A 57,671-nucleotide genomic window follows, 5' to 3' on the forward strand; every position below is an offset into this window, starting at 1 on the left:
ATACGATTCCACGTTAAGAGCAGTCACCTCAGGAACTGCCATACTTAATCATGCGATCAAAAACGATGCAGGAAAAATGCGGCTTTTCTCGGAGAAGATGAAAGCTTATGCCATCGAAACCGATCAACAAGAGCTGCTGGCGGATGTTGAAACGGTGCTGAACGCTTCTCGCCATATGCAGGAGATGCTGCAACGGGTTCATCGTCGAACAGAGGATTTGGTGCTTCGTGTGGAAGTGACCGACATAGCAGCGCTTATCGAGAAGACGATGAAAGGATACGCCCAAAGCCTTGGCAACATCAAGCTGCAAAGTGTGTTAAACGAAAGCTGGAGTTGTCGCATCGACCCCGCGCAGGTAAGCGAGGCTTTAGGCAATATAATAGCCAACGCTTTGGAGGCTATGCAAGACAAAGGCGTGCTGTCTATTCTGTTAAGCGAAACCAAAAGAGAGCTTATTATTGAGGTTAGAGACACGGGCCTTGGCATGGACAAGAGTGAGATAACGAAGGTGATGGAGCCTTTCTATACGACCAAAAGCGGCAGTGACACTAATTTTGGGCTCGGACTGCCCTATGCGTACCATGTGATGCGCAAGCATAAAGGTATGCTTGGCTTGCGAAGCGTGCCGGGAGCTGGAACATCGGTTTACATGACTTTTCCGAAACGGAATGTTCAAGCCACAAAAATAGATGTACATGTTTCGCAGAGGAGGGAAGCAAATGGATAAAATCAAGGTATGGATCGTCGAGGATGATCGTGATTGGCTTCGCGGCCTTGTCGCTTATTTAAACAAGGAGCAGGATATTGAAGTGGTTTGGACTGCCAGCAGGGCTGACGATGTTAGACAGGCGCTTATGGAAGGGAAGCAGCAGTCTGTGCCTGCTGATGTAGTGCTGATGGATATCATGCTTGACGGAAGGCCGGAAGGCGTTCTGCTCGCTGAGGAGGCTGCAATAGCTACCGGAGCAAGGGTCATCATGCTTACGTCAATGGAGGAGAAGGAGCTTATCTTTCGATCCTTCCAAGCGGGAGCTATCGATTACCAAATCAAATCTGATTTTGAAAGCTTGCCTGAAGCTGTACGCTCGGCATACCGGAGTCAATCCCCCATTAATGCGGCTGTAGCAGAACGGATGCGCGAGGAATTCCGCCGACTGAAGCAGATGGAGCGCGAGTTCGAGGCGAAGAAGCTCGGTGATCTGATTACACCGTCTGAGCTTCAGCTGCTTGATTTAATTGATCAAGGATATACCCAGCCGCAGATTGCCGACAAGTTGGTTGTATCGATTCGTACAGTCAAAAACCATGTTAATCATATATTAAAAAAGCTGAATTTGAGCGGGTCGCGCGAAGCAGCAAATAAAGCCAAAGAGATGGGCTTATTTCATAAGAAAAAGGACGAGGATAGTACCATGTAAAGTTGGTACTATTTTTTTTATGTCATTTTTTACAAAATAGATAGTAGAAGAACGCTTACATCAACAGATTGGAGGCATACCGATGGATTTTGAAATGTTCTCGGCTGCTCATTTTGGGGCATTGGCGATTCTCGTTGCAGCCATTATCTGTATTATCGTTTTCCGGAAGCGAATGAGAGTGCCGAGAATAAACAAGATGGTACGAGTAGGGCTGGCTATTTTGCTAATATGCTGCGAGGTCTCGCTTCAGCTATCTTATATTCTCAATGATAATTGGGGAGTAGGCTCTCTGCCATTTCAGCTTTGCAGCTTAATGCTTTTGGTTAGCGCGGTCGTATTGCTTTGGAATCCAAAAAGTCTGTATGATGCATTATTTTTTCTTGGAAGCATGGGGGCGCTGCAGGCGCTGTTAACTCCTAATTTAGATGAAGCGTTTCCGCATTTTCGTTATTTTCAATTTTTCATCGCACATATAGGTATCGTTAGCGCAGCGCTATTTATCGTCGTAGTAGAACGCTATCGACCGACTTTCTTTTCCGTAGTGAAGGCTCAACTTTGGCTGCATGTATTCGCTATTCCGGCTGCGATTACGAACGTGGCATCGGGTAAAACAAACTTTATGTTTTTAGCTGAAAAACCGGGAACAGCCTCGTTGCTTGATATGCTGGGGCCATGGCCATGGTATTTACTGCAGCTGGAGCTTATTGCATTTGTTATATTTTTGCTGCTATATGCCGCTGTAAGGCTGCTCGATCGCTTAATATTCGTTAAACCAAGCAGTTCTGCTCAGTAACATCATATAAGATTTTATTATTAACAGAGAGAAGGTGGGAAAGTGAAAGAGATGCAGGAAATGGTGAATAGACACTGGACTTCACTGCTTGGGGTATTGTTCGTTATGGCTGCTTTTATTACGTTGTTCAAATATTCGATAGATCAAGGCTGGATTACGGAGTCGATGAAAATTGGCTTTGGTATGATAAGCGGAGCGGGTGTAGGCGCAGCCGGTTTGAAGCTCGCAAGCCGGCTGCCGCGCAATCCGATTGGTGAAATCTTGATTGGCATGGCGGCATGCATTTTGTATGCCACGTTTTCTTTTGCGGGAATTTATTACCGGCTGTGGGAACCAATGACCGTCTTGCTTGGAATGAGTGCAGTAACCATTGGAATATCCGTTTATGCGTATAAGTTTATGTCTCGGCTGCTAATGAATATAGCGATGCTGGGTGGTTTATTATCTCCGCTGCTTATGCGGCCGGAAACAGATCAAGTATTTGCTTTATTCCTTTATCTTCTTGTATTAAATGTTGCATTCCTATTTCTTAGCATCTCGCGCAATTGGCATGAGCTGCGGTTCATCAGCTTTATCGGATCATGGCTGATGTATATCGTATATTTCATTCATTATAATCCATCGACTGAAGGTTTTTGGAGTATGCCGTTTCGATATGCGCTCGCAGCTTTTCTCTTTTATACAATCGGACTAATGGTCTCTTCATGGAGCAATAAGTTATCCTTTGAGGGAATCGATTTGTATATGAACGCGATAAATGGCATTCTATTTGGATTTTGGGCACTATTCATTTTGAACGGTGAAGTGGCTTATGGGTACATACTCTCTTTTATCGGAATCGTTTATTTAATCGGTGGTTTCGTTATTTATATGTTAAATCCTCAGGCGTGTATTTCCTTGGCGGTTTGCTGTTGATTCTCGTGTCGGTAAGCAGCATTGGCGGCGGATATGAGTCAAAGCCTTTAATTACGGTGCTGCTATGGGGCTGCATAGCTGCGATAGCAGCAACAATCGGCTATGTTAAGCGCTGGATCCTGCTGAGCATCGGCTCGCTCGCTATCTGGTTTGTAGTCGGATGTTATTGGTATGTAGTCACTTGGGACACTCCTCGCGGCGAATGGTTTGGGATGTACATCCCGTTTCTGAATTGGGGGGCCGTTGCATGGATGGTGCTAGCTGCACTGGGTTTCTTCTTTTCTAGAAGGCTTGTCATTCCTCAGCTCACTGATCAAGCGAATCGGATGCTTGCTCGTGTGTATGCGCTGTTATCCCATCTGATCGTCGGCGGATTGCTGACAAGGCAAATTGAAAATATTTTCACAGAATATATGTATGATTCCGCTTCAAGTTATTTAGGTTTGGCTTTGTCTGTTTCTTGGGGCTGCTATGCATTGCTGCTAATTTTGTGGGGGGCTTATTATCGCGAGCTGCTGTTTCGTGCATTCGGTTCAGCGGTACTTGTTATCGTTGCAATTAAAGCGATGTTTATGGATTTAAGCGGGCAAGAGGCACTTTACAAGGTGGGTGTATTGTTAATACTAGGAGCGATTTCGTTTTTTATTACGTGGATAAATAGCAAATGGCGTGTTAAGAATGGAGAAATTAATGGCAAAGGTGAAGAGGCTGTCACTGAATCATAATTAAGAACGCAGGGGGAATAATGAACCTGTTGGTCTTGACAAGTGCACTCCAATACAATAAAGTTACTTACGTAAAGTAATTAAATTTATTTGGATTTGTAACTGCCTTTTAAGGCGGATACTTAGTTCACAGATGGAAGACACACAACATGTGAGAGGCAGGAGAAAAAATGACATCACAAGCTTTTTTGGAAGCAGTAAGTAAAAGACGCTCGATCTACGGCATTAGCAAGGAGGCCGTTATCTCCGATGACAAAATTGTAGAATTGGTACATGAAGCGGTCAAGCATACTCCATCATCATTTAATTCACAAAGCACTCGTGTAGTTGTATTGCTTGGTGAAAATCATGATAAATTGTGGGATATTACGACGAATACGCTTCGCAATATGATTTCAGCAGATCAATTCGAGGCAACTGAGCAAAAAATGGGCGCTTTCAAAAGCGGATACGGTACCGTATTGTTTTTTGAAGATAAACAAGTCGTTGACGGCTTGATGGCCAACTTCCCAGCATATGCTCACAACTTCCCGATCTGGTCGCAGCATACTTCAGGCATGCATCAATTTGTAATCTGGACGGCGCTTGAGAATGAAGGTTTCGGCGCTTCGCTTCAGCACTACAATCCACTTATTGATGAAGAAGTAAAAACAACATGGTCATTGCCGGATTCTTGGCAGCTGGTTGCTCAAATGCCATTTGGCAAACCAACAGCAGCTCCAGGCGAAAAAACGTATCAACCGATCGATGAGCGTGTGAAAGTATTTAAATAAGCACTATTTTATATATTTGCTTTGATCCAAAGATCGTTCCTATTTATAGGGGCGATCTTTTTTTATGCCGTATGGACGCCTATTTGGCTGAATCCCAGAAAACAGCTGCCTCTTGCAGAGGATGGGCATGTGAAATATTTGGAGTGTCAAACGATAAAACAGGTAATGCCGCTCATTGAAAGGATTCATGAGGGAAAACTGGCTGTTTGCTCTAAAAACATGTACAATTAAAACCGATATACTTAAGGTACACTTAACAAACTTACATAATGATTCAGCTAGGAGGATATGATGAGTATTGACCCTCGGATAATCAAAACATTATTGCAGCTTCAGCTTTCACCAAATGTAAATTTACAAGCGGCTACTAATCCGTTGCAAGCGACAACAGGCGATGGCTCGGCATCCTTATTTGATACTCTTTTATCCCAATATATGACCGATACTTCTTCTGAAAATAATGCATTGGCGCAAGTCATGCCAGCAGATGCGCTCGCGCAACTGAGTTCACTTAGCGGCATGCCTAACGTGTCGTTCAGCAGTCAAGGCGCGTCTAACAGCTCTCCTTCTGCTTATGACGAGCTTATTCAACAAGCATCAGCCAAATATGGCGTAGATTCTTCATTAATTCAAGCGGTAATTAAAACTGAATCCGGCTTTCAAGCAGATGCACAATCAGGTTCAGGCGCTAAGGGCCTTATGCAGCTAATGGACGGAACAGCAAGAGGTCTAGGCGTAAGCAACTCCTTTGATCCCGCGCAAAACATTGATGGCGGAACTAAATATTTATCGATGCTGCTAAACAAGTATAATGGACATGAGCAGGTTGCGCTAGCTGCATACAATGCAGGACCGGGCCGAGTGGACCGTGCAGGAATAAAAACGAACGAGCAGCTAATAGAAAATCTTGAAGCGTTGCCGGAAGAGACGCAGCGCTATGTTGCCAAGGTGCTTCAGGCCAAGTAGAACGACAGCAATAAGATCACGATTTAGCGATCCGTCATGCAGGCGGGAGCAATCGATGATCTTTTTCTTTTTGAAAAGGAGATAAATCGAAAATGTTATATTTTGATCATTGTGCTTCATCACCGCCGTATGAAGAAGTGGTGCAGACCATGATGGAAGTGATGAAGTCGCAGTATGCGAACCCTTCATCGCTGCATCGTGCAGGTACTGACGCTGACAAATTAATTGAACGCTCGCGTGCTGTTCTAGCTGAGCAGATGCAAACCTCTAGGGGGAAATGGGTATTTACATCCGGCGGTACAGAGTCAAATAATATAGCGATAAAGGGTGCTGCTCGTCAGTATGCTGGACGAGGCAAACATTTGATAACGACACAAATTGAGCATGCCTCCGTATACGAATCTTTTGCGCAGCTGGAGCAAGAAGGCTTCAATGTCACCTATTTGCAAGTAGGCAGGTCGGGTCATGTAGAGCTTGAGCAATTGGAAGCGGCAATAACTGAGGAAACGATTCTCGTTAGCGTGATGCATATTAACAACGAGATCGGTTCCATTCAGCCAATCGAGAACATTGCAAAGTTGCTTAAACGATATCCGAAGGTCATTTTGCATGTCGATGCCGTTCAGAGTATTGGGAAGCTGCCGATTCATTTGGAAAAGTGGGGCATTGATTTGCTTAGCGGTTCGGCGCATAAGCTTCGTGGTCCCAAAGGCGTAGGTTATTTGTACGTGCGTGATAGCATAACGCTGTCCCCTTTGTTTAGTGGCGGCTCCCAGGAGTATGGGCATCGCGCTGGAACACAAAACGTACCTGCTATCGTTGCGTCAGCGAAGGCGCTGCGCATGTCGCTTGCTTCGATGGAGCAAAGAGAAAAGCGATTGAAAGTGCTCAAACAGCAGCTATTAACGCATATTGAGCAAATTCCAGAGCTTAAGCTGAACGGGGCAGAACCGTCTGCTTCTCATATTATACATTTCTCCTATCCGGGCATGAAGCCAGAGGTTGTCATCCATATGTTAGAGCAACGTGGTATAATGGCTTCAACGAAATCGGCATGTTCTTCTAAGGATGACAAGCCGAGCCGCGTGCTTCTTGCCATCGGTGCAAGTCATGAGCAAGCGAGCAGCGGCATTCGGATTAGTCTAGGAGACGAGCATGAAGAGCAGGATATTGCAGCCTTAGGAGCTGCACTGCGTCATGTTGTCGCACAACTTAAGCCGCTTGAGAGGAGATTGACTTAATTTTGCTTTATGATCAGATCGTGCTCCGTTATGGAGATTTAATGGTAAAAGGAAGAAATCGGAACAAATTCGAGAAACGAATGCTTGATCAAGTAAAGCAGGCATTAATTTCTTATGATAATATTACTTATTTCAAATCGTTTGGACGTCTTTATGTCAAGCTGAATGGACATCCCTATGAGCCGATAGCAGATCGCTTGAAGGATTTGTTCGGCATCGTTTCTTTAAGTCCAGTTGTCAGCACAGAGGCTGATCTTGAGAAAATAAGAGCAGCTGCGCTTGCTCTTATGCAAGCTTTGCCAGAGCAGCCCAAAACGTTCAAGGTGAGCGCGAAACGTGCTTGGAAAGAGTTTCCACATAATTCGCAGGAAATGAATCATTTGGTTGGCGGGCATGTTCTACGTGCAATGCCGGGACTTAAAGTTAACGTCAGCAAGCCGGAAATTGAGCTGCGGGTGGATATTCAAGCGGAAGCTACTTACATCTTCTACGATGTCATCCCTGGCGCTGGCGGATTTCCGTTTGCATCAAATGGCAAAGCTATGTTATTGCTCTCCGGGGGCATAGATAGTCCTGTAGCGGGATGGCTAGCGCTGCGCAAAGGTCTTGAAGTGGAGGCTGTGCATTTCCATAGCTACCCATTCACCAGCGAGCAGGCTAAAGATAAGGTAGTTGAGCTTGCAAAGCGATTATCCTATTTCAGCGGGGAGCCGATAAAGCTTCATCTTGTGCCGTTTACCGAAATTCAAACTACGCTAGTACAAGCGAAGAGCGATAATCTGATTATTACATTAATGAGAAGGGCAATGCTTCGGATCACAGAGCAGCTGGCAGAACGCAATGGGGCAAACGGTATCGTTACTGGCGAGAGCTTGGGGCAGGTTGCGAGCCAGACGCTGCCGAGCATGAATGTCATTGGTCGAGCAACAGATCTGCCGCAGCTTAAGCCGTTAATTATGATGGACAAGCATGAAATTATTCGGATGGCGGAGAGAATCGGGACGTTCGAAACGTCGATTTTGCCATATGAGGATTGCTGTACGTTATTTTTGCCGAAATCGCCAAGTACGAATCCGAATCTTCGTATCGTCGAGAAGATTGAGGCTCTAATTCCCAATTATAATCAATTGCTTACTGCCGCTGTTGACGGCACGGAGGAAGTTTTATTGTCACCGCAGCTTCAAACGGCTGCCCAAACCGCTGGCGAGGATAGCTGGTTTTAATTACGAATGAAGAAGCTTTGCAGGCGTATAGTTCCTGCAAAGCTTCTTTTTGTATCGCTATTATTTTACTAGCCCTTTTTCTTGCTTGAATTTATCCCATTGCGCTGCGATTTCCGTTTGAATCTTTTCTTGACCGGAGGCAATGAGCTTATCTTTGTATTTTGGCAGCTCCTTAGCGGGGTCCACCGAACCGGATTCGAGAGCGGCCTGATATTCGTTGTTAACTGCCGTTACGTTAGCTATTTCGGCTTTGATGTTCTCTTCGTTCACGCCGAAGCCATTAGTCGCAGGCACAAGGGCGCTGTCATTAAGCGCGATCGTCCGCTCCCATGTATCAGCGGCCTGACCTGGTTTAAGGAAGGCGTTGAACTGATTGCCGAATACCCAGTCGCCGTTTGGCGCATAACCTGAATCTTTAATCGGTTCGATATTTTTATCATCTACTCTATTATAGTGTTTGCCTTCAATACCATTGCAAATTAAGTTGTAGAGGTAGGAGTCCGTATTAAGCAAATTAATAAGCATCAATGTGCGTTCAGGGTTTTTGGAGCTTTTATTAATGACATGCATCGCTCCCGCAATTCCTGTAAAGTAGCTGTCGGCGATTGGAGCATACACGACTTCGTTGCCGCCGTTTATAGCCATCTCGCCAACTTCACCGCCTGGTTTGGACGTAAACTCCAGCGAGACCGCAACATTGCCTTTGCCCTTCAAGTCATTGATGTTCTGTATAATTGGCGCATCTTCGTTAATGTAACCTGCTTGGTACCATCTTCGCATATCATCGTAGTATCCTTTTTTCTCATCAAGCGTTTGCAATGTCCCAATATAACCAAGTGATGCATCGTCTTTCGCATAGCTTAGTACAAGACCGTCACCTACTTTTGTGCGATCGCTGTACAAGCCCCAAGAATTTTGTGCAAGTCCGAGAGGAATAATGCCGGGTTCATTTTCTTTTAATGTTTTTAGGAAAGGCTCGATATCCTTGTAAGATTGAATCGTGCTTACATCAAGATTGTATTTATCGATGAAGCGTTTTTGGATAATTAAGCTTTTTGTTTTTGCCGCTACCTGATAGATTGGAAAACCATACACCTTGCCATCAACAGCAAGCATATCCGGCCAAAATTTATCAGGGATGTTAGCGCGCGCTTCTGGTGCATATTTGCTGATCATATCATCTGTAATTTCTAGATAGGCACCTCTATCAATATAAGGCTGATAATTGCCAAGCCAGCCCTTCGAGCTCCACGCAAGGTCAAATTCTTCACCAGCTGCGAGCATGGCATTAAGCTTAGGCTCGTATTCATCGAACGTCAGCGGCTTGAGCACAACGGTCGCATTGATTTTCTCTTTTAAATATTTATTAATCTCATCATTAACTAGCTTTTGATCCGGGCCGGGATTTGCGGATACCGGATAAATGAAGGTCAGCTTAGCCTCAGGAAGGGATGGTTCTGCTGAAGCAGTCGCATCCGGCGTGGTCTCTGCCGTTTTGCTTGGCTCATTGGTGCTTGGGTTTGCAGGGGTATTGCCATTGTTCGAGCATGCTGCGATCATCGCCAAGCAAAGCATTAGAGCGAAGCACTTGAGTAGTAACGCTGCTTTTGTTGTTTTCACATTAAACCCTCCATGTATATGATTTTATATATGGCACAGTAGTCATTCCTTATCCTTTCAAGGAACCTACCGTAATACCCTTTACGAAATACTTCTGAAAAAAAGGAAAAATAATTAGCATCGGCCCGCCTGCAAGAATTGCCATTGCCATGCGAACGGATAAAGTCGGGAAATTGGCATAAGCCAGCTTGTCGGCTACCTGAGCGAGCGGAGAATTAGCCAAAAACTCAATTTGAGACAGAATGCGAACAAGCAGCAATTGAAGCGGGATATATTTATCATTGTCTATGAACAGCAGGGCATAAAACCATTCATTCCAGTAGCCAAAAGAGATGAACAAACCTAGCGTTGCTAGAGCAGGTGTCGACAAGGGTAAAATAATTCGGAAGAAGATTCGGAATTCTTTGGCGCCGTCTACCTTTGCTGATTCAATGATTTCTTTGCCGATCTTATCTAGAAAACCTTTCATAATCATAATGTTGAAAGGGCTGAGCAGCGTTGGAAGAATCAAAGCCAACAAAGAGTTTTTTAGATGCAAATATTGCGTCATCATGATGTAGAACGGAATAAGCCCGCCGTTGAACAGCATCGTAAAGAAAATGTAGAAGGTAATTGGACGGTTGTAACGGAAGTCCATTCGGGAAATAGGGTACGCCGTCATCGCAGTCAGCAGGAGGGATAAGACCGTACCGACAATTGTAATGAGGATGGTGACCAGATATCCTTTAAGCAGTGGGTCGGGTTTTTGAAAGACGATACGATAAGCTTCCATACTCCATTCCTTGGGAAAAAATTGATAGCCATTCTGTACAAGGCTGTTCTCAGAGGTCAATGAAATGATGATAACGAGAACGAATGGAAGGGCAATCATAAGACACAGGATGGTTAGAAAGATGTTAATGAACCCATTCATCAGGTTAAAGCCTTTAGTATTTGGCATAAAAGATTCCTCCATTTTTAAAACAATGCATTATCCTTATCCGCTTTGCGCACCAAATAATTTGCAGATACTACGGTAATTAATCCAACGACGGATTGCAGGAAGCCGACAGCAGCTGCTGAATTAATGTCTCCCAGCTTAGTTAAAGCGCGGTATACATAGGTATCGATAATATCCGTTGTAGGAAAATTCGGTCCGACGTTATTAGGGACAAAATAATGCAAGCCGAAATCACCGCGGAATATGTTGCCAAGGCCCAATATGAATAGGATAATGACAAGCGGTTTAAGCAGCGGCAAAGTAATTCGCCACATCATCTGAATGCGAGAAGCGCCGTCTAACCTAGCTGCTTCGTAATAATCGGTGCTGATACCGGTAATTCCTGCGTAATAGACCAAAGTGGAGAAACCAATTCCTTTCCATAAAGCAACGAGCGGCAGGATGAAGATCCATGGCGTTGTTTCTAAATACCACTTGTGAGGCTCTAATCCGAACCAACCGATTATGGTGTTGAGGAAACCTCCCTTATGATCCAGAAAAGCGTTCGTAATGTAGCCGACTAGCACAAAAGAAATAAAGTAAGGGAGAAACATGGTAGTTTGGTAGAGCTTGATAAGCTTCCCGCTAAGCTCATTAAGAAGAAGGGCGAGCAGAAGAGCGGCAACGGTTCCTAGAACGATGTAAGAAATGTTGTAGAGCAGCGTGTTGCGGATAATGCGAATAGCATCTTGGGCTTTGAATAGAAACTCGAAGTTATCGAATCCGATCCATTTGCTGCCGAAAATTCCTTGATCATACCTGAAATACTTAAAGGCAAGGATGAGTCCAATCATAGGAATGTAGGCGATTACAAATTTAAATAATATGCCGGGCATAGCGAGCAGCAGCAGCTCCCGGTTTTTTTTCAAATGCTTCCATTCCTTGCTCAGCCATCCGACCTTGTTCTTCGAGCCCCTTGTCGATAGCTCAGGAGCTCCGAGCTCTGTTTTGGCCACTTGCGATCTCCTCCATCTGAAGCGTTCCTGTTCTGATGCCCATCATGCCACGTAGAAACGACGGCGGGTAGAATAGGTTTTGCGAATTACTGTATTTCGTGAGTGTAAAATATTCGATTTTGTGAATATTCATCGATATCACAGGAAATAGAAAGATCCCTCGCTCACTGAAAGCAGTGAACGAGGGACCTTTTTAGCGGAATACATGGACTTATGAGATTGATTTCTTCATCCGATATTCCTTTGGCGTGCTTCCGACCTTTCCTTTAAACAAGCGGAAGAAATAGCTTTGATTAGCGTATCCGCATTTATCCATAATTTCTGCAATCGTATAGTTGTTTTGCTCCAAGAGAGATTGGGCATGACCTAGACGAACCTCATTAATATACTCCGTAATCGACATATTATAATTCTCTTTGAAGAGCTTGCCGATGTATGCGGAAGATAGCTTTACACTCATGGCAATGGATTGCTGGCTAAGATTAATGTCAGGAAATTTCTGCTCAATCAGCTCTTTGACCGTCTCGAGCATCATTTCATTTCGTTCCATATTTGCTGGGCGCTGATTTTCGCAGATTTTGGCACAAAGCGAGAGCAAAGAGAGGTACATTTCCTCGAGCGTTTCTTTCTCTTGCGAAATCTGTTGAATGTAATCCAGATCAACAGAGAAAGGAACGATCCGATTATCGTTTATTTCGCTTGATGCATTTTTAATGACCCATCCTAGATTGGATACCGCCCGAATCATATCATCATACTGAAAGGTGGAAATGAGGGAGAATGCCTTCTCAAGCTCATTGCCGGCATTCGTTAGCTGACCTTTCTTGAGCGCTTCAGTTAGCTTCTTCTCGATCGAATCGGGCAGCGACATTTGCTTGCTTCCCAGGTTTTCTTTAATGTCTTCCGACGTAATAATCGCTTTGAACCCTTTTACAATCATATACTGGCTAAACCGCAGAGCCTGCGTATAAGCCGTTGATAGGTAACTATACTGTGAAATGATGTCGCTGATTCCGCAGGATAGTGAAATATGGTAATAATGTTCAATCATTTGTTGAATCTCGCGCAGCTGTCGTACCACTTGTGGAAATAACAATGTCGTACCCTTAGCGCTGCAGGATAAAATGAGTACGACATGATCGCCTCGAATCTCGACAGCTTCGCAAAGATAATGCTCACGAATAATTTCTTGAGCAATATTAATAATGGCGAAATTATACAGCTTTTTCGAAGCGCCAGTGATGCTGTTGTCATAGGCAGCAAAGTGGTCGATCTTCAACACGCAGACAAGCAGCTCATCTTCGACGGAAATGTTTAAATCGTGTTTTTCAATGAGATGCTGCATATCATGATCGGAGAAAAGCTGACTGTCCGATAAAAATCGGCGGATATAATATTTGCTCACGATTTGCTCGGAGCTAATTTCACTCAGCTTCTCTGACAGCCTCATATAATTATCGCTCATCAGGAGCAGCTCATCGCTTACGCCGGAAGCACTTTGTTTCTCACCTTGAAGATGAGGACGAATTCGCTTCAGCATATTTTCAATCGGATTATACAGCTTGTAAGAGAGCCCTACCGACAATCCGATCGCGAGCAGCAGGAACAATGCTGACAAAAGCAGCGATTGATTCCGTGTCTGGTTCACCTCGCCCATCAGCTTGTCATAGGACTGGATATAGAGGATGGTCCAAGCGCCGAGACCGTCTTCCATGTAGGTGACCATTTCCTTTTTCCCTGAAAGCTTGCCGATAAAGAACCCTGCGGAATGGCTTTCATTTGTTTTGTGAGCAAGGACAAGCTCATTCACCTTCGCTTGATCTTGTGAAGCAGTGAATGGTGCACTCGGATCGGAGGATAAAAGCTTTCCGTTTTGCGTTTGAATATATATCAATCCCTGATCTCGATCACTAGCGACATTCATTTTTTGCAGGCTGTCGAATACCCAATCTGATTTAATAAACAATATGATAGCTGAATTATTTTTTGTAAACGGTTTCAAGGAATCGGTGACTATAAACGCAAAAGTATCGATTAGACCATCATTTTGCTCAAGGCTCATCGGAATTAAACGATTGGTTGGCTGTGGCTGTTTCGGGTCCAGCAGCATACTCCTGATACGCTGATCTGTAATGCCGCCATCAAGCAGCAGGCTGCTGCTTGTGCCGTATAGCTTGGATTGTGATTTGTTATAAATGACCATGGAGTGCAGAAAGGAGGAGCTCTCCATGATATTGGACATTTGTCTATGGCCGCGAATCAGGTCCATTTTTGGCAAGTCATCGTTGAACATAAGCGGAATTAGAAAGTGATCGCGATATACAAAGTTCGATAGCCTCGTAATAATATCGTTCATGTAGGAAAGATTGTACTGAATTTGCGAGAGTACCTTTAAATTGGACTGTTCTTGAATGTTCTTAACCGATTTTTCAAGAATGTACGTGTTGGTTATCGAAGATGYAACAAGCACAATGACCATCGTAGCCATAATGGAGAACATGACTCGCTGCAAATATTTTTTGGATTTGTAAAATCCGAATACTTTCATCCGATCCAAGCCTCCCTATTATGATCCTGATTATTTGGGTCCGATTTTCTCGAACTCGATATCGCTCCACCCTAGCTGATAAGCAGGCGAGCTTGAATGCAGGCGGTAATCGCCATCCTTAGCACACTGGAACAGTGGCTCCCCGTGAATGGTATGTTTATCGTATTTGCCTTGAGCGAGCAATCGCCACTGCTCCCAGCTGTACTCCTGTCTTCCAAGGGCATCATCTCCGCTTGCGAGGAGTGGGAGACTACCTGCTATTATGCATGGTTTATTGTTCATCCAATAAAGATTACGGTCGGAGGAGCTGAACCGTTCATCGCTATAATTAACAAAATAATATAAATATCCTGAATTGTATATGATATTGCTGCATATTTCGATATGCTTGTTTTCTTCATCAGCCATTTCCTGAGAGCCGATTGCCGAGATCGCATCAGGATTAGCAACAAGCAGATTGTTTTTTATGCGATTGCCGATTCCTTTCGAGAAAATAAGCATCCACAGCTTGCCTTCGCCAGTGCTGTAAAGAGAGGTGATTATGTTGTTCGTAACTGTAAAATCATCGGCTGCATCATCCAAATAAATGCCAAACCCAAAAGAAAAATGAATGCCGTTGTCATGGAGATAGTTGCTATGAATGACATTGCCTCTCCCAACACCCCATGCTTCAATCAAACCTCCATCTTGACTGTCTGTCATCACTTTAGAGATATCATTATAAGCAATAAAGTTGCTTCTGCTGTGAAGGAAATCCCAATGATTTTCCCAAGTGACGGGAATTCCGTAAAGTTTAGAGGGCATCGTTTTATGGCGAAGACCCTTCAAGGAAATGCCGTATCTTGGCATGTTGGCAATCAAATTGTTCGTAATCTCATTGTTTCCGCTCTGGTAGAGCAGGATGCCGCAGCCATGTCCAACGAGCTCGCCGCCATGCTCGATCCGATTGTTCTTAATCTTGTGATAACTATTTGTATAAGAGGCTAAAGGGCTTGTGAATGGACCAGTTCCCGGTGCAAAACCATTCAAACTAATGCCGATGTAGCCGAAATGTTGGATGTCATTGCTATCTATCGTTATGTCATATGTGTAGTGGTCCAAATAAATGCCGCAGCTTCCGGACTGTTCCAGCTTACAGGAGGTAACTTGGATATGCCTCGCATGGTTGATATAGATTAAGCCCTCGCGGTGTTCGGCTTGCTCGACATTATCATCCATCATGCGATATTCGCGAAAAAAATCGGTGCACGCAAAAGTCAGTCCTGTAAAGCTAATATTTTGCACGGGTTCATGCGGGCTTTCCCCGTTAATTTCAAGCAGACGTTTAATTGTTGGCGCAATGATAGTCTGTTCATTTGGATCTGACACGTCATCGGAAACATAGTAGTAAAGCGTGCTAGAGGCCTTATCAAGATGAAATTGACCAGGCGCTTGGAGGAAGTCGAGCGAACCTTGTATATAGTACCTCGAACCTGCTCCAATGGGCCATGTGGCGTCACTTTCGAATAGCAATTGCTGGCGCTCTGCATGATTGGAGGCGACTGGCTTTGTTTCCGTGAACCAATTCCATTCTCCCTCACCTGGCCAGACGAAAAGCTGAGTCCCTGTCAAATCATAATGAGAGGGCAAGTCTTCGCTGCGATAGTGAATGCCTTGTTTATTATTCTGTTCATCATCATGAACAGAGGGCATCTCGGTCTCAAAATAACCAGTGGCTGGAAGCCGAGCTTGATGAATTCGATGTCCGTCAGCATAAAGGGTATGGAAGTGCATGCCGCACTCCAGCTTAGCGATCCAAACCTTTCCTTTATATGGCGTCCAACCTGTAATTTGTTTGCCGCCAGCAATTGTGGCTCTCTCACCCGGATAGCTGGTGTACTGAACATGGCAGCGGTCTCTGCTGGAATCTCTATTATCAAAACGAAGCGGGGCATCTAGTTCATAAAGGCCACCTCGCAGAAAAATCGAAATGTCATGACTCATTCCGTTTTTGATTTGTTTACGTACTTCTTCCTGCGCTCTCTGTATCGTCAGGAATGGATCATCCAAGCTTCCGATTGCGTTATCGTTACCATTTGGTGCTACATAATAATTGGTAATCATTTTTTTAAGACCCCCTTGTAGGAACTGTACAATATAGTTATAAAACCGAAGTCCTATTTGTTGCAAGGGCTTTCAAATAAAGTACACTTAATCGTTTTTTTCACAGTAGACTGCTGTCAAATCCCGTGTTAACTTAACCTTCGATCGATCGCAAAAGAGGATCATGGCCATTGCAGTGAAGCTTTTGAATGGAGGAGAAGGCGATGACATTAATAGAAAGAAGCAGAGAAAGCTTTGATGAAAACTGGTTTTTTCATAAAGGTGATATTCACATTCCTTATGCAGTTAAAGGCGGAATGACAGGCGGCCTAACGGATTGCGCCAAGCGGGAGGAAGGGGAATGGCTGGATATTGCCTATGTAGATAAGGAGGCGCAGCAGGCTCAAGAGGGCTGGGAAGCAGTTCGCTTACCGCATGATTGGTGCCCAGATGGATCTTTTATAAATGACCCTTCAATGGGCTCGCGAGCAGGCAGTCATGGCTACTTGTATACGGGCGTTGGTTTTTATCGCAAAATGTTTACTATTCCAGCTGATCAGCTGGGCAGAAAAATATCCTTATGCTTCGATGGCGTTACAGGCAGGAGCACCGTATGGGTAAACGGGCATTTGATCGGTGAACGCTTTGGCGGCTATACGAGCTTTGTTTACGATATTACCGATGTACTTCGGTATGGCTCAGAAGGAGACAACATCGTACTCGTGAAGGTAGATGCAACTGATTATGAGGGCTGGTGGTATGAAGGCAGCGGCATTTACCGCCATGTATGGCTGCAATCGACGGATTCGCTCCATGTTGCTCAGTGGGGGACGTTCATTACGGCAACAGAAGTTTCCGAAAGTCATGCAGCAGTCAAAATAGAAACGAAAGTATTGAACGAATCTGCTTCAAATCGAGCTTTTGAACTGATTACCGTTATGACAGAGCGAGCAGGTGGGCGCAAGGTTGCCGAGCAAGCTGTTCGATCAAGTGTAGACGGCTTGGATGAAATAACGGTTGAGCAGAAGCTTACGATAACAGAGCCTGAACTTTGGTCTCCAGAGCACCCTTACCTCTATGCAGCTGTTACGGAGCTGTATGAAAATGGGGTGTTGATTGACCAATTCCATACCAGCTTCGGGGTTCGCACGATACATTTTGATGCTGAACGAGGATTTTTGCTAAATGGAAATGTCTATCCGATCAAAGGCACCTGTAATCATCAGGACTTCGCCGGCGTCGGCGTTGCCATGCCGAGAGCGCTGATTGCGTATAAGCTGAGCCTACTAAAGGAAATGGGCTGCAATGCATATCGAAGCGCCCATCATCCCCCGTCGCCTGAGCTGCTAGAACTTTGTGATGAGCTTGGCTTGCTCGTCATGGACGAGAATCGGAAGCTCGACAGCAGCTCACGAGGCATGGACGAATTAAAAAGCATGATTTTGCGTGACCGCAACCATCCATCGGTTATTTTATGGAGCTTGGAGAATGAAGAGGTTCTGGAAGGAACCGTTATGGGCGCTCGCATCTTGAAATCAATGACAGAGCTTTCACATAAGCTCGATCCGACCAGACCGACGATGGCTGCGATGAATCATGGCTGGAGCAGCGGCGGATATGCGGACGCTGTCGACATTGTGGGCTATAATTACGGCCACAGAGGTGCAGATGTAGATGGACGTAGAAAATATCCGAACCGCCTTATAATCGGGAGCGAATCATCAAGCTATACGACGACGAGAGGCATCTACGTAGATGATCCGAACAAGGGGTACTGCTCATCTCATGGTACGAACATTCCATCATGGGGCTGCAGTCCTGAGAAATCGTGGTCCGATGTGATGGAACATCCTTATTTGACTGGCATATTCGTATGGACGGGCTTTGATTACAAAGGTGAACCTACGCCGTATGAGTGGCCTTGCATTAGCTCACATTTTGGCATGATGGATACCTGCGGGTTTCCGAAGGATGTTTATTATCTCATGCAAGCATTATGGACCGAAGAGCCGCTCGTTCATTTGCTTCCGCATTGGAATTGGCCGGAGCTAATCGGACAGACGATTCGAGTGACGGCATATACCAACTGCGATTCGATTGAACTATTTTTAAATGGCCGCTCGCTTGGTGAACGGATTGTTAAGCCGCACAGAAGTATGGACTTTGATATCGCCTATGAACCCGGTGAGCTTGAGGCAGTCGGTAAAATAGGCGGGGTTATAGCAGCAGAGGGTAAGCGAGTTACAACAGGTAAACCACATGCGATTCGGCTTGAGCCTAATCGAACAGCTATACAAGCTGATGGTCTGGATGTTGTTGCTGTCCGGGTAAGCATAGTGGATGAGAACGGAAATGTCGTGCCTTACGCAGACTCTCATGTAGATTTCTATATGGAAGGATCAGGTGCGCTGATCGGTGTAGGCAATGGCAATCCAAGCAGCCATGAATCAGATAAAGCAAGCAGCAGAAGAGCATTTAACGGCCTCGCCCTCGCGCTATTGCAAGCAGGAGCGGATGCGGGCAGCATAACGCTGAAGGCTATCTCCGCCGGGCTGCAGTCTGCAGATACAATCATTGAGGTTAGCTAGTCACTAAACTAGTCAGATCTTAATTGTAAGAGAGCGAGAGAAGGAGGGAGGCCAGATGTCAAATATGGGATTACCACTGGAATTGGATGACCTAAAGCTTACAGGCCATATCACAAGGTACAGCAATGCAGAACCGCTTGAAGATTGTGATGTTGTATGGAACGGGGGGAAAGGAAAAGCTGCAACTGCAGCTGGAGCGGAATGGATAGTAAAGCTCGAAACGAAAGGGTTTATTGACCATTCAGCGGGGCTGGAGCTTAATGCTGAGTTCCAATCGGTCGGTTATTCAGAGCAGTCGGCTGTGTCACTAGCGTTTCACTATAGCAAATGGTCGGAGAAAAACTATGTACTTGTACCTGGTGCTGTATATGCCGGCAATCGATTTGGCGTGCGTGAGCTTCCTTATGCCCCATGCTGGAGTAAGCTTAGCGACCAAGGTCCTGAAGTACCAACGCTGATTACGGATGTACCGCGGTTATCGATAGACGCAGGCAACCATTCAGCCTTTCATTTGCTGACGGGCGATGCAGCTGTGCCTGCTGTTGGCATTGCAGATGAAAGCTCGGGCATAGGCTGGTTGTTTATAACAGAACAAGCGACTGCACTTGGGAATACTTCGATGCATGTCGAGGAGAGTGAAGATCGTAGGGCTGCTAAGATTTCATTTCAAGCGCCCGGCGTTAGAGCTAAGCTGAAATATGAAATGGCGACAACGAAAGTGCCGAGCACAGATAAGGGGTATGATTTCAAGCCGGGAGATAAAGTGACGCTGAGATTTCGGGTATATCGTTTCCCATGCACACGAATTAACGAGTTATTTCATTATTTTGCGATTGTAAGGCAGAGTGGTCAGCCTAAGACAACTCTAGCTGCTAGCTTGCCTTTCTCCGCTGCTTGGGAAATTCAAGAGCGGAAATACAATGCGATGAATTGGAATGATCAGCTCAGTTATTATGCGGTAGGGACGATCGATATGAAGCATCAGGATTGGCAAATCGGCTGGGTTGGCGGCGGCATGTCAAGCTATGCGCTGCTGCTTGAAGGCAATGGGCTTTCGGTGCAGCGTGCGTTAAGCACGCTTTCGTTTATGTTCAGCAGTCAGACCGAGTCAGGATTCTTTCATGGCGTATGCTACAAGGGGCAATGGTACGGCGATGAGTTCAACGACGACCCGAATCGGAACGCTCCCGAGCAGTGGCATATTTTACGCAAGAGTGCGGATGCTTTGTATTTTATGATGAAACATTTCATTGCTTTGAAGCATATTCGACCTGAATTCGTTATACCTGAGCCGTGGATTGAAGGTGCAAAGCGGCTTGCCGATGCGTTTGTTAGACTGTGGAATAATTATGGCCAATTCGGCCAATGGGTCCATACCGGTACAGGAGATATTCTAGTTGGCGGTTCAGCGGGTGCAGGCATAGCCCCAGCGGGACTCGCTCTATGCGGTGCTTATTTTGGAGAGGAAGCTTATATTGAAGCAGCTAAACAATCGGCGGACCATTTCTACAACGAGTTTACCTTACAGGGTATTACAACAGGTGGACCAGGCGAAATATTGCAATGTCCGGACAGCGAATCTGCTTTTGCTCTGCTCGAGTCCTATATCGTTCTTTATGAAGAGATCGGCGACCGCATATGGCTCTCGCGTGCGGAGGAAGCGGCTTTGCAGTGTATGACCTGGTGCGTTTCCTATGACTATCAGTTTCCGGCAGGATCAACCTTTGAGAAGCTTGGCATACGAACGACGGGTTCGGTTATTGCCAATGTTCAGAACAAGCATAGCGCCCCAGGAATATGTACTTTATCCGGCGATTCATTGTTCAAGCTATACCGTGCTACGGGAAATGAGCAGTATATAGAGCTGCTAAGAGAGATTGCTGGGAACTTGCCGCAATACTTATCGCGTGAGGAACGGCCGGTTAAAGGCTGGGATGGATTGAACATGCCGCCTGGTTATATGAGTGAGCGAGTAAACATGAGCGATTGGGAGGGAGCAGCCTGCGTCGGCGAGGTTATTCCTTATTCCTGCTGGTGCGAGGTAGCGTTAATGTTATCCTATACAGAGCTTCCGGGCATTTATGTAAATAAGAAGACAGAACTGGTTATCGTAATCGATCAGGTAGATTGCCGCCTTCAGAGAAGTGTGGATGGCCGTTTATTGCTAACCATAATCAATAATACAAACTACCCCGCGCGGGTAAAGCTATTCGTTGAGGAAGAGGATGCTAGTTTCAATCCTTTAGGACAATGCGCTTCCATCTCGTGGCCGCGAATCAAGTTAAATGCAGGCGAAACGATTCAAATGCCGCTGTAAAAATACAAATAGATCCCATCCCTATAGAAAGGGGTGGGATTTTTTCGAAATGAGCTTCTATGATCTATTCCTCTCATTCCTAGTTAATCCAGTAAACCGTAAATAATATAGTCATCTTTTGCAAGGATTATGTTATTGTACAGTTTTTTTCGTGAAGTAGATTTGACATGATAGTTGTAGAGAGAGGCAGGAGTGATACTTTGCTGTTCCATAGACAAAGGAAGGGAGGATCGTTAATGACATTAGGTCGATAGTAAGGAAGCCGCTTCACATTTGATTAAAGAGAGGATGTAAGAAGATGACCTTAAAATCAATGAAAGCTAAGCTGCTAGGTGTTTCCTTGTCTATTGCGTTGATGCTGCCGTTTGTTCCAGTACCAGAAGCATTTGCTGCAAACCTAAATGTAACCGCTTACGGCGCGAATGGAGCGGATGGCGCAGACGATAAAACGGCGTTCCAAAATGCGATTAACGCTGCAGTCTCTGGTGATACCGTTTATATTCCAGCAGGGACTTATTATTTGAGCGGAACGGTTACTGGGAAATCAGGTGTTCATATTAAAGGAGAAAGCCGCGATACGACAATAATTAAGTCAACCTCGACAGGGCAAGAACGAATGTTCAGCTTTTATAATCTATCCAATGTACAAATATCTAACCTGACACTCGATGGCAACAGCAATAATACGATTTTGTCAGCGGTTGTTTCTGAGGGCGGCAGCAACAATAAGATGAGTCAATTACGCGTAAAGGATTTTACAGCCTCTGCGGGGTTTGGACCGTTTGCGCTGTATGCAATCGGCTCTCAAAATATTGAGATTAGCGACAATATTATCACAAATATTGGCGTTAACTCCGCTTGGGGCGGTGCGGTAAGAGCAGGCTGGGGCTCGAACGGCGCTCAAATTTTGAATAATACGATTCAAGATACGGGGCGAGGAGGCATTTTTGCTAATGACGGCTGTCAATACGTAGTCGTCCGAGGCAACAATATTACAGGAACGGGCCATCATACGGAGGGATTAGGCATCGAGCTTCACACCGATTGTGATTATTCCTTAATTGAGAACAACCAGGTTGACCACTGGATCAGCGCTGTGCGCTCCAAGTATATCGCAGTCCGCAATAATGTCGTTAAGGCTACAGACGGCTCTGTGGGGAATATGGGCCTTGAGGTGATGGTTGAGCATGGCGTAACGACAGGCAATCTTGTTGATGGAGGCCAGCAGGTCGGAATGCAGCAGTCGCCTGGAACGGGGTATCAATATTGGGGCTACAATACGATTCAAAATATAGTCATGTGGGGAATGCAGCTGCAAGGAGAGGGTACCGGCCAAACGGAGCAATATCAATATTTTTACAAAAATACATTTAAGGACGGTCCGCGCGACAACCCGCAAGCCGCTTATTCGGGTTATGGCGGCAATGCCGTTCGTATCCATGGCAATTCACAGAATCTGACGTTCGACAGCAATCAGATCATCAACAACGGTCGCAAGGGGATCGAGATTACAACCGCATCAGGCATCGACCGTTTGAGCTTCATCAATAATGTAATTACAGGCAATACAGGTGAATCCATTGATCAGTATCCTGCTAGTGCAGCGAATTTGGAGTGGAGCGGCAACACCGTTAGCGGTAACGGCACGAATACGCAGCTGACAAGCCGCGGATTCTCGAATCCGAAGCCGGTGGCAAACTTTACTTCACCGGCTGTTGTTCAATTAGGCACACCAATAACGTTTACAAACAGCTCAACAGATAATGGCTCCATTTCTGAACATTTATGGGATTTCGGAGAAGGTGTACCAAGCACAACGGTAAGCCCTACCTATACGTATCAGAAAGCAGGTACCTACCGTGTTACACTCGTAGTTTGGGACAATGAAGGAAGAGCCAGCTTGAAGGAGCAAACAGTTATTGTAAATGCCGGACCGCCAGTTACACATGCGCCTAGCGCTCCAACAAACCTTGCGTCGCCTTCAAAGACAGACGTATCCGTGAACCTCACATGGTCACCATCCACGGATAATGTAGGTGTAAGCGGCTATGAGATTTATCGAGGCGGTACACTCGCAGGAACAACAACTGGCGCTGGAAGTACAGCATTCTCTGCCACAGGTCTTTCTCCAAGCACAGCCTATAGCTTCACGGTCAAAGCGAAGGATGCTGCAAACAATTTGTCGGCGGCAAGCAACACGCTGAACGTGACAACGAATGCTCCTGATACGACTGCGCCTACGGTGCCAGCCAATTTGGCTTCTCCGTCCCATACGGATGTCAGCGTCAGCTTGACCTGGTCACCTTCAAGTGACAATGTGGCTGTTACAGGATACGAAGTTTACCGCGGCGGCGTATTGGCAGGAACAACTGCTGGTGTCAGTTCGACAAGTTTAACGGTAACAGGATTGACGCCTAGCACAGCATACAGCTTTACCGTTAAAGCGAAGGACGGAGCGGGCAATCGATCTGCGGCGAGCAATGCGGTCAATGTAACGACTAACGCTCCGGCAGTCAATACGTATATTAGCGACCTGACGTGGGCATCAGCTACAACGGGCTGGGGCAATGTACAGAAGGATAAAAGCAATGAACAGCGCACGATTACTTTAAATGGCACGACATATGCCAAAGGAATCGGTACTCATGCAATCTCTGAAATCACTTATAACTTAAATGGCGGCTACTATCGGTTCCTATCCGATGTCGGAGTAGATGACGAGGTACAGGCTGTGAACAACGGCACGGTTACTTTTGAGGTATGGACGGATGGGGTTAAGGCCTATGACAGCGGGGTTATGAATGCCAATACAGCGACAAAAAGTATTGATCTTGATGTTACGGGTGTAAACGTGCTCAAGCTTGTTGTCGGTGATGCTGGTGACGGAATCGGCTATGATCACGCAGATTGGGCCAATGCACGACTTGCTTCAGCATCTGGCGGCCAAAATCCAAATCCAGGGGATACCGTATCACCTAGCGCGCCAGCTAATCTAGCATCGCCAAGCAAAACAGATACAAGCGTTAATCTAACTTGGAGCGCATCGACAGATAATGTGGGTGTAACAGGCTACAATATCTATAATGGAAGCAATCTGTCAGGTACGACAACAGGATCAAATGCGACTTCATTTACAGTGACCGGTTTAACGGCGAGCACAGCTTACAGCTTCACGGTGAAAGCCAAAGATGCTGCAAACAATATTTCCGCCGCAAGCAATGCCCTTAACGTTACGACAAATGCGGCACCTGGCGGAGGAACCGGCACTGGAAATGGTTTGCTCGGGCAATACTTTGCTGGCGATTTTGGCAGTCTTGAGCTTGAGCGGGTAGATGCAGTTATTGACTTCGATTGGGGCGGCGATCGACCTACCGTAAATGTGCCGGGAGAGTGGTTCAYGGCACGGTGGACTGGCAAAGTACAGCCTCAATACACCGAAACCTATACCTTTTATACCCATACGGACGATGGGGTTCGCTTGTGGGTAAATGGCCAGCAGCTGATTAACCAGTGGCAGTCGATGAACGGTGAGCTCAGCGCGACTATATCATTAACAGCGGGAGTTAAGTACGATATTAAGATGGAATATTTAGAAAATGGCGGGAATGCGCATGCCCGGTTGTCTTGGTCAAGCCCTTCGCAGGCGAAGCAAATTGTTCCTAATGCGCGGTTATTTTTAAACTGAGTAAAATGATTTCTAAAGCATGAGAAAAAGCCGTTGTATCGTTGCTGGATGCAACAACACAACGGCTTTTCAATGTTCTCCCTTAGTGGAATCGCYATTTAATTGTTCTGCCTTTTGTTTTTTGCCTTTATTGGTCAATAATCCAGCTGCGATTGTAAGAATAATGACTACGATAACAAAGGACCAGAAGAGGAGTTGATTCTCGAAAAATGCTTTAAACGATTTTTCATGTGTAATCATCTTCGCAGCGGTATATGCAAGAACCGCTGAGCCTAGATAAACGATCCAATTATAGCGATTGATTAGTTTGATGAATATCGTACTGCCCCATACAACGACTGGTACGCTGATGAGAAGCCCAAGAATAACGAGCAAAGTGTTCCCGTGGGCTGCGCCTGCAACTGCGATTACGTTGTCAAGTCCCATGGCCGCATCGGCAATAATGATTGTACGTATCGACTGCCAAAGGGTATTGCCAGATTTGATGCCATCATGTGCATCATCCTGTACGAGAAGCTTGTATGCGATCCATACAAGGAGAAGTCCCCCAACAAGATTAAGCCAAGGAACGTTTAGAAGCTGAACAACAAGCAAGGTGGCAATGATTCGTATGCTAATCGCTCCAACCGTTCCCCATATAACGGCTTTCTTCTGCTGTTCCTTAGGTAGGTTTCGTGCTGCCATCCCAATCACAATGGCGTTGTCACCGGCCAATATAAGGTCGATAAAAACGATGGTCAGCAGGGCGGAGAAAAACTCGACAGAGAATAGTTCCATAAGTCATTTCCACCTTCCATAAAAAGGAATATCTTGAAGTCTACAATAAATACGCTGCGCAGTGAAGAGGGATTCAAAAATTTTTATGGACATATTCCTCACAGCTTGTTCATACAGCTGATTAGAGGGGGTATGTAACTTGGACAGCCTTATTATATTTATCGAAATCGTCTTGATTAATGTATTGCTTAGCGGAGATAACGCCATTGTGATTGCAATGGCTAGCGGCCAACTGCCGCCAGAGCAGCGTAAACGGGCTGTATGGTGGGGTGCAATGGCTGCTGTAGGCTTAAGATGCGTGTTGACCGTCGTTGCGATTAAACTGCTTCAGGTGCCTTTTTTACAAGCCGTAGGAGCTTTGCTATTGTTCTACATAGCGGTTAAGCTGCTTGCAGAGGCAGGCGGCAATCAGGATATGCATACGGTGAAAAAAGCAAAAACGATTGGTCAAGCGATATGGACAATTGTTGTAGCCGATTTCGTTATGAGTCTTGATAATGTTCTCGCTATTGCAGCGGTAGCAGATGGAGATATTGTACTTATTTTGCTCGGAATTGCGCTCAGCATACCTATGATTATTTGGGGAAGCCAAATGCTGGGAACGCTCCTTCAAAAATTTCCTGCTCTTTCCTATATTGGGGCAGCTTTACTCGCTTATGCGGCAGGTGGAATGCTAATGCATGACCCTGGCATGAATGATTTGCTGTTTCATGGGTCAAAAACGCTTGCTGAAGCCATTCCTTTGCTGTGTGTTCCGCTTGTCATTGTACTCGCAATTGTCAAAAAAAAGGCTGTTTTATAAGGATTATGACTCGCTCCGTTCACGCAAAATAATGCGGGACGGTTTTTTTTTTGTTAAGACCCTCGCAACGTACTGGTATTTTTGCCTCAGTTCCTATAAACTAATATAGATAAAAACTGTCGTCTTTCGTCAACATATGCGAAAGGCGCTGTAAGGAGCGGAACGCGAATGCCTAATAACAAATATTCCGCTGGAATCATTTTGCTGTTAGCCGGGGTCGTTATTTTGTTGGGCAAGTTAGGTGTATTCAGCTTTCTGGGCGCAATCTTCTGGCCGCTGCTCGTCTTAATTCCCGGCGTGCTTCTGCATGTTCTCTACTTCGGCAGATTAGTTCCGGCGGTCGTGCTCGTCCCAGGCGGAATGCTCGTCGTATATGCCCTGCTGTTTGTCGTTTGCAACCTTTTTGGATGGGATAGTATGAAATATTTGTGGCCGCTGTTTATCTTTGGAGTGGCAGCTGGTCTTTACGAATATTATTTGTTCGGTTCATCCAGACCGCGTGTTGTACTCACGGCATCGATTGCGCTTGCTGCCGCATCGGCTGTGTTTGTCATTCTTGTGCTTTTGTGGAGCTGGGGGATTTATGCGATTGCTGTTGCGTTAATTGCAGCAGGTGTTTGGATGATGCTAAGCAAACGCAAGCGTTGGTAAAAGATTTAAATAAAAAACAATTGGAGTGGATTACAAGTTATGCAAGCAAGAGAGAATTTACGGAATATCGCAATTATTGCCCACGTTGACCATGGTAAAACGACATTGGTTGACAAACTGCTACAACAATCAGGCACGTTTCGCGACCATGAAGCAGTGCAAGAGCGCGCAATGGACTCAAATGACATTGAGCGTGAACGCGGTATTACGATTTTGGCAAAAAACACAGCAATCAATTACAAAGACTATTTGATCAACATTGTTGATACACCTGGACATGCTGATTTCGGCGGCGAAGTTGAGCGTATCATGAAAATGGTTGACGGCGTTCTTTTGGTTGTTGATGCATTTGAAGGCTGTATGCCGCAAACGAAATTCGTTTTGCGCAAAGCGCTTGAGTCAAACCAAACGCCAATCGTTGTAGTTAACAAAATTGACCGTCCAAATGCAAGACCTCAAGAAGTTGTAGATGAGGTTCTTGACCTGTTTATTGAACTTGGTGCAAATGACGCTCAACTTGAGTTCCCAGTTGTTTATGCTTCTGCATTGATGGGTACTTCAAGTCTTGACCCAGAAAAACAAGATGAGAACATGGAAGCACTTTACGAAACAATCGTAAGCAACATCCCGTCCCCAACTGAAGATACAGAACAGCCATTGCAATTCCTTGTAACTTTGCTTGATTACAACGAATACCTTGGCCGTATTGCCATCGGTCGTGTTAACCGCGGCATGATTAAACAAGGTCAAACCGTTGCCGTTATGACTCGTGAAGGCGGAGTTAAGCAAGCAAGAATTGAGAAACTGTTTGGTTTCGTTGGTTTGAAACGTGTTGAGATCGAAGAAGCAGGAGCGGGCGATATCGTTGCGATTGCTGGTATTCGTGAAATCAACATCGGAGAAACCATTGCAGATCCACAAAATCCAGAAGCGTTGCCGGTTCTAAAAATCGATGAGCCAACACTTCAAATGACTTTCCTCGTTAATAACAGCCCGTTTGCAGGCCGTGAAGGAAAATGGGTAACTTCCCGTAAACTTCGTGAGCGTCTATTCAAAGAGCTTGAGACAGACGTAGCACTTCGCGTTGACGAAACAGACAGCCCGGATGCTTTTGTCGTTTCAGGTCGCGGTGAGCTTCACCTTGGTATTCTTATCGAGAACATGCGTCGTGAAGGATTCGAGCTTCAAGTATCCAAACCGGAAGTTATCATTAAGGAAATCGATGGTTCGAAAGTAGAGCCTTACGAGCGTCTTCTTATTGATTTGCCTGAAGAGAGCATGGGCGCAGTAATGGAGAGCCTAGGAACTCGTAAAGCAGAAATGATCAACATGATCAACAACGGCAACGGCCAAGTGCGTCTAGAATTCAAAATCCCTGCTCGCGGCTTGATTGGTTACCGTACACAATTTTTGACGTTGACACGCGGCTACGGCATTATGAACAACGCTTTTGACAGCTATGGACCTCTAGCTGGCGCTGGTGTAGGCGGCCGTCGCCAAGGTGTTCTTGTTGCAAGTGAAAATGGTGTATCGACATTCTACGGCATGATGGGCGTAGAGGATCGCGGTATTCAGTTCTTGGAGCCAGGTACAGAAATTTATGAAGGTATGATCGTTGGCGAGCACACTCGCGAGAACGACATCATCGTAAACATCTGTAAAGTAAAACAACTGAACAACATCCGTTCAGCAGGTAAAGACGATACCGTAACATTGAAGAGCCCGCGTCTATTCTCACTTGAGCAAGCGCTTGAGTACTTGAATGATGATGAGTATTGTGAAATTACACCGAAGACGATTCGTCTTCGTAAGAAAATTTTGAACAAAAGCGAGCGCGAACGTGCGGACAAAAACCGTAAAAATGCGCAAGCAAGCGTGTAAGATTAGTTTTCTAAATGAACGTAAGGTTTTGCTCTGCAAAGCCTTACGTTTTCTTTAAAATATAAGTGGGATTATAAGTTGCTTAACTTATAATCCCACTTATATTTCACAGTGTTATGCGTACTGTGCAACTAAAGCACGGCGAAAGCCGTTTACAATGAATGAGGGAGGAATACGATATGCAAGCATGGTTAAGCGATCATAAGCTAGTCTCTTATTTAATCATTCTGGGTTTTACGATATACATATTCAATAAAGTATTTCGTGCACAGCAGAAGCTTCCGTTATTTAAAGAAATTTTAGTGTATGCATTGATTGCCTTCGGCTCTTTCGTTCTAATGATTTTGCAGGTGGACAAGCTGCCAATCATTCAATGTATGGGAGTAGCCGTTCTTATGATGCTTATGCTCCGTGGTCGTCAATTGTACGACAAATGGAAGGGCAACAAACCAAATGACAGTCAATCTCCAAATGCGGAATCCGGCAAATGAAGTTCGAGGACGCACTATTCAACTGGCTTCAAATCAAGCTGGTTGCTGATGCTCGTCCCGATGACAATGCAGCATTTGAGACACTATCGTTTTTTGAGCAAATATTGACGGAGGATCATGGGTTGACGGAATTTGTAATTACGAAGACCGATGATACGATGGTTCATGTGAAATACGAGAAGGATGGCCGTACCAAACTTCAGCTTTATCCTCGTGAGCTGGGTGAACAGCTCTTGACGGATATTGAATCCAATCCCAAATACAACTGAACTTGAAGGTGGATCATATGAGTAAAGGATCAACAGCATTACCACCAAGAACGGGCTCTCGTCCACCAGCAAAACCAAAAAAGCAGAAGCCGCGAAAAAAACGCTCGGCAATGAAAATCTTTTTCACATTGCTATTTTCAATACTTTTGATCGTAGCAGCGGGTTTAACTTATTTGGTCTTGCAAGCGGATAAAGCCATTGATGAAATTTCATCGCCAGTTGATGAAGAGGTTGTTATACCGCCTGGAGAAGCTGTAAATGAGAAGGCAGTTGCCATGCTTCTGATGGGGATCGATGCTCGTGCTCATGGAGGAGGTTTGAATACAGACGTTATGATGGTCGCTGTATTTAATCCGAATTCGAAGAGCGCTACTATCGTTACCATTCCTCGGGATACTAACATTGATATCGAAGGATATCGAGCTCGCAAAGCCAATAGCTTTTATGCTGATTTCTATATGAATGCGCTCAATAAGAAGAAATTAAGCAAAGAAGCAGCTTATGCGGATGCGAAGCAAGAAGTGCGCAACGTCATGAGCAAGCTGTTCGACATCGACATTAAATACTCTGCAGTCATTAACTTCCAAGGATTTGCTGATGTTGTTGATGCGCTTGGCGGCGTGTCAGTGGATGTTGATAAGCGTATGAAATACAAGGACTCTGCTGATGGAACAAATATCGACTTGGAACCAGGCGTTCAAACGCTAAGCGGTGAGAAAGCACTTGACTTTGTTCGTTACCGGAAATCAAATAATGGGAAAAACATGTCAAGCGACTTCGAGCGCAACGCAAGGCAAAGCCAAGTTATCGGAGCACTAACGGACAAGATGAAATCATTTGACGGCGTTACGAAGATTGGATCAGTCATGCAAGCAGTCGGCAAAAACTTGACGCTGGATATGCCTTCCAAAGAAATAAAAAATATGATGACGACTTATTTGGGTTTAAGCCGCAATGATATTACATTCATCCCTCTTGAAGGAACTTGGAGAAGTCCTTATGTTTATATGGACGAAGAGAAGCTGAAGGAAGCTCGGGCTGCACTCCAAGCAAAAATGGCTGAATAACCGTAGACTGTAGCTAATATTATAGCTATAATAAATCTACAGAGGCCATTTTTGAAATCTGTTCAGAAGGAGGTCATGCGAATGACCAATACCGTATCCTTAGTATCCGAGCTACCGATCGAAGTTTTGCATAAGCAATCTATCGTTCTAATGCACAGAATTGATGCGGTTTCTGACGGACTGGCCTTGAACTTTTCTGGTGGGCTGAGTGCGAACGACGATGTCGTAAGCTTGTCCACTACCCTTGCGTGCGAGGAACCGAATATGAATATTGCTGCGAACACCTTTGTTGTACAGGTTCTCGCAGCTGTGAAGAAAGCCTAGTGATAGCTCACTAGGCTTTTTGTGTCTTCAGGGATGCCTTTACAATTTCTTATTCATTTTTGGAGCTTGTTTTTCGAGTTCCTGAGGGATGACATCACGCGGCATTTGTGGAATTACTCTGCCGATAATATCGGCCATCTCCTCGGCAAAGCCGGATATCGGTTTGCCACGTCTAATATCGGCGCCGATTTCATTGATTCTCTGGGACATATCGATATCTGCAGTCACGAGTGCATCTATACCGTATGGATCTTTACGGAATGCTTCGGCTACGGCATATTTGATTGTACCGACTCTAGAACGCTCCATCTTGGCGTCTACATCGATGCCAACAATTGCAGTATTCCCGAACACGACACAGTGCGCGTTCGTAACTCCGTCAATTCCTTTGGCCAACTGCTCCAGATGTACCGCAACCTGTTCCGAGTTTTTAATTTCTTTTTTCCTTGGCTCGGTTTGCTGCGTATGGACACGGCCATCATTTCGTGGAGAGGGTGATGTTTCATTACGTGCGACGGTGCTGCAACCTGTCGCAACAATCGCAACAATGATCGCAGAAGTAAGCCATTTGTACATGTTTGACACCTCTTTTTCTCGATGAAAAGCTGATAGTCACCTGTCCGCCATAGTTTACCCGCAGCAGCGATATGCTATGTATGGCCTCTAATGAATATCCAACACCGGGAGGGTTCTCATGAAAAAAATATTCGTGCTCGATACAAATGTGCTGCTTCATGATCCGCAAGCGATTTTTGCTTTCGATGATAATGAAGTCATAATTCCCGCGGTTGTGTTGGAAGAAATTGATTCAAAGAAGAGGTTGGCTGATGAATTAGGACGAAATGCGCGTTCGATCTCGCGTCTGCTCGATAAGATGAGAGAAATAGGCCACTTGCATGAAGGGATTGAACTGCCTAGCGGCGGCTTGCTCAAGGTAGAATTAAATCACCGCAGCTTCATGCGAGTACAAGAAATGTTTGGGGAAATGTCCAACGATAATCGGATTTTGGCGGTTGCGCTGAATTACCATATAGAACAGGAAAATGAGCCGGAGAAACAAAGTATCGTATTAGTTAGCAAGGATGTACTCGTTCGTATCAAAGCTGATGTTCTAGGCTTGCAGGCTCAAGATTATTTATCTGATCGGGTTGTTGTTTCGTCGGAGTTTTATTCGGGCTATATGACGCTTTATGTTCATCCTGCAGTCATAGACGAGTTTTACACTTATCGCTTCCTTACGGTTAACAACATGCACCTAAATATTCGATTAAATCCGAATGAATTTGTGATTTTGCGCGATGAAATGGGAACCTCGAAGTCAGCGCTGCTTAAGGTTAGCCAAGACGGGGCAAGGCTTGAACCTTTATTTTTAAGCAATGACCCGGTTTGGGGAATAACCGCTCGCAATGCTCAGCAGCGCATGGCGCTTGAGCTGCTTCTAAATGACGACGTGCCGCTCGTGACACTTACCGGCAAGGCTGGTACGGGTAAGACGCTTCTCGCGCTGGCAGCGGGTCTTCTGAAGACGGAGGATGAGCATAAATACAAGAAGCTGCTAATCGCAAGGCCTGTCGTACCTATGGGGAAAGATATCGGATATTTGCCAGGCGAGAAGGAAGAGAAGCTGCGGCCATGGATGCAGCCGATTTATGATAATTTGGAGTATTTGTTCGATACGAAGAAATCAGGCGACATTGATAAGATATTGATGGGAATGGGCAGCATTCAGGTCGAGGCTTTAACTTACATTCGCGGCCGATCTATTCCCGGACAATTCATTATTATTGATGAAGCACAGAACCTTACGAAACATGAGGTGAAAACGATTGTTTCGAGGGTCGGTGAAGGAAGTAAAATTGTTCTTATGGGAGATCCTGAGCAAATAGATCACCCTTATCTGGATTCGATCAGCAATGGTTTGACCCATATTGTGGAACGCTTCAAAGCAGAAGGCATCAGCGGCCATATGACGCTTGAGAAAGGCGAACGCTCCAAGCTAGCCCAATTGGCAGCGGATTTACTATAACGATTGTGCCCCTCTTTGGAGAGGGGCTTTTTTTATTTGCAAAAATATAAGGTTTTTTGGACAAAAAAACAAATTATTGTTATCCTATTTTTAGTAGATTTAAGGATGAAAGGAAGAAGGCTGTGACTCCCAGAAAATACGTGCTGGTTTTATTCGGCACATTACTGTTAGCAGCATTATTACTTATCCCATTCTCACGAAATGCAAACCCTGCAAGCACTGGAAAACCTGACGGGAAAACAAATGTTCAACCCGCTCCCGGTACTCTAGTTGTTGATCAGCTGTCTGACATTACTGTAAGCGTTTCCTTGCCGAACATGCAATATCAACAGCTGCAGGAATTAAACCGGAATTTTATGATGAAATACCCTCATATTCAAGTCGAGCTTTCAAATGAGCCGAATAAGGAAAGAGCATACGATCTGTGGACGCTTCAGAGCCAGCAGAGAGAAGCCGCAGATATTATGCTGTTAGATAATGGATGGGTTAGATCATTTGCTGTACGAGGGTTTCTAAAGCCTGCAGACAGCATGATGACAGGTGACACGCTCACCGATCAAATGACAGGATTGCTCGATTCGCTCAGATGGAACGGTTATTTATGGGGCGTACCAAAGGACTTAAACCCGTATATCATCGTTTGGAACTCTGCACTGCTTAAGGAGATAGGTCTTAAGGAGCCTCCTTCTGACTTTGCTTCCTTTCAAGCCGCCGCTTCAAAAATGATCGAGCTTCACCCGCAAGCGAGTATTGTAAACTGGAGTGCAGGCGATTTGCAGCAGCAGCTAACTTGGTTAGCCGCATTTCAAACGAAACCAGCCAACTTGTTGAAATTGCTTCCGCTGAGTGAACAGCAGACTCAGCAGCTGGAATGGTTTCAACAAATGGAAGTGAATTTGAGCAGAATCGATGTGGATGCAATCAATCAATTAGCAGAGGAGTTTCAAAATAATAATCTGTTTGCAGCTGTAATTCCGTGGAATCAATACAAGCGTTTAAATGAGGATTTGCGAATGAAATTAACGATTGATCGTGAGCAAGTCTATTATCCATGGTTGAATGGACGAAGCTACGCGATTTCCTCAAACAGCGATGAAGAAGAGGAAGCGATGCTTTGGATTGGGGAAATGACCGAATTAATGAATCAACAGATGACCTATGACCGATTTGGCTTTTTACCTGCAAGATCATCATTATATTCGTTTAACAGCACCCTTCAAAGCGAGCAAATTCATATCCCGCCTGCTTGGTGGAAAAATGCGCTGAACACTAAGCTTGCAGATGAAGATCTCCCGATTTCAGATCCCATTTGGCCTGAGAAATGGCGTCAAAGGGAGAAGTTATGGGGAATGTTTTCCGATGGCAATTTTCAATTGGCTGAATATATGAAGTCGCTTGCCGCTTTAGAGTAAAATGAAAACAGCCGGCCTCATTTTGCAATGATGGCAGGCTGTTTTTTTGCTTGATAGATGAATGATGACAGCAGCTATAACTTTAGGCTAAGCTTGATGGTCAATTCTCCGTCTTTCATTTCAACTGCGTTCGCTTTAAGAAATGAAACGATTAAATCAGGATAAAAACCGAGATCAAATTCCTTCTCGAGCGCACTGCGTGTCGTGTCAGGAAGGGAGAAGCCATTAAATATGAGTTCATCGACATGAAATAGGATGGCGTTTTTGGGATCATTTTCGATCGTGTAGTGACCGCTGATTTTTATTTCCATGTTGTCGCGTTTTCCTTGAGCAATGACCTTGTCATCAATGAATTCAAAAGAGAAATGATTGAAGATATCATTTTGCTCGCGAAGGAATGTATTTAAATCATCTTCGGGCACGCGAATGGTGTATTGAAAACCTTTTATTTCGAGCAGCTGCTTATTTTCTTGTACCCAGCTTGGCAGCTTCTGCATAGCCTTCGAGAGTGCTCGGAAATATTGTTTCACTTCAGCTATTCCTGCTGTTTCCCAGTAAGAAGTAAGCTCCTTCATCAAAATGCGTATGCGATCGGCATCTGATCTGCCAGCTAGCTGCTCGTCAAGCTGCTTCTCAAGCGCAACTACGCGCTCTCTCTGCGTTTTGAGCTGCTGTTCAATCGTATTGAGCTCATTCTGCCTCGCTTCAAGCTTCTCATAACCCACTTTAACTTTCTTGTATTGCTCGACATATGTATTCAAGGTATGCTTGTCATGAGTAAGTATAATTTCGGCATAATCCAGCATTTGAAACAACTCCGATAATGAATCGAACGATAAAAGAGCGCTAAGCAAAAAATCTCGTTCTCCCATATAGTAAGCGCGCAGCACATTTCCTGCTTCTTCTTGCTTGTCCGCTATTTGCTGTTCTTGTATGAGCAGCTGCTTCTCCGTGTCCGTCATCGTCAGCATGAGCTGCTGCTTCTGTTCTTGTATGCGGATGATTTCTTTATCGATTTCCACGACAGACAAGCTTTTCTCAAGCAGTGCATGCATATCCGCCTCATCAGCCGGCAGAGGCTCAGCCCAAGCGGGAAGCCGAAACAGGAACAAAAAGATGAGTAGCATCGAAGTGGCTGCGATAGAAAATCGATTGCGCCTGGCTGGCAATGTCAACGGCATCGTCCCTCCTCAGCATTCATTTTATGCGGCAATCCATTCTATTATATCTTACAATTGGAAAAGGATGAACCTTATGATGATGGAAAACGAGCTCGCAGCCTCAATTGCGGAAAAAATAGCAGGTGCAAAAACGTATGGCAAGTTTGTAGATGAAGATGGAGGCTGGAGTTCAGTCAAATGCATCTCTTTTTTTCAATATATGCAGGCATGTCTATATGATCCGCAATATGGTTATTACCGTTCAGGGCCAATTAGAGTGGGCAAGGAGGGTGATTTTTATACGAGCTCAGGCATTGGGCAGGTGCTTGCTGAAGTTCTAGCGAAATATGCGCTGGACTACGCGGCATTAGTGGATAAACCGCTTAAACTGATTGAGTGGGGAGCAGGAACGGGGCGATTGTCTGCTCAAATTGCGGCTGCAGGTTGTGAGCGAGACTTGGATTGGAAAAGTAAATTGCAGCCAATTCTAATTGAGGATCATCCTGCGCATGCTGAGGCAGCCCGGCATGCCTTTGCAGATTTAAGCTTATCGGGTGAAGAACCGCTGCTGCTTTCATCATCAGATGATGCTTGGGGGGAAACCTGGCTTAAGCAGCCAGCGATTGTGCTCGCAAACGAGCTGTTTGATGCTTTTCCTGTACACCGAGTGCAGCTAGTTAATGGAGAGCTGATGGAGTTAGGCGTTGCTTATGATGATGAGCGTGGCTTCGTTGAGGTTCAAATGCCGCTTACCGATAATCGGATTACAAATTGGCTTAATCGGGATCATATTCAATTGCTTGAAGGGCAGCAAACGGAGGTGCATGCTGGAGCAGTCGATTTCCTTAATAAGCTTGGAGCCGTGATGACTAGCGGACGTGTCGTCATTATTGATTATGGGCATAAAGCGGAGGAATATGCGGCGGAGCACCGGATGCTTGGTACACTTATGTGTTATTCGCGGCATCAGACGAACACCAATCCGTATAGTCGAATCGGGGAGCAGGATATCACTTCACATGTCCCCTTTACCTTTATACATCATTCCGCTGAAGAAAGCGGATTTTGCGTTGCAAGCTATATGACACAAAAACAATTTTTAATTGAGCACGGCGTAATGGATATGCTTCAAAATCACAACAGCACTGACCCTTTCAGCAAAGAGGCGCGAAGGAATAGAGCGATTAGGCAGCTGCTGCTAAGCGATCAGATGAGTGAGACGTTTAAGGTGATGGTTTTGGAAAAAGGATGAACGATGTACAAAAAAAGTGTCAGCCCTAAAGGGGCTGACACTTTTTTGTTTAAGGAAAAGAACTCATATGTACTCTTGTTTGTTCTTACCTTAAGCGCATAACGAACCATTATCATTTAGGATAATGGCTGTTCTTTCATGGCTTTGATTAAAGCTTGCCTTAGCGTATTTCGCTGACGCCTTTGTTAGAACGGCAAGTCCATCTTGAAGACCGACCAATACGTGAAACCCACGAATGAAATGATCATATATCCCCAGAACATTACAATGTAAGTTCTTTCGGAGAAATTCAAGTAGCCTAGAAATACGAAAGCAACGGCTTGTGCAAAAAACAATAGCGCAAATTCCGTCATATGGCCYGCGAAAGCCATAAGTCCGATTACCAGGGTCCAAAAGCCAAGTACCCGATACATACGTGCCATGATAACATCCCCCTTTCGCTGCGACCCGATTTTCTAATGATCATTATAACGTTTGGTGTAATAAGTGTAAACCAAAATACGTGAAGAAAACGCAAATTTTTTGTTTGCATCTAATTAACTCCTGTTGACTTAGATATAGTTTGCTCAAATATAAGAGCTAACATGTATGAGTAATTGAAAATTTGGTTATACAAATTAGTATCCAATAGATTCTATGAACTCTACCAAGGGCATAGAGATAAAGTAAGCGCCTTTACGTTAGGAGGTTTTTGTTGCATGACAGCAGTTAGACAAGATGCGTGGAGTCCGGACGATGATTTAATTCTCGCCGAGGTTACACTACGCCATATTCGCGAAGGTAGTACTCAGCTTGCAGCATTTGAAGAAGTGGGCGAACGAATTGGGCGTACATCCGCAGCATGCGGATTCCGCTGGAACAGTTGCGTTCGCAAAAGGTATGAGGATGCAATACAAATCGCTAAGCAGCAGCGCCAGAAGCGTAATTATTTAAAAAAACAAACGATTATCGCAACGCCGCATGTTTCATCGATTGCCGTTTTTGAAACGGAAGAACGTGGATTCAAGCAAGAGAGTGGTGCAATCGAGGAAAGTTTATCGGTAGATGCTGTTATTCGTTTTCTCCGTGGATGGAAGACGACCTATCAGGATTTAACCCGCCAACTCAAATGGTATGAGAAGGAACTGAAAGAAAAAGAGGAAGAGCTATACCGTTTGCGTGATCAGAATGAGAGATTGTCCAAAGAGGTTAACAATGTTCAAACGGATTACCGTGCTGTGAACGACGATTACAAGACACTTATTCAAATTATGGATCGTGCAAGAAGGCTTACCGTTTTAACGAATGACGATGAAGCTAAGCCGAGATTCAAGATGGATGCTAATGGAAATTTGGAACGGATTGAATAGGTTATAATGCGTAAATAAGAGGAGCTGGCCATTATATGGCCGGCTTCTTTTTCTTTTTCGCTTTTTTTATAGAAGAGTCTAGTCGGCTAAACTTGTATCAGTTGCAATATTTTCGGAAAATTTGATACGATGTTTGCTAATATTATTGATGAGCAGCAGCTGGTCGGAAGGAGTATAAGGTGCAGATAGATGTAGTAGGTGGGGGCTCGTTAGGACTGCTCTATGGAGCGAAGCTAGCAGAAGCAGGGGCGGATGTTACGATTTGGACGCGCAGTGAGGAACAGGCTGATGAGCTTGCTAATCAAGGCATTAGGCTTAAGGAGCTAGATGGAGCAAATGAGAAATCGATTCGTATCAAAAGTTTATGGAGCGGGTCTGTTTCAGAACATAGAGAACGTTATGACGTCACAAAACAGAATGCCGACTATCGCTGGGTGCTGCTGAGCGTTAAACAATCGGATTTGGATGAAGCTTTTCTAAATATGCTTGCTTCGCTTCTTGCCAGCTATGATGGAGAGCGTGTGGCAGTCGTATGTATGCAAAATGGAATTGGACATTTAGAGCGAATTAAAAGCAAACTTCCTACCTATCCGCTATTTGCAGCGGTGACGACAGAGGGGGCGAAACGACTTGATGTTCGTTCTGTTGAGCATACGGGGAAGGGGCAGCTTTGGCTTGGTGAATGGGGAGAAAATGAGCGCAATCAAGATGATTCTCTCGATAACTCGCAAAAAATGTTGATTTCTTTGCTGGAAACGGCAGGATTTACCTCTTTTCTGTCGAAAGACTTGGAGAATCGAATTTTTAATAAGCTGCTTATTAACGCAGTCATTAATCCATTGACGGCAATATTGGATGTGGAGAATGGACAGCTGCCGCTCCATCCTGTCGGCGTGAAGCTTATGCAAGCGCTATATGAGGAAACCGAGTTGGTGTTAATACATGCTGGAATGAGCTTGCCGGAGAATGGATGGGAGCTCATTATAAAGGTTTGCAGGCAAACCAGCAGCAATATTTCTTCTATGCTTAGTGACGTAAGAGCTGGCAGAGCAACAGAAATCGATGCCATTAATGGCGGAGTCGTACTGCTGGCTGAGAAGAATGGGCTGCAAGCGCCGTTAAACCAAGCAATAGTTACGATGATTAAAGCACTAAATCTTAAGTCGACTATGAAGGAGTGAAGGCCGATGGAAATGATTTGGGAAAGCATCAAACATGCATACGCTTATTTGGCTGTAATTCCAATCATACCCTTCACCATCATTTTGTTTGGATATGGAGCATATATTCAGGATCGAAAAAAAGCGTTCCGATTGGCAATGGATGTTACGACAGCCTTATTAATTGGCTGCGTAGCTGTATTATTTGATGAGCTGTTTAACAGCAGATTCGGGATTTACGGCATATTGCTATTCATGCTGCTTGGCGGAGGATTGCTTGGAAACGCCCAATTTCGCAAGCGCGGCGCAGTGGATGCCAAAAAGATATTTCGGACGATATGGCGGCTAAGTTTTTTTACGATGAGCGTGCTGTACATTGTTTTTATGTGCATCGGCATCGGCAAAATGTTTCTGACTGCTTAACTCAAATAATAAATTGCTAAACGCCTCTCCCGAGCAGAGGTGTTTTTGTTTTGACGGACGGCTTCACCATTGTGTACAATTAAAATGTTCAGTTTTAAAATATGAAGTCGTACTAACGACTATTAAGCGGGAGGTTACGGGCTGCGCTATGAGAACAGATACTTATGCATTGCCTATTGCACAGCCTTTGACAGAGGCTTATATACATCAAAACGATGACCGCATTGAAGCTTTATATGGCTATCATGCGGGAGTTGATCAAGATTGGGTTAAACGCTTTAATCGTTTGGAGCAAAGCGGAGAGGTTAGAGCTGATGCAGCTCAAGTAGCTCGCGCGCTTCGTGCTTACAATGAAGCGATTAACGCTGATCCAGAAGTTTTTGCTTCCATTTCTGCGATGGCAGAGGGTGCTCCGGTCGTGGTTGGAGGTCAGCAAGCTGGTTTATGGACGGGTCCGTTGCTTGTCATACATAAAGCGGTATCCATCATAGGTGCGGCCAAAGCTGCAAGTGAGCAGCTGGGGCGGACGGTTGTTCCTGTATTTTGGGTAGCCGGTGAAGATCATGACTGGGATGAAGCGAACCATGCCTACGTTATTACAACGGAGCAGGAGCTTCGCAAGTTGTCAGTTGCGCGTCCTGAAGGTGCGCGTACAGCTGTAAGCCGCACGATGATTGCAGCAGGAACATGGGAAGAGCTGCTTGCAGAGCTTGAACAATCGCTTCCGCATTCGGAGTTCAAACCTGTGATGCTAGAGGAACTGCGCCAAATGTCGAAACAGGCGAAATCATTATCTGATTTTTTTGCAATGATTTTGAGTCATTTATTCGGGAAACACGGCTTAGTATTAATGGATGGCGATCATGAGGATATTCGTCGTATAGAAGCGCCTATGTTCAGGAAGCTGATTGAGAAGAACGATGAATTAGAGCATGCTTATGCTGCTGCTGCAGATAAGGTGAGAGAGCTTGGTTACAGTCTTCAGGCAGATGTAACGGCTGGCAGCTCGAATCTTTTTCTCTTCAACTCGGATAACGGCGAAGAAAGAACGCTTCTTCACAAGAAGGATGGAAAATTCCAAGACCGTAAAGAGCAAGTGTCGCTAACGGAGGAACAGCTCCTTCGGATCGCTGACGAGCAGCCGCAGCAGCTTAGCAATAACGTTCTGACGCGGCCGATTATGCAGGATTATTTATTCCCTGTTCTTGCGACTGTGCTTGGTCCTGGGGAAATTGCCTATTGGGCTTTAACTGGAGAAGCATTCCGCACGCTGAATATGGAAATGCCCATTATCGTGCCGCGTATGTCTTATACTTTAATTGAAGGAACAGTTGCCAAGCACATGGATAAGTATGAGCTTTCCTTTGAGGATGTTATGGAACATTTCGAAGAGAGCAAAGGGAAATGGCTGAAGGCACAAGATGGCTTGTCCATTGAACAGCAGTTTGCCGAAGCAAGAGATACGTTTGAGCAGCTATATAAACCGCTTCTTGAGCTTGCAACTTCCGTTCAACCGTCGCTCTCTAAGCTTGGGGATACGAATTTGCAAAAAATAGTAGAGCAAATCAACTATATGGGCTCAAAAACGGTAGATGCCTTTAACAAACAATTTGAAGCATCCACACGTCAGCTTGATCGTATCCATCTGTCGATTAACCCGCAGAACAAGCCGCAAGAGCGAGTGCTTAATATGGCAGCCTATTGGAATCGTTACAGCCTGATTTGGCTCGATAAGCTGCTTGAAGCGCCATTTAGCCGTACTGGTGGACATGAAATCGTTTATTTATGAAATATGAGGAGGCAAATGGAATGAGTACAGCAAATAAAAGCATCGTAGCCGATCTATCATTGGCACCTGAAGGCCGTTTGAAAATTGATTGGGTAGCTGCGCATATGCCGGTATTGAATACGATTCGCGAGCAATTCGAAAAGGAACAGCCTTTTAAAGGACTGAAAGTTACAATTGCTCTTCATTTGGAAGCGAAAACCGCTTATTTGGCTAAGGTTGTTAAGGCGGGCGGTGCAGATGTTACTATAACAGGCAGCAACCCGCTATCAACACAAGATGATGTTTGTGCCGCTCTCGTTGAGGATGGCATTACTGTATTTGCCAAATATAATCCAAGTGCTGAAGAATTTAAAGCACTTAATATTAAAGCGCTGGAGTGGAAGCCTGATCTTATCATTGATGATGGCGGCGATCTTGCAACGATTCTAAATTCGGAGCATCCGGAGTTTGGCGAGAATCTGCGCGGCGGTGCGGAAGAAACTACGACAGGCATCATTCGATTGAAAGCGATGGAGAAAGACGGTTCACTAAAATTCCCTATGGTCGCTGTTAACGATGCATATTGCAAGCATCTTTTTGATAACCGCTATGGTACAGGGCAATCCGTATGGGACGGTATTAATCGCACAACGAATTTGATGGTTGCGGGCAAGACCGTCGTTGTTGTCGGTTATGGCTGGTGCGGAAAAGGTGTAGCCATGCGTGCGAAAGGTCTTGGCGCAAATGTTGTCGTAACTGAGATCGATGCGATTAAAGCGGTCGAAGCTTATATGGACGGTTTCGCGGTAATGCCGATGATCGAAGCGGCTAAGGTTGGCGAGTTTTTCGTAACGGTTACCGGGAATCGCGATGTTATTCGCGGAGAGCACTACAAGGTGATGAAGGACGGGGCGATCATTTCCAACGCAGGTCACTTTGACGTCGAAGCAAACAAACCAGAACTTGCAGCATTATCTTCAAGTGTAAGAACCGTTCGCCGCAACATCGAAGAATATAAGCTGGAGGATGGACGCAGCATTTACTTGCTGGCAGAAGGCCGCCTTGTTAATTTGGCTGCTGGCGATGGTCATCCTGCAGAAATTATGGATATGACGTTTGCACTGCAAGCTGTTGCACTGAAATATGTAAATGAGCAGTACAAAACGATTGGCAGCAAAGTAGTCAATGTTCCTTATGAGCTTGATGAGCAGGTAGCGAGACTGAAGCTGCAATCTCTAGGCTTTGGCATTGATCAACTGACTGCGGAGCAATCGGCATATTTGGACAGCTGGAAAGAAACAGAATAAAGCATTGAAGAAGCCGCGAGCAATCGCGGCTTTTTTTTATGTGGAGATAAAAGAAGCAATTGATTCGTTTACACCGATGATTAGATCCGCGGATGTTCGGGTTTGGATGGACAATGTTGTAACCTTTTATTCCCAGATTGCGTCTAGAGGTAAATAAAAGCAAGGGGGTATTTTCTTGTATAGACATAAAAAAGGGATATTTGCAATTATTTCAATTGTTTCTCTGGTTGTTCTGCTTGTTGGATGCGCTTCCTCAGATGGGGATACGAGCAGCTCTAAAAACTCGGCTTCTGAACAGATGTTATCAACAACAGCTTCTAGAAACGTAGAAACTGAGATGAGCTATACCTTGAATGACAATGCTGCTAAAGCGGAAGAGGCTCCAGCTGAGGGATTGGGCGAGAGCAAAGCATCTGGCGGGGGGATTGATGCTCAGCTGGCAATCGGCACGGATGGATTCAACCAGAAAATTATTTATACCGCTAATTTAAGTATGCAGGTGGACGATTTAGCTTCTGCAGCAACCTCGCTGCGCAATGCCATTCATCAAAGCGGTGGTTATCTTTTGCAATTTCAAGATACGAAGCACGAGGGAGAGATTGGATCAAGCTATACGATTAAAGTTCCAGCTGCAGGGTTTATGTCGTTCATTGATCGGATTGAGCAAATTAAACATAATGAATTTGAACGCAATATCGGCGGCAAGGACGTATCTGAGGAATATGTGGATCTTGAATCTAGGCTGAAAGCGAAGCAACTTGTTGAAGCTAGACTGCTCACCATGATGGATAAAGCGACAAAGGCTGATGATCTGTTAAAGTTTTCACAGCAGCTCTCAGGGGTGCAGGAGGAAATTGAACGAATCAAAGGAAGAGTTCGCTATCTGGATAATAATGTAGCGTTCTCGACGGTGGAGCTGCGCATGTACCAAACGAATCAAACACTAAAAAATAAAAGTATGGAAAAACCGCACTTAGGCGGCAGGATGTCGGACGCGCTAGTTAACAGCACAAAAGTAGTTTGGGATGCCATCAATCTATTGTTAGTTATTTTAGCAGGTGCTTTGCCTGTATTAGCTATATTGGCTGTTATTTCAATCCCAATCATTTGGTTTTATCGAAGAAGGAAAGAGACGGCGCCGAAGCCATCCAAGCCTGAAGAAGAGCAGCCGCCAACGCTGGAATGATTAATAATCTTTAATAGTGTGAAATATTTTAGAAAATCCTGCTCACTGAGCAGGATTTTTATTTTAGGTGGCGAACTACTGTTACTAGGTGGGGAAAAGTGGGGCAAAGTGGTGGAAATAGGGGAAGGGGTGGTTCAAAGTCATGTTTATGGGTGAATATCAACATAGCATTGATGAGAAAGGCCGAATCATCATACCTTCGAAATTCCGCGAATCGCTTGGAGCCTCGTTTATTGCAACCCGTGGATTAGATAATTGCTTATTCGTATATCCCATGAGTGAGTGGACTGTTTTGGAGCAAAAGCTAAAAACATTGCCTCTTATGAAATCAGATGCGCGTGCATTTACCCGGTTTTTCTTTTCCGGAGCAACCGAATGTGAGCTGGATAAACAGGGAAGGGTAAATATACCTAGCCATCTTCGTGAATATGCGAAGCTGGACAAGGATTGCATGGTGCTCGGCGTTTCTAGTCGCGTGGAAATTTGGAGCAAGCAGACTTGGGACGGTTATTACGAACAATCCGAACAAACCTTTAACGAAATCGCCGAAAAGCTCGTTGATTTCGATTTCAACTTCTAGAATAGACAACAAGAATGGAGGGCTTAGGCGTGTTTCAGCATATTACAGTACTTTTAGAAGAAGCAGTTGACGGTTTGGCTATTAAGCCAGATGGCATCTACGTCGATTGTACGCTTGGGGGTGCGGGTCACAGCGAATTAATAGCCTCCCGGCTAGGCGAAGGAGGAAGGTTAATCGCTTTCGATCAGGATGACTGGGCGCTGGAAAATGCTCGTGTTAGGCTTGCTCCTTATTTAGATAAGGTAACACTTGTAAGAAGCAACTTCCGCGATTTGGAGCAGGAGCTTAGAAATTGCAACGTTCCTATGCTGGATGGCGTTCCGCAGGTCGATGGCATAATGTTCGACCTTGGCGTATCCAGTCCGCAGTTAGACGAAGCTGAGCGCGGCTTCAGCTATAACCATGATGCCCCGCTCGACATGCGCATGGATCGCGAGGGTGATCTAACCGCACATGAAATCGTCAATACTTGGGACGAGCGTGATATATCCCGCATTTTGGATCGTTACGGTGAAGAGAAGTTTGCTCGGTCCATCGCTAGAAATATTGTGAAGGCACGAGAAAAGGCGCCCATTGAGAAGACTGGTGAATTAGCTGAATTGATAAAAATATCGATTCCTGCTGCAACTAGGCGCACAGGCGGACATCCCGCCAAACGCTCCTTCCAAGCGCTTCGTATCGCAGTAAACGATGAGCTGGGAGCAGAAGAAGAAGCTTTGGAGCAAACGATTCGCTGTTTAGCCCCTGGCGGCAGAGCATCGGTGATCACTTTTCATTCGCTTGAAGATCGTATATGCAAGCAATTGTTTGCAAAGTTTGTGGAGAAATGTACATGCCCGCCCGATTTTCCGTTATGTGTATGCGGCAATGCTGGGAAAGTGAAATTAGTCAATCGTAAGCCGATCGTACCTTCAGAGAGAGAGCTAGAGCTCAACCCGCGTGCAAGGTCGGCCAAGCTTAGAGTTGCAGAAAAATTGTAAGAGGGGGATTTGAATTGGCGTATGTGAATGGCAATTTAGCGCTGCAGCCTAAGCGAAAGCAGGATCAGCAACCGGTTATCAAGGAAACGAAGCGGCTTGTTAAAACTCGTAAATCCTTACCGGTTCAGGAGAAGTTGTTGTATATGTTTACTGTATTAATGTGCGTTGTAGTTGCTGGTGTCATTATTTTACGCTACGCGCAAATCTATGACATGAGCCTCGAAATTAAAAAGTTGAATAGCGAATACCAGACGATGAATGTAGAGATGGAAGACTTGAAGAAACAAGTAGAGATGCTCAGTGATTCAGAACGTATACGCAAGCTTGCAGAGACCCAAGGAATGGTTAGCTCTATTGAGAGTGGAATTACCGTAAATACAGGTGACGACGCGATAAAATCAGCAATGAGTGAATAGGGTGAGCGATGATGAAAAAACGAATTAGATTGCGGACACTATTGTTTGGAGGGGTAATGACCCTCCTTTTTCTTGTTTTAATAAGCCGAATTTATATTGTGCAAGTAGTAGAAGGCGCCAAATGGTATGGACTTGCAAAGGAAAGATGGTCCACTGAAGAAAAGCTGCTGGCCAAGCGTGGCACGATCGCCGATCGTAACGGGAGTGTTCTGGCAATGGATACGATCGCTTATAATGTGACGTTAAATCCGAAGCTGATTAACGATCAGGAACTTACAGAAGAAATTATAAATGGTTTGCATGACATCCTTGGCACTTCTAAGGAAGAGCTCCGGAAAAATGTAACTGCTAAAAAAGAGGACGGGAATTACTTTGTATATCGGGAGGTGCGTAGCGGAGGCTGGCAAATTGACAAAGCACATGCCGATAAAATTAAACAGTTCCGTGAAGATTTAGCCAAAGAAAAGGAGGTATATAGCGTCGGCATCGATTTGCAAGAAAATTTAAAACGGTATTATCCTAAAAATTCTCTAGCTGCACAGCTTGTCGGTTATTTGGATAAAGAGGGTGTCGCCATGACTGGCGTTGAAGCTTCATTCAATGAGCAGCTATCTGGTGAGGACGGCTATATCAAGTATGAGAAGGACGGAAAACGCGTTCAGCTCACGGAGGGTGAAGTAGACTACAAGCCAGCCAAAGACGGTCAATATGTACAGCTGACGATCGATAACGAAATTCAGCATTATGTAGAGGAAGCGCTGCAGGAAATTATGAAAACCTATTCTCCTAAGAGCGCTACAGCGATTGCTGCTGATCCAAATACGATGGAAATTTTGGCGATGGCAAACATGCCGCAATATAATCCGAATGAATATTGGAAAAACAACTCGAACTCTTACAATCATGCGATTAAATCTTTATATGAGCCCGGCTCAACCTTCAAAATTGTAACGCTGGCTTCAGCGGTTGAAGAAGGTTTGTTTAATCCAGATGAATTATACAAATCAGGTCAAATTAAACTGAAAGGTGTACCTAATCCAATCCGTGATATTAAGCGAGAGGGATGGGGAACCATTTCATTTTTGGATGGCTTGAAATATTCAAGTAACGTTGCCTTCGTCAAGCTTGGTTATGAGAGATTAGGGGAACAGAAGCTGAGAGAATATTACACGAATTTTGGATTTGGGCAAAAAACAGGCATTAAGCTTGGGAATGAGCTAAGCGGTACGATTAACTTTAAATACCCGAGTGAGATTGCGAATGCTACCTTTGGACAAGGGGTAGTTACGGTTACGCCTATACAACAGGTTGCAGCAGTCGCGGCAGTCGCTAACGGCGGAAAGCTGTTTCAACCACAAATCGTAAAAAGCATGACAGATCCGTCGACCAAAACGACGACGACTTTCGAACCGAAGATGGTTCGCCAAGTGATCTCAGAGGAAACCTCTAAAAAAGTCGGTGAGTATTTGGAGCAGGTTGTATCGGATCAGGATAAGGGGTCCGGTAAAAACGCTTATATCGAGGGTTACCGAGTAGCAGGTAAAACAGGAACCGCTCAAAAGGTTACTACGGTAAATGGAAAAAGCGGCTATTCTGATTCCAAATATGTTGTTTCATTTATTGGCTATGCGCCGGTTGATAATCCGAAAATTGTCGTTTATGTCGTCGTAGATGAGCCAAATACTACTTTTGCTTCTGGGGGAAAGATCGCTGCTCCAGCTTTTAAACAAATCGTTCTCAAAAGCTTGCGTAAAATGGGAGTAGCGCCTAACTATCCGGCTGGTTCTGCAAACTCGAAGAAGGAAGCGACAATAACGGTTCCAGATTTAACAGAGTTTAAAGTTCAACAAGCGAAAGCAGAATTAACAGCGAAGGCCATGACATTTGATTTGATCGGAAATGGTAAAACCGTGCTGCAGCAAATACCTGCTCCCGGTTCAGCCGTACACCCGACACAGCGAATATATTTAATAACGGAGCAGCGTGAAAAGCTGGCTATCCCTGATCTGACTGGGGTTTCGCTGCGGGATGCTCTTGAATTAACCTCTCTTATCGGCATTCGGCTCATTCCGGAGGGGCAAGGGTTTGTTGTGTCTCAGAAGGAAGAGACTTTGAATAAAGTAAGAGTGCTCAAAGTTGTACTTGCTCCTCCGACAGGTAAAGAAGGCCAATCCGGCAATGCGGAAACAAACCCTGATGCGACAGAAGGCGGCGATAAGGGTAGTGAGGATGGAAAAGAAGATGAAGCTGGCACCAACGGTGGAACCTCCGAGGGTCAGACAACTTCAAATGGGGATCAGGCTGCTAATTCCAATACAAGCAGTAATGGTAACGCTGCTCCTGAGTGATCCATATATCGAATTATTAAGGGATCTAATATGATGTTGCTTAAAGCTTGTTCTATCATCCGCTTGTCCCGAATAATCTGGGAATGAGCGCAATTGTGCGCTCCTTTCGAAACGGTCAAGCGGAGGGGGAACAAGCGATGAAGGTATCTAATGTAACGGTTAGACGACGTTTATTTATCGTGCTCATACTTGCTGGGGTGTCATTCCTAGCATTATGTGTGAGACTTAGCTTTGTACAACTATGGCAAGGTGAGCAGCTGGCGGATAAAGCAGAGGATTCATGGAGACGCAACATCCCATACGTAGCCAAGCGAGGTGAAATCGTTGATCGCAACGGTATTCAGCTCGCCTATAACGTAAGCTCACCTACCGTATATGCGATTCCTGTCCAAATCAAGGATCAACAGGCTGCAGCAGCAGCGCTTGCCCCTTTGCTCGACATGTCGCAAGAAACGCTCTATAAAAAAATTAAAACACGAGCGTTGATCGTTAAGCTTGGCCCAGGCGGGCGAAAAATTACGATTGATAAAGCTGAACAAATACGAGAGCTGGGTCTTGATGGCATCGTTGTAGCTGAAGACAACAAACGATTTTATCCCTTCGGCAGTTTAGCGGCGCATGTGCTAGGTTTTACGGGGATCGACAATCAAGGCTTAACCGGTGTAGAAGCAAAATATAATACAGAGTTAAGCGGTATCGGAGGCAGCGTATCCTTCTTGTCAGATGCAGCGGGCAGACAAATGCCGAATTCTTCGGACACCTACGTGGAACCTAAGGACGGGCTTACGATGCAGCTTACGATCGATAAGCAAATTCAGACGGTTATGGAACGTGAGCTAGATCAAGCGATGACGAATTTACAGCCTAATGGTATAATCGCGATTGCGATGGATCCGAATAACGGTGAAATTTTAGGCATGGCGAGCAGACCTACTTACGAGCCAGACAAATATCGAGAGGTTCCAACTGAGGTTTATAATCGAAATCTTCCTATTTGGATGACATACGAGCCAGGCTCTACCTTTAAAATAATCACGCTTGCGGCAGCCCTTGAGGAAAAAAAGGTTGATCTGAAAAACGAACGTTTTTTTGATCCAGGCGCTATTGAGGTGGGCGGTGCTAGACTTCGCTGCTGGAAAAAGGGCGGACATGGCAGTCAGACTTTCCTTGAGGTGGTTGAAAACTCCTGTAACCCCGGGTTTGTAACGCTTGGTCAGAGGCTGGGCAAGGACAAACTATTTGATTACATTAAGAACTTTGGCTTCGGGACGAAGACGGGCATCGATATTGGCGGCGAAGAAAATGGGATCTTATTCAAGCTTAGTCAGGTCGGTCCGGTGGAACTTGCCACTACGGCTTTTGGCCAAGGGGTCTCCGTTACACCAATTCAGCAAATAACGGCTGTTTCCGCAGCAATTAACGGCGGAACGCTGTATAAACCCCATGTAGCAAAAGCATGGATAAACCCGGAGACGGGAGCGACTGTAGAAACGGTAGAATCGGTTGCAGTTAGGAAGGTTATTTCGGAGGAAACGTCCAAGCAGGTGCGTGAAGCGCTTGAGAGCGTCGTAGCCAAAGGAACAGGCCGCAATGCCTTTATTGACGGGTATCGCGTAGGCGGCAAGACGGGTACTGCTCAAAAGGTTATTAACGGACGTTATTCCCCTAATGAGCATATTGTATCTTTTGTTGGCTTTGCCCCGGCAGATGATCCGAAGATCGTTATTTATGTAGCGGTTGATAATCCGCAAGGAATTCAGTTCGGCGGAGTCGTTGCAGCGCCGATCGTTCGCAATATGCTGGAGGACGCGCTCACCATTCTGGAAGTTCCGGCTCGTGAGAAGCAGATCGACCGTATTTATAAGTATGGAGAAACACCTATTGTTACAGTTCCGAACTTGATTGGCAAGACGGTGTCGGATTTGTATGAGGATATGAATATGAATTTCAATCTGACTTCCGCAGGTTCTGGGAAAACGGTCATACGCCAAGCTCCAGCTGCTGGAACCCGTGTAGATCGCGGATCAACGATTCGGATCTATTTGGGCGAAGAAGATAATATATCCCACTCGCATTGACTATAATGGTAGTTAACGAGGGTGCAGCAGGCGGGGAAGTTTGTCCGCCGGCGCTTAAGGGAGGAGCTGGGCAGATGCGATTAAAGGATGTTGCGGAATTGCTTATAGCCTCACGGCTGATAGGCGATGGGGAAACGGAACTGACTGGCATTGAGACGGATTCACGAAGCGTAATTGAAGGGCAATTGTTTATTTGCTTGAGAGGCCATACCGTTGATGGTCACGAGTTTGCTTCGGAGGCGGTTGCCGCCGGAGCAGCAGCGCTAATAGCAGAACGAAAGCTGGACCTGTTGGTGCCGCAAATTATTGTAAGAGATTGCCGCCTTGCCATGGCTGTAATTGCTAATTATTATTATAGACAGCCTAGTCAAACCTTGAAGCTTATCGGTGTAACGGGGACGAATGGCAAGACGACAACAACTTATTTAATTGAGCAAATCCTAAATGATCAGAGTAAGCCTACCGGTGTGATCGGTACGATTGAACGTCGTTATGCGGGAAAATCGTTCCCTATGACCAGTACGACGCCTCAAACGCTGCAGCTTCAAAGCTATCTCGGGGAGATGCGTGATGCGGGCACGCAATATTGTGCAATTGAAGTGTCCTCCCATGCTCTCGAGCAAGGCCGGGTGAAGGGCTGCAGATTCCGAACGGCAGTATTTACTAATTTGACGCAGGACCACTTGGATTATCATGAAACGATGAGTCGATATGCCGCGGTAAAGGGATTGTTCTTCTCGCGACTTGGCAATGTGTATGCATCTGCGGAAAACGAAAGATCTTATGCGGTTCTTAATGCAGACGATGCTTTATCCGCAGAATATGCCGAGCTCACAGCGGCAGAGGTCATCACTTATGCAATTGATAAAGAGGCAGACGTTCGGGCAACGAATATTCGAATAACTGCACAGGGTACGACCTTTCATGTTGACACATTCAGAGGCGAGCAGGACATAACATTGCAAATGGCTGGGAAGTTCAACGTATACAACGCGCTTGCCGCTATAAGCGCTGTACTTCTTGAAGGCGTGGAACTAGAGGCGATTGCACACAGTCTAAGCAAAATTCCCGGCGTACCCGGACGGGTTGAAGCGGTTAATGCGGGACAGGATTTTGCGGTAATTGTAGATTATGCCCACACGCCGGATGGACTTGAAAATGTACTCAGAGCTATTCAACAATTTGCAGAAAATCGAATTATATGTGTTTTTGGCTGCGGCGGTGACCGTGATCGCTCCAAGCGGCCGCTAATGGGGAATATTGCAGTGAAATACGCGGATTACGCTATCATAACATCGGATAACCCACGATCGGAGCCGCCTGAGTCCATATTAAAGGATATTGAAGCTGGATTAATAAGCAGCAGAATTGATCCTTCATTTTATAAATTAATCGTTGATCGCAAGGAAGCAATTGAAAAAGCGGTTGAAATGGCAAGCCTCGGCGATGTAGTATTGATTGCGGGGAAAGGTCATGAAACCTACCAAGATATTAACGGAGTCAAATATCCATTTGACGATCGAAAAGTAGCGAAAGCAGCGATAAGGGGAATCATACAGTGATTAAACGTACTATTAAACAAATTGCCGAAATGAGTGGCGCTAGATGGAATGGAAATCATGCAGAGCTTAACATAACAGGAGTAACAACTGACTCGCGGCAAGCTGCTGCGGGCCAGTTGTTCGTTCCGATCGTAGGCGAGCATTTTGACGGGCATGCCTATTTGGAGCAAGCTATTGCAAATGGAGCGGTTGCTGCGCTTTGGCAGAAAGGCCGCGAGGTTCCAGCATCTCTTGAGGGAGTGCCGCTTCTTATTGTTGGGGATACGCTGGTTGCATTGCAGCGCCTTGCAACAGCTTATCGCAGTGAACTTGTCACTCGTGTTGTTGGCATTACAGGCAGCAATGGCAAAACAACGACAAAGGATATGGCAGCTGCTATTCTTGGCACAACTTATAAAGTGCATAAGACTGAAGGCAATTTGAACAATCACATCGGCTTGCCTCTGACGGTGCTGAGGCTTGAAGAGGACACGGAAGTAGCCGTGCTCGAGATGGGAATGAGCGGCTTCGGCGAGATCGAGCTGCTGACGAAGATCGCACAGCCTGATGYCGCTATTATTACAAATATCGGCGACGCGCATATGCTCCAGCTTGGCTCAAGAGCCGGTATTGCGAAGGCGAAGCTTGAAATAGCGCTCGGGCTCAGCGAGGATGGTTTACTGCTATACAATGGCGATGAACCACTTCTTGAAGCAGAGCTTGAGCGTTCAATACTTCCAGCAGGCATCGTTCGCCGTACATTTGGGTTATCGAAGCAGAATGAATGGTCAGCATCTGACATCAGCATTGAATCGGAAGCGACGACCTTTACTGCTATTTATAATGGAACTGCCAGTGGCCTCGGAACTGTTCGAATTCCTGTTCCAGGGCAGCATAATGTCAGCAATGCGCTCGCTGCAATAGCGATTGGCCGCTTCTTCGGAGTTCCAGCTGCAAAAATTGTTGAAGGTCTAAGCCATCTTAAGCTGACGGGCATGCGCATTCAGCCTGTTCGCGCGTTTAATGGCACTATGTTATTGAACGATGCTTATAATGCCAATCCGACTGCCGTTCGTGCGGCGATTGATCTGGTAGAGCAACTGGACGGCTATAGCCGCAAATGGATCGTGCTTGGCGATATGCTTGAGCTCGGGCCAGAGGAGCAGACGCTTCATTTTGAAGTAGGTGCATATATAACGCCAAGCAAGGCGGATGCGGTTCTTACCTTCGGACCTTTGGCAAAACATATTGCTGAGGGCGTGAAATCGCAATTTCCTAACGCAGGCGCGAATGATGTGATTAAACATTTCGAAGATAAAAATGAGCTGACGCTGTGGCTGAGGGAGCAAATGCAGCCAACGGACATCGTGCTCATAAAAGGTTCACGCGGCATGCAGATGGAACAGATTGTCCAAGCATTGGAAGTGGGGTGAGGAAATGGATATGATGGTCATTTTATTTTCGATTGGCGCTTCATTCCTGCTAGCGGTTCTACTCGGACCATTGTTCATTCCAGTGCTCCGCCGCTTAAAGTTTGGGCAGCAGATTCGTATGGAAGGTCCGCAAAGCCATCTGAAAAAAAGCGGTACGCCAACGATGGGCGGCATTATCATTATGGTTGCTCTAATGATCGCGTTCCTGAAGTTTTCTGATAAAACGGCTGAATTTTGGGTGCTGCTGACCGCATCGCTTGGATTTGGTCTTGTCGGCTTTTTGGATGATTACATCAAAATTGTATTTAAACGTTCTTTGGGACTAACGGCAAGACAAAAGCTTTTTGGTCAACTTCTATTTTCTATAATTGTGTGTGCAATGCTCTATAATATGGGGCACAGCACCGAAATATCCGTGCCTGGTACAGGCTGGGGAATTGATTTAGGCTGGTTTTATTATCCGCTTGTCGTCATCATTCTTTTTGCAGCAAGCAATTCAGTTAATTTCACCGATGGTCTTGACGGTCTGCTGGCTGGGACGAGTGCCATCGCATTTGGTGCCTTTACTGTAGTTGCTCTACAAACGTCAGCTCATGAATCAGCAGTATTCTCGGCAGCTATGGTAGGCGCAGTTTTAGGTTTTCTAGTATTCAACGCACATCCAGCAAAAGTGTTTATGGGAGATATGGGCTCGCTAGGCATAGGAGGCGGTATTGCAGCAGTCGCTATTTTGACCAAAACAGAGCTGCTCCTTATCGTAATCGGCGGTGTTTTTGTACTTGAGATGCTTTCTGTTATATTACAGGTAGGCTCCTTCAAGCTTAGAGGGAAGCGTATTTTCAAAATGAGTCCCATTCACCATCATTTCGAGCTCGTTGGTTGGTCCGAATGGAAGGTTGTTACTGTGTTTTGGTTTGTAGGTATCGTGTTTGCAGCAATTGGTTTACTATTTGTTATACTATAGAGATAAAACTTACGAAAAAGCGGCTTTTATTTGATTAAGAGCCGCTTTATGCATACATAGAAGGGACTGTCAGTTATGAATCATCCGGCATCTTATGAAGGCCGCCGAGTTGTTGTCTTAGGCTTGGCTAGAAGCGGGGTAAGCGTCGCAAAAGTATTTCATCAATTAGGCGCAGAAGTTGTAGTGAACGACATGAAGGAACGTGAATTATGCCCCGAAGCGGACGAATTGACTGCTTTGGGCATTTCTGTGCTATGCGGTTATCATCCAGATGACCTAATTACAGAAGAAACAGCGCTCCTTATCAAAAACCCTGGTATCCCATATACGTCACCTCCAGTGCAGAGGGCGGAGGAGCTTGGCGTTGAGGTCATTACGGAGGTAGAAGCTGCTTATTGGCTTTCTCCTGCACCGATCATAGGCATTACAGGCTCAAACGGCAAAACAACAACGACGACTTGGATCGGCGAAATATTAAGCGCAGCTGGCTTGAATCCCATCGTGGCAGGCAATATCGGTCGTCCTCTATGCGAAGCAGCCTTGGAAGCGACGCCCGATCAATGGATCGTTGCTGAGCTAAGCAGCTTTCAATTGAAAGGAACAAGTGAGTTCCGTCCGCATATTGCGTTATTGCTTAACATTGCAGAGACGCATTTGGATTATCACGGCGATATGGATGACTACGTCAATTCAAAAGCAAAACTTTTTGATAACCAAACGGAAGATGATGTTGCTGTCGTCAACTGGGATGACCCGGAATGCCGCGCGCTTTCGGAATTTCTTATCGCACAGCTGCTGCCTTTCTCTATATATGAGCGACTGGATGCGGGCATTTACATTGATCCGCCATATGAGCGGGACAACGGTGACGCACAAAATGATGAAGCCGCTGTGGATAGACAAATTGTATTCCGCCAGTCTGAGGACTCGGAAATTAACATTTTACCCGTTTCAGAGCTAGGCATACCAGGCCGCCACAACGCCGCTAATGCGCTTGCTGCCATAGCGGCGTGTTTGGCTGCTGGAGTTGCACCAGAGCGTCTTGTAGAACCGCTGCAGTTGTTTAGAGGCGTGGAGCACCGCCTGGAGTTCGTCCGTGAAGTGAATGGTGTCAAATATTATAATGATTCGAAAGCGACAAACCCGGTTGCAACGATGATGTCCGTTCGCTCGTTATCCGCACCGATCGTTCTAGTGGCTGGAGGACTTGACCGCGGCTCTGACTATATGGAGCTTGTTCCATTATTCCGCGACCGCTTAAAGGGGCTTGTTGCTTTAGGCGAAACGAGAGAAAAGCTCTCCCGTGTAGCAGAGCTAGCAGGTTTAGCTAAGGTGGAAATCGTCGAACCTAGTGAGGACGCCGAGTCCGTCCTTCAGCAGGCGGTGAAACAAGCTGCAGCTATTGCAGAGCCAGGTGATATTGTTTTATTGTCGCCTGCATGCGCAAGCTGGGATATGTTTACATCGTATGAGCAAAGAGGGCGCATTTTTAAAGATTCGGCGCATACCTTGTAAGTAGGGGGCATGTCCCTACTTTCCCATGCTAAGAGGTGTGTTCGCTATGGCCAAAGCGCGTTCTGCCCCGGATATTTGGATGCTGACTGCAATTGGGCTCATTCTCGCTATCGGGTTGATTATGGTGTACAGCGCTAGCGCAGTGCTTGCTTTTCATGAATTCGGTGATCGTTTTTACTATGTAAAGCGTCAGGTGCTATTTGCTGGACTCGGTATAGGCGTGTTGTTGTTTACAATGAATACGCATTATACGGTTTGGAAAAAGTGGGCGCCAATGGCTTTATTGGTTTGCTTCGGCCTTCTTCTGCTCGTGCTGATCCCTGGTGTCGGCGTCGTTCGCGGCGGCGCACGCAGCTGGCTTGGCATTAGCTCCTTCGGTATTCAGCCTTCTGAATTTATGAAGCTGGCGATGATATTATTTTTAGCAAAATGGCTCTCTGAGAAGCAGCAAACGATTACGCAGTTCACAAAAGGGCTTATGCCGCCGCTAGGGCTTGTTGGACTAGCCTTCGGACTCATTATGCTGCAGCCTGATCTAGGTACTGGAGCGGTGATGGTTGGCGCCTCTTTAATTCTGATTTTTACAGCTGGCGCTAGATTATCTCATTTAGGCGGCTTGGCGCTCATCGGTGTCGCAGGTTTTGTTGGCCTTATCATCGCTGCGCCATATCGATTAAAGCGAATAACGAATTTTCTTGATCCATGGGCAGACCCGCTCGGAGGCGGCTATCAAATTATTCAATCCTTATATGCGATCGGACCAGGTGGACTCGTTGGGCTCGGTCTAGGTATGAGCCGACAGAAGTTCAGTTATTTGCCTGAGCCGCAAACCGATTTTATATTCTCGATTTTAGCGGAAGAGCTTGGCTTCATCGGCGGAGTTACTCTTATACTATTATTTCTAGTTGTCATCTGGCGGGGGATACGCGCTGCTATTGCAGCTACGGATACATTCGGGAGCTTGCTGGCAGTCGGCATCACAGGCATTATCGGTGTACAAGTATTGATTAATATTGGTGTCGTCATTGGCATGATGCCCRTTACGGGAATTACGCTGCCGCTTGTTAGCTATGGGGGTTCATCCCTAACGCTTCTCTTAACTGCACTAGGGATTTTGTTGAACATATCTCGTTATTCGAGGTGAGGCTTCATGCCTAGGGCATTAACCAGCAGATGCTTAGTAGAAAAAAAACAATAAACGTCCGGCTTGGATAGCTGCAGGTTGCATAACAGCAGCTGCAACTATCCAAGCCGGATATTGTTGTTTACAGGAAAATTTGCTCATTTAATATGATGAGATATTGAATACACTTTTATTTGAAAGAAACAGTCAATTCGCTAAAGCGGCAACCAGCTTTGAGTTCTGGTCTGCTGCACAGACCAATCAGTGAGCCAGTTGGCTCGATATAGGCCATTGTCACACAAGAGCCTATATGGGCATAAGATACACTATATTCGTGACCGTCACCCGAAAGGAGTGGTGATTACAACAGAAAAACCGGCAGCAGCGATTCAGACTGCTGAAGGGGAATTTCTTTTTCTTCTTACACAGCTAGGCATGTGCTTAAGGAGTAGGTTTTGCTGCGCAAAACCGAAGCATTTGCTTACGAAGTAGGTTTTGCTGCGCAAAACCGAAGCGATTGCTTACGAAGTAGGTTTTGCTGCGCAAAACCTAAGCATTT

General features: G+C 45.4%; 47 protein-coding genes. 38 read left to right on the top strand and 9 right to left on the bottom strand.

From position 1 onward, the window contains the following. The 9 genes from AC1DPK_RS08860 to thiI all read left to right on the top strand — a co-directional run. Nucleotides 1–727: ATP-binding protein (locus AC1DPK_RS08860; protein ID WP_477510055.1), on the top strand; the 727-nt coding region annotated here is incomplete at its 5' end. Next, a complete protein-coding gene (locus AC1DPK_RS08865; protein ID WP_477510056.1) occupies nt 720–1,418 on the top strand; it encodes a response regulator in 699 nt (232 codons plus the stop codon). The genes AC1DPK_RS08860 and AC1DPK_RS08865, both read left to right, overlap by 8 nt. Nucleotides 1,419–1,500: 82 nt before the next feature. Next, a complete protein-coding gene (locus AC1DPK_RS08870) occupies nt 1,501–2,211 on the top strand; it encodes a YwaF family protein (protein WP_477510057.1) in 711 nt (236 codons plus the stop codon). Nucleotides 2,212–2,262: 51 nt separating this feature from the next. After that, a complete protein-coding gene (locus tag AC1DPK_RS08875) occupies nt 2,263–3,126 on the top strand; it encodes a DUF2339 domain-containing protein (protein WP_477510139.1) in 864 nt (287 codons plus the stop codon). A 5-nt stretch (nt 3,127–3,131) separates the two neighbouring features. After that, a complete protein-coding gene (locus AC1DPK_RS08880; protein ID WP_477510140.1) occupies nt 3,132–3,851 on the top strand; it encodes a DUF2339 domain-containing protein in 720 nt (239 codons plus the stop codon). 170 nt (nt 3,852–4,021) lie between these two features. Then, nucleotides 4,022–4,624 (top strand): nitroreductase family protein, encoded by a 603-nt coding sequence (locus tag AC1DPK_RS08885; RefSeq protein ID WP_477510058.1) that lies wholly within the window; start codon nt 4,022–4,024, stop codon nt 4,622–4,624. Nucleotides 4,625–4,912: 288 nt separating this feature from the next. Then, nucleotides 4,913–5,590: a lytic transglycosylase domain-containing protein gene (locus AC1DPK_RS08890; protein ID WP_477510059.1), complete on the top strand. Its 678-nt coding sequence runs from the start codon at nt 4,913–4,915 to the stop codon at nt 5,588–5,590. Nucleotides 5,591–5,682: 92 nt separating this feature from the next. Further along, the gene (locus AC1DPK_RS08895; protein WP_477510060.1) at nt 5,683–6,831 is read left to right on the top strand and encodes a cysteine desulfurase family protein; all 1,149 of its coding nucleotides are present in this window, start codon (nt 5,683–5,685) and stop codon (nt 6,829–6,831) included. Between the two features lie 2 nt (nt 6,832–6,833). After that, a complete protein-coding gene (thiI, locus tag AC1DPK_RS08900) occupies nt 6,834–8,054 on the top strand; it encodes a tRNA uracil 4-sulfurtransferase ThiI (RefSeq protein ID WP_477510061.1) in 1,221 nt (406 codons plus the stop codon). A 60-nt stretch (nt 8,055–8,114) separates the two neighbouring features. Here thiI and AC1DPK_RS08905 read toward each other — a convergent pair whose 3' ends face one another. The 5 genes from AC1DPK_RS08905 to AC1DPK_RS08925 form a co-directional block, all read right to left on the bottom strand. Then, nucleotides 8,115–9,674 carry an ABC transporter substrate-binding protein gene (locus tag AC1DPK_RS08905; protein WP_441882937.1) on the bottom strand — a complete coding sequence of 520 codons (1,560 nt, stop codon included), beginning with the start codon at nt 9,672–9,674 and terminating at the stop codon, nt 8,115–8,117. Between the two features lie 49 nt (nt 9,675–9,723). Beyond that, nucleotides 9,724–10,614, bottom strand: coding sequence for a carbohydrate ABC transporter permease (locus AC1DPK_RS08910; protein WP_441882939.1), 891 nt, complete (start codon nt 10,612–10,614; stop codon nt 9,724–9,726). Between the two features lie 17 nt (nt 10,615–10,631). Beyond that, nucleotides 10,632–11,609: an ABC transporter permease gene (locus AC1DPK_RS08915; protein WP_441882941.1), complete on the bottom strand. Its 978-nt coding sequence runs from the start codon at nt 11,607–11,609 to the stop codon at nt 10,632–10,634. A gap of 211 nt (nt 11,610–11,820) precedes the next feature. Next, the gene (locus AC1DPK_RS08920) at nt 11,821–14,157 is read right to left on the bottom strand and encodes a helix-turn-helix domain-containing protein (protein ID WP_477510062.1); all 2,337 of its coding nucleotides are present in this window, start codon (nt 14,155–14,157) and stop codon (nt 11,821–11,823) included. Between the two features lie 30 nt (nt 14,158–14,187). Then, complete coding sequence (locus tag AC1DPK_RS08925; protein ID WP_477510063.1) at nt 14,188–16,260, bottom strand: right-handed parallel beta-helix repeat-containing protein; 2,073 nt, start codon at nt 16,258–16,260, stop codon at nt 14,188–14,190. Nucleotides 16,261–16,463: 203 nt separating this feature from the next. On the opposite strand from AC1DPK_RS08925, the gene galA reads away from it, so the two are divergent. The 3 genes from galA (at nt 16,464) to AC1DPK_RS08940 (ending at nt 24,829) form a co-directional block, all read left to right on the top strand. After that, on the top strand, nt 16,464–18,827 hold the full coding sequence (gene galA / locus AC1DPK_RS08930) for a beta-galactosidase GalA (protein WP_477510064.1): 2,364 nt from the start codon (nt 16,464–16,466) through the stop codon (nt 18,825–18,827). A gap of 55 nt (nt 18,828–18,882) precedes the next feature. Beyond that, nucleotides 18,883–21,144, top strand: coding sequence for a hypothetical protein (locus tag AC1DPK_RS08935; protein ID WP_477510065.1), 2,262 nt, complete (start codon nt 18,883–18,885; stop codon nt 21,142–21,144). A gap of 298 nt (nt 21,145–21,442) precedes the next feature. Continuing rightward, entirely contained in the window at nt 21,443–24,829 is a 3,387-nt protein-coding gene (locus AC1DPK_RS08940; protein ID WP_477510066.1) for an NPCBM/NEW2 domain-containing protein, read from the top strand. A 69-nt stretch (nt 24,830–24,898) separates the two neighbouring features. Here the strand turns inward: AC1DPK_RS08940 and AC1DPK_RS08945 are convergent, their stop codons facing one another. Then, entirely contained in the window at nt 24,899–25,606 is a 708-nt protein-coding gene (locus AC1DPK_RS08945; RefSeq protein WP_477510067.1) for a TerC family protein, read from the bottom strand. A 139-nt stretch (nt 25,607–25,745) separates the two neighbouring features. Between AC1DPK_RS08945 and AC1DPK_RS08950 the strand changes: the two genes are divergently transcribed. The 7 genes from AC1DPK_RS08950 (at nt 25,746) to AC1DPK_RS08980 (ending at nt 31,091) form a co-directional block, all read left to right on the top strand. After that, entirely contained in the window at nt 25,746–26,408 is a 663-nt protein-coding gene (locus AC1DPK_RS08950) for a TerC family protein (protein WP_441882955.1), read from the top strand. 168 nt (nt 26,409–26,576) lie between these two features. After that, nucleotides 26,577–27,059, top strand: a complete 483-nt coding sequence (locus AC1DPK_RS08955) for a hypothetical protein (RefSeq protein ID WP_054027942.1) — start codon at nt 26,577–26,579, stop codon at nt 27,057–27,059. Between the two features lie 39 nt (nt 27,060–27,098). Then, the gene (gene typA / locus AC1DPK_RS08960; RefSeq protein WP_441882957.1) at nt 27,099–28,940 is read left to right on the top strand and encodes a translational GTPase TypA; all 1,842 of its coding nucleotides are present in this window, start codon (nt 27,099–27,101) and stop codon (nt 28,938–28,940) included. A gap of 179 nt (nt 28,941–29,119) precedes the next feature. Continuing rightward, nucleotides 29,120–29,431 carry a YlaH-like family protein gene (locus AC1DPK_RS08965; protein WP_076268136.1) on the top strand — a complete coding sequence of 104 codons (312 nt, stop codon included), beginning with the start codon at nt 29,120–29,122 and terminating at the stop codon, nt 29,429–29,431. Next, on the top strand, nt 29,428–29,700 hold the full coding sequence (locus AC1DPK_RS08970; RefSeq protein ID WP_339208701.1) for a hypothetical protein: 273 nt from the start codon (nt 29,428–29,430) through the stop codon (nt 29,698–29,700). The genes AC1DPK_RS08965 and AC1DPK_RS08970 overlap by 4 nt, the downstream gene beginning before the upstream one ends. Nucleotides 29,701–29,717: 17 nt before the next feature. Further along, entirely contained in the window at nt 29,718–30,767 is a 1,050-nt protein-coding gene (locus tag AC1DPK_RS08975; protein WP_076268138.1) for an LCP family protein, read from the top strand. An 81-nt stretch (nt 30,768–30,848) separates the two neighbouring features. Next, the gene (locus AC1DPK_RS08980) at nt 30,849–31,091 is read left to right on the top strand and encodes a hypothetical protein (protein ID WP_441882962.1); all 243 of its coding nucleotides are present in this window, start codon (nt 30,849–30,851) and stop codon (nt 31,089–31,091) included. Between the two features lie 39 nt (nt 31,092–31,130). On the opposite strand, the gene AC1DPK_RS08985 is transcribed toward AC1DPK_RS08980, so the two are convergent. Beyond that, nucleotides 31,131–31,667, bottom strand: coding sequence for a YhcN/YlaJ family sporulation lipoprotein (locus AC1DPK_RS08985; RefSeq protein WP_441882964.1), 537 nt, complete (start codon nt 31,665–31,667; stop codon nt 31,131–31,133). A 118-nt stretch (nt 31,668–31,785) separates the two neighbouring features. Here AC1DPK_RS08985 and AC1DPK_RS08990 point away from each other — a divergent pair, with 118 nt between their 5' ends. After that, a complete protein-coding gene (locus tag AC1DPK_RS08990; protein ID WP_076268141.1) occupies nt 31,786–33,117 on the top strand; it encodes a PhoH family protein in 1,332 nt (443 codons plus the stop codon). Between the two features lie 122 nt (nt 33,118–33,239). Then, a complete protein-coding gene (locus AC1DPK_RS08995; protein WP_477510068.1) occupies nt 33,240–34,529 on the top strand; it encodes an ABC transporter substrate-binding protein in 1,290 nt (429 codons plus the stop codon). A gap of 74 nt (nt 34,530–34,603) precedes the next feature. Here the strand turns inward: AC1DPK_RS08995 and AC1DPK_RS09000 are convergent, their stop codons facing one another. After that, nucleotides 34,604–35,710, bottom strand: a complete 1,107-nt coding sequence (locus AC1DPK_RS09000) for a coiled-coil domain-containing protein (protein ID WP_477510069.1) — start codon at nt 35,708–35,710, stop codon at nt 34,604–34,606. A 73-nt stretch (nt 35,711–35,783) separates the two neighbouring features. On the opposite strand from AC1DPK_RS09000, the gene AC1DPK_RS09005 reads away from it, so the two are divergent. Continuing rightward, a complete protein-coding gene (locus tag AC1DPK_RS09005) occupies nt 35,784–36,941 on the top strand; it encodes a class I SAM-dependent methyltransferase (protein ID WP_477510070.1) in 1,158 nt (385 codons plus the stop codon). A gap of 185 nt (nt 36,942–37,126) precedes the next feature. Here AC1DPK_RS09005 and AC1DPK_RS09010 read toward each other — a convergent pair whose 3' ends face one another. Continuing rightward, the gene (locus AC1DPK_RS09010) at nt 37,127–37,363 is read right to left on the bottom strand and encodes a DUF2626 domain-containing protein (protein WP_053375484.1); all 237 of its coding nucleotides are present in this window, start codon (nt 37,361–37,363) and stop codon (nt 37,127–37,129) included. Nucleotides 37,364–37,639: 276 nt separating this feature from the next. Between AC1DPK_RS09010 and AC1DPK_RS09015 the strand changes: the two genes are divergently transcribed. The 16 genes from AC1DPK_RS09015 to spoVE all read left to right on the top strand — a co-directional run bounded on the left by AC1DPK_RS09015 (nt 37,640) and on the right by spoVE (nt 57,133). Next, a complete protein-coding gene (locus AC1DPK_RS09015; RefSeq protein ID WP_477510071.1) occupies nt 37,640–38,290 on the top strand; it encodes an RsfA family transcriptional regulator in 651 nt (216 codons plus the stop codon). A gap of 179 nt (nt 38,291–38,469) precedes the next feature. Continuing rightward, nucleotides 38,470–39,471, top strand: coding sequence for a ketopantoate reductase family protein (locus AC1DPK_RS09020; protein WP_477510072.1), 1,002 nt, complete (start codon nt 38,470–38,472; stop codon nt 39,469–39,471). 6 nt (nt 39,472–39,477) lie between these two features. After that, complete coding sequence (locus AC1DPK_RS09025) at nt 39,478–39,873, top strand: DUF3397 domain-containing protein (protein WP_339208710.1); 396 nt, start codon at nt 39,478–39,480, stop codon at nt 39,871–39,873. A 148-nt stretch (nt 39,874–40,021) separates the two neighbouring features. Continuing rightward, on the top strand, nt 40,022–41,662 hold the full coding sequence (gene bshC, locus AC1DPK_RS09030) for a bacillithiol biosynthesis cysteine-adding enzyme BshC (RefSeq protein ID WP_477510073.1): 1,641 nt from the start codon (nt 40,022–40,024) through the stop codon (nt 41,660–41,662). Nucleotides 41,663–41,682: 20 nt separating this feature from the next. Further along, nucleotides 41,683–42,948 (top strand): adenosylhomocysteinase, encoded by a 1,266-nt coding sequence (locus AC1DPK_RS09035; RefSeq protein ID WP_477510074.1) that lies wholly within the window; start codon nt 41,683–41,685, stop codon nt 42,946–42,948. Between the two features lie 175 nt (nt 42,949–43,123). Then, on the top strand, nt 43,124–44,134 hold the full coding sequence (locus AC1DPK_RS09040; RefSeq protein ID WP_477510075.1) for a DUF4349 domain-containing protein: 1,011 nt from the start codon (nt 43,124–43,126) through the stop codon (nt 44,132–44,134). A gap of 142 nt (nt 44,135–44,276) precedes the next feature. Further along, entirely contained in the window at nt 44,277–44,714 is a 438-nt protein-coding gene (gene mraZ, locus AC1DPK_RS09045; RefSeq protein WP_076268151.1) for a division/cell wall cluster transcriptional repressor MraZ, read from the top strand. Nucleotides 44,715–44,743: 29 nt separating this feature from the next. After that, entirely contained in the window at nt 44,744–45,694 is a 951-nt protein-coding gene (gene rsmH, locus AC1DPK_RS09050; protein WP_477510076.1) for a 16S rRNA (cytosine(1402)-N(4))-methyltransferase RsmH, read from the top strand. Between the two features lie 23 nt (nt 45,695–45,717). Next, the gene (gene ftsL / locus AC1DPK_RS09055; RefSeq protein WP_256710903.1) at nt 45,718–46,110 is read left to right on the top strand and encodes a cell division protein FtsL; all 393 of its coding nucleotides are present in this window, start codon (nt 45,718–45,720) and stop codon (nt 46,108–46,110) included. 56 nt (nt 46,111–46,166) lie between these two features. Then, nucleotides 46,167–48,458, top strand: coding sequence for a penicillin-binding transpeptidase domain-containing protein (locus tag AC1DPK_RS09060; RefSeq protein WP_477510077.1), 2,292 nt, complete (start codon nt 46,167–46,169; stop codon nt 48,456–48,458). A gap of 137 nt (nt 48,459–48,595) precedes the next feature. Continuing rightward, entirely contained in the window at nt 48,596–50,536 is a 1,941-nt protein-coding gene (locus AC1DPK_RS09065; RefSeq protein ID WP_339208717.1) for a stage V sporulation protein D, read from the top strand. Nucleotides 50,537–50,610: 74 nt separating this feature from the next. After that, nucleotides 50,611–52,098, top strand: coding sequence for a UDP-N-acetylmuramoyl-L-alanyl-D-glutamate--2,6-diaminopimelate ligase (locus AC1DPK_RS09070; protein WP_477510078.1), 1,488 nt, complete (start codon nt 50,611–50,613; stop codon nt 52,096–52,098). After that, the gene (locus AC1DPK_RS09075; protein WP_477510079.1) at nt 52,095–53,510 is read left to right on the top strand and encodes a UDP-N-acetylmuramoyl-tripeptide--D-alanyl-D-alanine ligase; all 1,416 of its coding nucleotides are present in this window, start codon (nt 52,095–52,097) and stop codon (nt 53,508–53,510) included. The genes AC1DPK_RS09070 and AC1DPK_RS09075 overlap by 4 nt, the downstream gene beginning before the upstream one ends. 4 nt (nt 53,511–53,514) lie before the next feature. Then, the gene (mraY, locus tag AC1DPK_RS09080; protein WP_076268158.1) at nt 53,515–54,474 is read left to right on the top strand and encodes a phospho-N-acetylmuramoyl-pentapeptide-transferase; all 960 of its coding nucleotides are present in this window, start codon (nt 53,515–53,517) and stop codon (nt 54,472–54,474) included. Nucleotides 54,475–54,549: 75 nt separating this feature from the next. Continuing rightward, complete coding sequence (gene murD / locus AC1DPK_RS09085) at nt 54,550–55,989, top strand: UDP-N-acetylmuramoyl-L-alanine--D-glutamate ligase (RefSeq protein WP_477510080.1); 1,440 nt, start codon at nt 54,550–54,552, stop codon at nt 55,987–55,989. Nucleotides 55,990–56,035: 46 nt separating this feature from the next. Then, nucleotides 56,036–57,133 carry a stage V sporulation protein E gene (gene spoVE / locus AC1DPK_RS09090; RefSeq protein WP_477510081.1) on the top strand — a complete coding sequence of 366 codons (1,098 nt, stop codon included), beginning with the start codon at nt 56,036–56,038 and terminating at the stop codon, nt 57,131–57,133. Nucleotides 57,134–57,671 lie beyond the last annotated feature (538 nt).

The organism is Paenibacillus sp. 01T424, from assembly GCF_056398745.1.

What these genes read in the sequence shown, in the direction of transcription:
- galA (WP_477510064.1), top strand. Translation starts at nt 16,464, where the DNA reads ATGACATTAATAGAAAGAAGCAGAGAAAGCTTTGATGAAAACTGGTTT.
- murD (WP_477510080.1), top strand. Translation starts at nt 54,550, where the DNA reads ATGAATCATCCGGCATCTTATGAAGGCCGCCGAGTTGTTGTCTTAGGC.
- AC1DPK_RS08985 (WP_441882964.1), bottom strand. Translation starts at nt 31,667, where the DNA reads ATGTACAAATGGCTTACTTCTGCGATCATTGTTGCGATTGTTGCGACA.
- AC1DPK_RS08970 (WP_339208701.1), top strand. Translation starts at nt 29,428, where the DNA reads ATGAAGTTCGAGGACGCACTATTCAACTGGCTTCAAATCAAGCTGGTT.
- AC1DPK_RS09005 (WP_477510070.1), top strand. Translation starts at nt 35,784, where the DNA reads ATGATGATGGAAAACGAGCTCGCAGCCTCAATTGCGGAAAAAATAGCA.
- AC1DPK_RS09060 (WP_477510077.1), top strand. Translation starts at nt 46,167, where the DNA reads ATGACCCTCCTTTTTCTTGTTTTAATAAGCCGAATTTATATTGTGCAA.
- AC1DPK_RS08925 (WP_477510063.1), bottom strand. Translation starts at nt 16,260, where the DNA reads ATGATTACCAATTATTATGTAGCACCAAATGGTAACGATAACGCAATC.
- AC1DPK_RS08870 (WP_477510057.1), top strand. Translation starts at nt 1,501, where the DNA reads ATGGATTTTGAAATGTTCTCGGCTGCTCATTTTGGGGCATTGGCGATT.
- AC1DPK_RS09000 (WP_477510069.1), bottom strand. Translation starts at nt 35,710, where the DNA reads ATGCCGTTGACATTGCCAGCCAGGCGCAATCGATTTTCTATCGCAGCC.
- AC1DPK_RS08965 (WP_076268136.1), top strand. Translation starts at nt 29,120, where the DNA reads ATGCAAGCATGGTTAAGCGATCATAAGCTAGTCTCTTATTTAATCATT.
- AC1DPK_RS08910 (WP_441882939.1), bottom strand. Translation starts at nt 10,614, where the DNA reads ATGCCAAATACTAAAGGCTTTAACCTGATGAATGGGTTCATTAACATC.
- AC1DPK_RS08875 (WP_477510139.1), top strand. Translation starts at nt 2,263, where the DNA reads ATGCAGGAAATGGTGAATAGACACTGGACTTCACTGCTTGGGGTATTG.
- AC1DPK_RS08885 (WP_477510058.1), top strand. Translation starts at nt 4,022, where the DNA reads ATGACATCACAAGCTTTTTTGGAAGCAGTAAGTAAAAGACGCTCGATC.
- mraZ (WP_076268151.1), top strand. Translation starts at nt 44,277, where the DNA reads ATGTTTATGGGTGAATATCAACATAGCATTGATGAGAAAGGCCGAATC.
- AC1DPK_RS08980 (WP_441882962.1), top strand. Translation starts at nt 30,849, where the DNA reads ATGACCAATACCGTATCCTTAGTATCCGAGCTACCGATCGAAGTTTTG.
- mraY (WP_076268158.1), top strand. Translation starts at nt 53,515, where the DNA reads ATGGATATGATGGTCATTTTATTTTCGATTGGCGCTTCATTCCTGCTA.
- AC1DPK_RS08955 (WP_054027942.1), top strand. Translation starts at nt 26,577, where the DNA reads ATGCCTAATAACAAATATTCCGCTGGAATCATTTTGCTGTTAGCCGGG.
- AC1DPK_RS08865 (WP_477510056.1), top strand. Translation starts at nt 720, where the DNA reads ATGGATAAAATCAAGGTATGGATCGTCGAGGATGATCGTGATTGGCTT.
- AC1DPK_RS08935 (WP_477510065.1), top strand. Translation starts at nt 18,883, where the DNA reads ATGTCAAATATGGGATTACCACTGGAATTGGATGACCTAAAGCTTACA.
- AC1DPK_RS09015 (WP_477510071.1), top strand. Translation starts at nt 37,640, where the DNA reads ATGACAGCAGTTAGACAAGATGCGTGGAGTCCGGACGATGATTTAATT.
- AC1DPK_RS09035 (WP_477510074.1), top strand. Translation starts at nt 41,683, where the DNA reads ATGAGTACAGCAAATAAAAGCATCGTAGCCGATCTATCATTGGCACCT.
- AC1DPK_RS09065 (WP_339208717.1), top strand. Translation starts at nt 48,596, where the DNA reads ATGAAGGTATCTAATGTAACGGTTAGACGACGTTTATTTATCGTGCTC.
- AC1DPK_RS08890 (WP_477510059.1), top strand. Translation starts at nt 4,913, where the DNA reads ATGATGAGTATTGACCCTCGGATAATCAAAACATTATTGCAGCTTCAG.
- typA (WP_441882957.1), top strand. Translation starts at nt 27,099, where the DNA reads ATGCAAGCAAGAGAGAATTTACGGAATATCGCAATTATTGCCCACGTT.
- AC1DPK_RS09070 (WP_477510078.1), top strand. Translation starts at nt 50,611, where the DNA reads ATGCGATTAAAGGATGTTGCGGAATTGCTTATAGCCTCACGGCTGATA.
- AC1DPK_RS08895 (WP_477510060.1), top strand. Translation starts at nt 5,683, where the DNA reads ATGTTATATTTTGATCATTGTGCTTCATCACCGCCGTATGAAGAAGTG.
- AC1DPK_RS08990 (WP_076268141.1), top strand. Translation starts at nt 31,786, where the DNA reads ATGAAAAAAATATTCGTGCTCGATACAAATGTGCTGCTTCATGATCCG.
- AC1DPK_RS08975 (WP_076268138.1), top strand. Translation starts at nt 29,718, where the DNA reads ATGAGTAAAGGATCAACAGCATTACCACCAAGAACGGGCTCTCGTCCA.
- AC1DPK_RS09025 (WP_339208710.1), top strand. Translation starts at nt 39,478, where the DNA reads ATGGAAATGATTTGGGAAAGCATCAAACATGCATACGCTTATTTGGCT.
- bshC (WP_477510073.1), top strand. Translation starts at nt 40,022, where the DNA reads ATGAGAACAGATACTTATGCATTGCCTATTGCACAGCCTTTGACAGAG.